This is a genomic window from Pseudoflavonifractor sp. HNCC25GI2 (assembly GCF_058136395.1).
In genome coordinates, this window is the sequence record NZ_JBYUOW010000005.1 from 56080 (window position 1) to 112509 (window position 56430).

56 protein-coding genes and 1 other annotated feature (2 of these 57 cut by a window edge) are annotated in these 56430 nt (G+C 60.4%); of the genes, 41 read left to right on the forward strand and 15 right to left on the reverse strand.

All coding sequences use genetic code 11. From position 1 onward, the window contains the following. From AC3YUO_RS08450 to AC3YUO_RS08475, 6 genes are all read left to right on the forward strand, one after another. Window positions 1–1741, forward strand: the 3' portion of a protein-coding gene (locus tag AC3YUO_RS08450; RefSeq protein ID WP_489962594.1) for an endonuclease MutS2. The gene continues 629 nt to the left of window position 1, outside the view; 1741 of the gene's 2370 nt are visible here — the last part of the coding sequence; its start codon lies beyond the left edge, outside the window; its stop codon occupies window positions 1739–1741. A gap of 469 nt (window positions 1742–2210) precedes the next feature. Continuing rightward, window positions 2211–2474 (forward strand): HPr family phosphocarrier protein, encoded by a 264-nt coding sequence (locus AC3YUO_RS08455; protein ID WP_023347782.1) that lies wholly within the window; start codon window positions 2211–2213, stop codon window positions 2472–2474. 78 nt (window positions 2475–2552) lie between these two features. After that, the gene (uvrC, locus tag AC3YUO_RS08460) at window positions 2553–4385 is read left to right on the forward strand and encodes an excinuclease ABC subunit UvrC (RefSeq protein ID WP_489962595.1); all 1833 of its coding nucleotides are present in this window, start codon (window positions 2553–2555) and stop codon (window positions 4383–4385) included. Beyond that, window positions 4349–4972, forward strand: a complete 624-nt coding sequence (rsmD, locus tag AC3YUO_RS08465) for a 16S rRNA (guanine(966)-N(2))-methyltransferase RsmD (protein WP_489962718.1) — start codon at window positions 4349–4351, stop codon at window positions 4970–4972. The genes uvrC and rsmD overlap by 37 nt, the downstream gene beginning before the upstream one ends. Beyond that, window positions 4969–5466 carry a pantetheine-phosphate adenylyltransferase gene (gene coaD, locus AC3YUO_RS08470; protein WP_489962596.1) on the forward strand — a complete coding sequence of 166 codons (498 nt, stop codon included), beginning with the start codon at window positions 4969–4971 and terminating at the stop codon, window positions 5464–5466. The genes rsmD and coaD overlap by 4 nt, the downstream gene beginning before the upstream one ends. Window positions 5467–5469: 3 nt before the next feature. Then, window positions 5470–5994: an ATP synthase subunit B family protein gene (locus AC3YUO_RS08475; protein ID WP_489962597.1), complete on the forward strand. Its 525-nt coding sequence runs from the start codon at window positions 5470–5472 to the stop codon at window positions 5992–5994. 74 nt (window positions 5995–6068) lie between these two features. Here the strand turns inward: AC3YUO_RS08475 and AC3YUO_RS08480 are convergent, their stop codons facing one another. Together AC3YUO_RS08480 and cysK are read right to left on the reverse strand one after the other, a co-directional pair. Next, the gene (locus AC3YUO_RS08480; RefSeq protein ID WP_489962598.1) at window positions 6069–7388 is read right to left on the reverse strand and encodes a cadherin-like domain-containing protein; all 1320 of its coding nucleotides are present in this window, start codon (window positions 7386–7388) and stop codon (window positions 6069–6071) included. A gap of 86 nt (window positions 7389–7474) precedes the next feature. Beyond that, window positions 7475–8401 carry a cysteine synthase A gene (cysK, locus tag AC3YUO_RS08485; RefSeq protein WP_489962599.1) on the reverse strand — a complete coding sequence of 309 codons (927 nt, stop codon included), beginning with the start codon at window positions 8399–8401 and terminating at the stop codon, window positions 7475–7477. A 135-nt stretch (window positions 8402–8536) separates the two neighbouring features. Here cysK and AC3YUO_RS08490 point away from each other — a divergent pair, with 135 nt between their 5' ends. Then, window positions 8537–9388: a patatin-like phospholipase family protein gene (locus tag AC3YUO_RS08490; protein ID WP_489962600.1), complete on the forward strand. Its 852-nt coding sequence runs from the start codon at window positions 8537–8539 to the stop codon at window positions 9386–9388. Here AC3YUO_RS08490 and AC3YUO_RS08495 read toward each other — a convergent pair. Beyond that, the gene (locus tag AC3YUO_RS08495; RefSeq protein ID WP_489962601.1) at window positions 9378–9605 is read right to left on the reverse strand and encodes a hypothetical protein; all 228 of its coding nucleotides are present in this window, start codon (window positions 9603–9605) and stop codon (window positions 9378–9380) included. The two genes, AC3YUO_RS08490 and AC3YUO_RS08495, sit on opposite strands and share 11 nt — an antisense overlap. A gap of 144 nt (window positions 9606–9749) precedes the next feature. On the opposite strand from AC3YUO_RS08495, the gene AC3YUO_RS08500 reads away from it, so the two are divergent. Next, window positions 9750–10163 carry a DUF3842 family protein gene (locus AC3YUO_RS08500; protein ID WP_489962602.1) on the forward strand — a complete coding sequence of 138 codons (414 nt, stop codon included), beginning with the start codon at window positions 9750–9752 and terminating at the stop codon, window positions 10161–10163. 3 nt (window positions 10164–10166) lie between these two features. After that, complete coding sequence (locus tag AC3YUO_RS08505; RefSeq protein WP_489962603.1) at window positions 10167–11300, forward strand: aldo/keto reductase; 1134 nt, start codon at window positions 10167–10169, stop codon at window positions 11298–11300. 39 nt (window positions 11301–11339) lie between these two features. Here AC3YUO_RS08505 and AC3YUO_RS08510 read toward each other — a convergent pair whose 3' ends face one another. The 4 genes from AC3YUO_RS08510 to leuA all read right to left on the reverse strand — a co-directional run bounded on the left by AC3YUO_RS08510 (window position 11340) and on the right by leuA (window position 17515). After that, a complete protein-coding gene (locus AC3YUO_RS08510) occupies window positions 11340–12386 on the reverse strand; it encodes a uridine kinase family protein (RefSeq protein WP_489962604.1) in 1047 nt (348 codons plus the stop codon). Window positions 12387–12398: 12 nt separating this feature from the next. Next, window positions 12399–12938 carry an ECF transporter S component gene (locus AC3YUO_RS08515; RefSeq protein ID WP_489962605.1) on the reverse strand — a complete coding sequence of 180 codons (540 nt, stop codon included), beginning with the start codon at window positions 12936–12938 and terminating at the stop codon, window positions 12399–12401. Window positions 12939–13130: 192 nt separating this feature from the next. Further along, complete coding sequence (locus AC3YUO_RS08520; RefSeq protein WP_489962719.1) at window positions 13131–15515, reverse strand: phosphoketolase family protein; 2385 nt, start codon at window positions 15513–15515, stop codon at window positions 13131–13133. A gap of 311 nt (window positions 15516–15826) precedes the next feature. Continuing rightward, complete coding sequence (gene leuA, locus AC3YUO_RS08525) at window positions 15827–17515, reverse strand: 2-isopropylmalate synthase (protein ID WP_489962606.1); 1689 nt, start codon at window positions 17513–17515, stop codon at window positions 15827–15829. Window positions 17516–17606: 91 nt separating this feature from the next. Further along, window positions 17607–17853 (reverse strand) — a binding site (T-box leader). Window positions 17854–17946: 93 nt separating this feature from the next. Between leuA and AC3YUO_RS08530 the strand changes: the two genes are divergently transcribed. The 8 genes from AC3YUO_RS08530 to AC3YUO_RS08565 all read left to right on the forward strand — a co-directional run bounded on the left by AC3YUO_RS08530 (window position 17947) and on the right by AC3YUO_RS08565 (window position 27844). Next, the gene (locus AC3YUO_RS08530) at window positions 17947–18507 is read left to right on the forward strand and encodes a hypothetical protein (protein ID WP_489962607.1); all 561 of its coding nucleotides are present in this window, start codon (window positions 17947–17949) and stop codon (window positions 18505–18507) included. 329 nt (window positions 18508–18836) lie between these two features. After that, window positions 18837–18965, forward strand: a complete 129-nt coding sequence (locus AC3YUO_RS08535; RefSeq protein ID WP_279229862.1) for a hypothetical protein — start codon at window positions 18837–18839, stop codon at window positions 18963–18965. A 281-nt stretch (window positions 18966–19246) separates the two neighbouring features. Next, window positions 19247–21229, forward strand: coding sequence for a pyruvate carboxylase subunit B (locus AC3YUO_RS08540; protein WP_489962608.1), 1983 nt, complete (start codon window positions 19247–19249; stop codon window positions 21227–21229). Between the two features lie 237 nt (window positions 21230–21466). After that, window positions 21467–22324, forward strand: a complete 858-nt coding sequence (rfbA, locus tag AC3YUO_RS08545) for a glucose-1-phosphate thymidylyltransferase RfbA (protein ID WP_489962609.1) — start codon at window positions 21467–21469, stop codon at window positions 22322–22324. Window positions 22325–22556: 232 nt separating this feature from the next. Beyond that, window positions 22557–24497: a bifunctional metallophosphatase/5'-nucleotidase gene (locus AC3YUO_RS08550; RefSeq protein WP_489962610.1), complete on the forward strand. Its 1941-nt coding sequence runs from the start codon at window positions 22557–22559 to the stop codon at window positions 24495–24497. 100 nt (window positions 24498–24597) lie between these two features. Beyond that, window positions 24598–25446: a sulfide/dihydroorotate dehydrogenase-like FAD/NAD-binding protein gene (locus tag AC3YUO_RS08555; protein ID WP_489962611.1), complete on the forward strand. Its 849-nt coding sequence runs from the start codon at window positions 24598–24600 to the stop codon at window positions 25444–25446. Beyond that, entirely contained in the window at window positions 25439–26824 is a 1386-nt protein-coding gene (gltA, locus tag AC3YUO_RS08560; RefSeq protein ID WP_489962612.1) for an NADPH-dependent glutamate synthase, read from the forward strand. Before AC3YUO_RS08555 ends, gltA begins: the two co-directional genes overlap by 8 nt. A 129-nt stretch (window positions 26825–26953) precedes the next feature. Then, complete coding sequence (locus tag AC3YUO_RS08565; protein ID WP_489962613.1) at window positions 26954–27844, forward strand: AAA family ATPase; 891 nt, start codon at window positions 26954–26956, stop codon at window positions 27842–27844. 44 nt (window positions 27845–27888) lie between these two features. On the opposite strand, the gene AC3YUO_RS08570 is transcribed toward AC3YUO_RS08565, so the two are convergent. Further along, window positions 27889–28101, reverse strand: coding sequence for a hypothetical protein (locus AC3YUO_RS08570; RefSeq protein WP_489962614.1), 213 nt, complete (start codon window positions 28099–28101; stop codon window positions 27889–27891). A gap of 34 nt (window positions 28102–28135) precedes the next feature. Further along, window positions 28136–29317, reverse strand: coding sequence for a nucleoside recognition domain-containing protein (locus AC3YUO_RS08575; protein WP_489962615.1), 1182 nt, complete (start codon window positions 29315–29317; stop codon window positions 28136–28138). 159 nt (window positions 29318–29476) lie between these two features. On the opposite strand from AC3YUO_RS08575, the gene AC3YUO_RS08580 reads away from it, so the two are divergent. The 20 genes from AC3YUO_RS08580 (at window position 29477) to guaB (ending at window position 42315) form a co-directional block, all read left to right on the forward strand. Continuing rightward, entirely contained in the window at window positions 29477–30004 is a 528-nt protein-coding gene (locus AC3YUO_RS08580) for an RNA polymerase sigma factor (RefSeq protein ID WP_489962616.1), read from the forward strand. A gap of 130 nt (window positions 30005–30134) precedes the next feature. Then, the gene (locus AC3YUO_RS08585) at window positions 30135–30641 is read left to right on the forward strand and encodes a hypothetical protein (protein ID WP_489962617.1); all 507 of its coding nucleotides are present in this window, start codon (window positions 30135–30137) and stop codon (window positions 30639–30641) included. A gap of 131 nt (window positions 30642–30772) precedes the next feature. After that, a complete protein-coding gene (locus AC3YUO_RS08590; protein WP_489962618.1) occupies window positions 30773–31603 on the forward strand; it encodes a metallophosphoesterase in 831 nt (276 codons plus the stop codon). 12 nt (window positions 31604–31615) lie between these two features. Continuing rightward, on the forward strand, window positions 31616–32203 hold the full coding sequence (locus tag AC3YUO_RS08595; protein WP_489962619.1) for a M48 family metallopeptidase: 588 nt from the start codon (window positions 31616–31618) through the stop codon (window positions 32201–32203). Window positions 32204–32323: 120 nt separating this feature from the next. Then, on the forward strand, window positions 32324–32908 hold the full coding sequence (locus tag AC3YUO_RS08600; protein WP_489962620.1) for a DUF2975 domain-containing protein: 585 nt from the start codon (window positions 32324–32326) through the stop codon (window positions 32906–32908). A gap of 12 nt (window positions 32909–32920) precedes the next feature. Then, window positions 32921–33139: a helix-turn-helix domain-containing protein gene (locus AC3YUO_RS08605; RefSeq protein ID WP_489962621.1), complete on the forward strand. Its 219-nt coding sequence runs from the start codon at window positions 32921–32923 to the stop codon at window positions 33137–33139. Continuing rightward, the gene (locus AC3YUO_RS08610) at window positions 33136–33627 is read left to right on the forward strand and encodes a hypothetical protein (protein ID WP_489962622.1); all 492 of its coding nucleotides are present in this window, start codon (window positions 33136–33138) and stop codon (window positions 33625–33627) included. Before AC3YUO_RS08605 ends, AC3YUO_RS08610 begins: the two co-directional genes overlap by 4 nt. Window positions 33628–33640: 13 nt before the next feature. After that, window positions 33641–34021: a hypothetical protein gene (locus tag AC3YUO_RS08615; protein ID WP_489962623.1), complete on the forward strand. Its 381-nt coding sequence runs from the start codon at window positions 33641–33643 to the stop codon at window positions 34019–34021. Window positions 34022–34035: 14 nt separating this feature from the next. Next, entirely contained in the window at window positions 34036–34569 is a 534-nt protein-coding gene (locus tag AC3YUO_RS08620; protein WP_489962624.1) for a hypothetical protein, read from the forward strand. A gap of 3 nt (window positions 34570–34572) precedes the next feature. Continuing rightward, window positions 34573–34917, forward strand: coding sequence for a hypothetical protein (locus AC3YUO_RS08625; protein ID WP_489962625.1), 345 nt, complete (start codon window positions 34573–34575; stop codon window positions 34915–34917). Continuing rightward, complete coding sequence (locus AC3YUO_RS08630) at window positions 34914–35318, forward strand: hypothetical protein (RefSeq protein ID WP_489962626.1); 405 nt, start codon at window positions 34914–34916, stop codon at window positions 35316–35318. The genes AC3YUO_RS08625 and AC3YUO_RS08630 overlap by 4 nt, the downstream gene beginning before the upstream one ends. A 21-nt stretch (window positions 35319–35339) precedes the next feature. Beyond that, a complete protein-coding gene (locus tag AC3YUO_RS08635) occupies window positions 35340–35729 on the forward strand; it encodes a hypothetical protein (RefSeq protein WP_489962627.1) in 390 nt (129 codons plus the stop codon). After that, window positions 35726–36283, forward strand: a complete 558-nt coding sequence (locus AC3YUO_RS08640) for a hypothetical protein (RefSeq protein WP_489962628.1) — start codon at window positions 35726–35728, stop codon at window positions 36281–36283. Before AC3YUO_RS08635 ends, AC3YUO_RS08640 begins: the two co-directional genes overlap by 4 nt. A gap of 57 nt (window positions 36284–36340) precedes the next feature. Then, window positions 36341–36622: a YabP/YqfC family sporulation protein gene (locus AC3YUO_RS08645; protein ID WP_489962629.1), complete on the forward strand. Its 282-nt coding sequence runs from the start codon at window positions 36341–36343 to the stop codon at window positions 36620–36622. 10 nt (window positions 36623–36632) lie between these two features. Then, window positions 36633–37865, forward strand: coding sequence for a sporulation protein YqfD (locus AC3YUO_RS08650; RefSeq protein ID WP_489962630.1), 1233 nt, complete (start codon window positions 36633–36635; stop codon window positions 37863–37865). Window positions 37866–37898: 33 nt separating this feature from the next. Then, complete coding sequence (locus AC3YUO_RS08655; RefSeq protein ID WP_489962631.1) at window positions 37899–38882, forward strand: PhoH family protein; 984 nt, start codon at window positions 37899–37901, stop codon at window positions 38880–38882. Beyond that, complete coding sequence (locus tag AC3YUO_RS08660) at window positions 38879–39361, forward strand: hypothetical protein (protein WP_489962632.1); 483 nt, start codon at window positions 38879–38881, stop codon at window positions 39359–39361. The genes AC3YUO_RS08655 and AC3YUO_RS08660 overlap by 4 nt, the downstream gene beginning before the upstream one ends. 16 nt (window positions 39362–39377) lie before the next feature. Continuing rightward, complete coding sequence (locus AC3YUO_RS08665) at window positions 39378–39986, forward strand: hypothetical protein (protein WP_489962633.1); 609 nt, start codon at window positions 39378–39380, stop codon at window positions 39984–39986. A 3-nt stretch (window positions 39987–39989) separates the two neighbouring features. Next, entirely contained in the window at window positions 39990–40733 is a 744-nt protein-coding gene (locus AC3YUO_RS08670) for an acyl-[acyl-carrier-protein] thioesterase (RefSeq protein ID WP_489962634.1), read from the forward strand. A gap of 106 nt (window positions 40734–40839) precedes the next feature. After that, window positions 40840–42315 (forward strand): IMP dehydrogenase, encoded by a 1476-nt coding sequence (gene guaB, locus AC3YUO_RS08675; RefSeq protein WP_489962635.1) that lies wholly within the window; start codon window positions 40840–40842, stop codon window positions 42313–42315. Window positions 42316–42434: 119 nt separating this feature from the next. Here the strand turns inward: guaB and AC3YUO_RS08680 are convergent, their stop codons facing one another. Both AC3YUO_RS08680 and AC3YUO_RS08685 read right to left on the reverse strand, forming a co-directional pair. Continuing rightward, window positions 42435–44225 carry a sensor histidine kinase gene (locus AC3YUO_RS08680; protein ID WP_489962636.1) on the reverse strand — a complete coding sequence of 597 codons (1791 nt, stop codon included), beginning with the start codon at window positions 44223–44225 and terminating at the stop codon, window positions 42435–42437. Window positions 44226–44240: 15 nt separating this feature from the next. Further along, window positions 44241–44909, reverse strand: a complete 669-nt coding sequence (locus AC3YUO_RS08685) for a response regulator transcription factor (RefSeq protein ID WP_489962637.1) — start codon at window positions 44907–44909, stop codon at window positions 44241–44243. Window positions 44910–45051: 142 nt separating this feature from the next. On the opposite strand from AC3YUO_RS08685, the gene AC3YUO_RS08690 reads away from it, so the two are divergent. From AC3YUO_RS08690 to addA, 4 genes are read left to right on the forward strand one after another with little or no spacing between them, the layout of a single operon-like run. Continuing rightward, window positions 45052–48411, forward strand: a complete 3360-nt coding sequence (locus AC3YUO_RS08690; RefSeq protein WP_489962638.1) for a PD-(D/E)XK nuclease family protein — start codon at window positions 45052–45054, stop codon at window positions 48409–48411. A 38-nt stretch (window positions 48412–48449) separates the two neighbouring features. Then, window positions 48450–49283 (forward strand): pyridoxamine kinase, encoded by an 834-nt coding sequence (locus tag AC3YUO_RS08695; protein WP_489962639.1) that lies wholly within the window; start codon window positions 48450–48452, stop codon window positions 49281–49283. Between the two features lie 24 nt (window positions 49284–49307). Beyond that, window positions 49308–49721 (forward strand): EamA family transporter, encoded by a 414-nt coding sequence (locus AC3YUO_RS08700; RefSeq protein WP_489962720.1) that lies wholly within the window; start codon window positions 49308–49310, stop codon window positions 49719–49721. Window positions 49722–49752: 31 nt separating this feature from the next. Further along, a complete protein-coding gene (gene addA, locus AC3YUO_RS08705) occupies window positions 49753–53352 on the forward strand; it encodes a helicase-exonuclease AddAB subunit AddA (protein WP_489962640.1) in 3600 nt (1199 codons plus the stop codon). 12 nt (window positions 53353–53364) lie between these two features. On the opposite strand, the gene AC3YUO_RS08710 is transcribed toward addA, so the two are convergent. From AC3YUO_RS08710 to AC3YUO_RS08725, 4 genes are all read right to left on the reverse strand, one after another. Continuing rightward, window positions 53365–53628 (reverse strand): YlmC/YmxH family sporulation protein, encoded by a 264-nt coding sequence (locus tag AC3YUO_RS08710; protein ID WP_489962641.1) that lies wholly within the window; start codon window positions 53626–53628, stop codon window positions 53365–53367. Between the two features lie 172 nt (window positions 53629–53800). Next, window positions 53801–55327 (reverse strand): glycine betaine ABC transporter substrate-binding protein, encoded by a 1527-nt coding sequence (locus AC3YUO_RS08715; protein ID WP_489962642.1) that lies wholly within the window; start codon window positions 55325–55327, stop codon window positions 53801–53803. Next, complete coding sequence (locus AC3YUO_RS08720; protein ID WP_489962643.1) at window positions 55327–55956, reverse strand: ABC transporter permease; 630 nt, start codon at window positions 55954–55956, stop codon at window positions 55327–55329. Before AC3YUO_RS08720 ends, AC3YUO_RS08715 begins: the two co-directional genes overlap by 1 nt. A 4-nt stretch (window positions 55957–55960) precedes the next feature. After that, window positions 55961–56430: the final stretch of a betaine/proline/choline family ABC transporter ATP-binding protein gene (locus AC3YUO_RS08725; RefSeq protein WP_489962644.1), read on the reverse strand. The gene runs 643 nt beyond the window's last position; only the last 470 of its 1113 coding nucleotides appear in the window; its start codon lies off the right edge, out of view — the gene reads right to left on this strand; the stop codon is at window positions 55961–55963.

Consider the following 56430-nt stretch of genomic DNA (forward strand, 5'->3'; position numbering starts at 1 on the left):
CCACGACGTGTCCTCCTCGGGCTCCACCTTCTTCATTGAGCCCATGGGGGTGGTGAAGGCCAACAACGAGCTGCGGGAGCTGGCCGCCAAAGAGAAAAAGGAGATTGAACGCATTCTGGCCCAACTGTCTGCGGAGTGTGCCGCCCACAAGGAGGACATTCTGGAGGACTACCAGCTGCTCATCTGGCTGGACACCATCTTTGCCCGAGCCCAGCTGTCGGTGAAGCTGGATTGCTCAGAGCCTGCACTGTCTGACAAGTATTTACGCCTGCGGGGAGCGCGGCATCCTCTTCTGGATCGGAAGAAGGCGGTGGCCAACGACCTGGAGCTGGGGGAGCACTTTGATACCCTGGTGATCACTGGCCCCAACACCGGCGGTAAGACGGTGACGCTGAAGACCATCGGCCTCATTACCCTCATGGCCCAGTGCGGCCTGCATATCCCGGCTAAGGACGACTCTACGGTCCGAATTTTTCACCGGGTGCTGGCGGACATCGGCGACGAGCAGTCCATCGCCCAGTCCCTGTCCACCTTCTCCTCCCACATGACCAACATCGTGGGCATCCTGGACGAGGCGGATGGTGACTCTCTCATTCTCTTTGATGAGCTGGGAGCTGGCACCGACCCGGTGGAGGGAGCGGCCCTGGCCGCCGCCATCATCGAGTACGCCCGGAGCATGGGCTCCGCCGTGGCGGCCACCACCCATTATGCCGAGCTGAAGGTGTATGCCATGACCACGGCGGGGGTGGAAAATGCCTCCTGTGAGTTCAATGTGGATACCCTGGCGCCCACCTACCGGCTGATTCTGGGAATTCCTGGCAAGTCCAATGCCTTTGCCATATCACGCCGGCTGGGGCTGCCGGAATATATTATTGATAAGGCGGCGGAGCGTCTGGACGCGGAAAATGTCCGCTTTGAGGACGTCCTTACCCGCCTGGACCAGCAGCGCCAGGAGATGGAGAAGGAGCGTGCGGAGGCCAAGCGGCTGAAGCTGGAGATGGAGCAGTCGGCCTCCAAAGCCCGGGCCTACCGGGAGAAGCTGGAGGCGGAGCGGGCTAAGGTGGTGGAGAAGGCCCAGGCGGAGGCTCGTGCCATCATCGAGGAGGCCCGGGCGGCCAGCGACCTGGCCCTCTCGGAGCTGAAGCAGCTGAAAAAGCAGCAGGATAAGCTGGATTGGCAGCAGGTGAACGACGGCCGTGCGGAGGCCCGCCGTCTCCTCAACGAGGCGGAGCGGAACATCGGCGGCCCAGCCCCGGAGCCCGAGGTCCCGCCGCCCACCCGTCCTGCTGTGGCCGGAGATACCGTGGAGCTGGTGAAGATGGGTACCCGGGCCACGGTGCTGTCGGTGAACAAGGACGGCTCTCTCCAGCTTCAGGCGGGTATTTTGAAAATCTCCGCCAAGCAGGAGGAAGTCCGCGTGGTGGAAGGGGAGACCCAGGCCCAGAAGGAGGCCCGTCGCATCGTCACCCGGGCGGAGCACACCCTGCGCACGGCGGCGGTACCTTCCCAGATCGACCTGCGGGGCATGATGACCGACGAGGCCATCGCCGTGCTGGAACGCTTTTTGGATACGGCCATGATGGGAAAGCTGGAGACGGTGACCATCATTCACGGCAAGGGAACCGGCGCGGTGCGCAGCGCCGTGCGTACCTACCTGAAGCGCAGCCGCTATATTAAGTCCTTCCGGCCCGGCCGCTACGGCGAAGGCGAGGATGGCGTAACTGTGGCAGAGTTGAAGTGACAAGGTATCAAAATTTCCACGTCCCGTCGGAGACCGGAAGGGGGTATCAGGGGGGAACTGGTTCCCCCCTGAAGGCGCAGCGCGCGTAGCGCGATTGTGTTTCCCGCAGGAAACACCTGCGCCTTTGAGGATGGCGTAACCGTGGCGGAGCTGAAGTGATGGAAAAGGAACCAGTGCCTGTCTGAAAAATCGACGAATAAAAAACAGGAAAAGCTGGAACACCAATTGGAAACCGGATGAGGTCCGCTTGGACAGAATTTTGGACCATTTGTGGGAGAAAAAGGAAGGTTCTTTTCTGCACAGCGGAGAAAAAATAAACTAAATTTAGTGAGAACATAAGAAAAACGTGAAATGCGCTCTTAATATTTGTTTAAATGCTCTGTAATATTTGTGAAAAATGTCATTGACGTGAACGGGATAAATCTGGTATGCTAATGACACACAATACGACGAGGCGGAGGTACAATTTATGTATAGTCAGGAAGCAGTCGTGAATAATCAGGTTGGTCTGCATGCAAGACCCGCTACATTCTTTATCCAGAAGGCCAACGAGTTCAAGAGCTCCATCTGGGTTGAGAAGGAGGAGCGTAAGGTGAATGCCAAGAGCCTGCTTGGAGTACTGTCCCTGGGTATCGTGAAGGGCACTCCTATCAAGCTGATCGCGGATGGCCCGGATGAGAAGGAAGCGGTCGAGGCATTGTATAAGATGATTTCCTCTGATTTCTCCGAGTAAACCTGCAAGCAGCGAAAAGGCACCGCTCAGCGGTGCCTTTTTTGATATGTCCGGACCGCTCCGGACAGGGAGGCAGACATGACCTTTGAGGAGCTAAAGGAAAAAGCACACTCCCTGCCCCTGAAGCCGGGAGTCTATATCATGCAGGACGCCAAGAACACGGTGATCTACGTGGGAAAGGCCAAGGCCCTGAAGAACCGGGTAAGCCAGTACTTTCAGGACTCCGCCGCCCACACGGAGAAGACCCGGGCCATGGTCAGTCAGATTGACCACTTTGACGTCATCATTGCTGACAGTGAGTTTGAGGCCCTGGTGCTGGAGTGCTCCCTCATCAAGCGCCACCAGCCCCACTACAACATCCTGCTCAAGGACGACAAGGGCTATCCCTATGTGCGGGTGACGGTGCGGGATCCCTATCCCAAATTCTCCCTGGCGACCCGGCCGGCGGAGGATGGAGCCCGGTACTTCGGCCCCTACGCCAGCCGCCACAGCACCCAGGCCATCATTGACGCCCTGCGCTCGGCTCTGCGCCTGCCCTCCTGCAACCGGAAGTTCCCGCGGGACATCGGCAAGGAGCGTCCCTGCCTCAATTTCCACATGGGCAAGTGTGACGGCTACTGCCGCAGCGCCGACTTGAAGGAGCGCCACGACCAGGCCATTGCCCAGGCGCTCTCTCTGCTGGAGGGGCGCTTCCAGGAGGTAAAGGCCGACCTGACGGCGGAGATGGAGCAGGCGGCGGAGGAGCTGCGTTTTGAGCGGGCGGCCGAACTGCGGGACCGGCTGCGGGCCATTGAGCTTTTAGGGGCCCGGCAGAAGGTGGTGGCCGGCTCGCTGGCAGACACGGACGTCACCGGCTTTTTCCGGGGCACGGCCAAGAGCTGCTTTGTGGTTCTGCACTATGTGGAGGGAGACCTGGCGGCCAAGGACTTTGATTTGATTGAGACCCCCATGGAAGAGGAGGAGGGGACCGTCCTTTCCTCCCTGGTGCGGGAATACTATGTGGGCCGGGCCCGGCTGCCCAAGCAGATTCTGCTGCCCTGTGAGCTGCCCGACCAGGTGCCTCTGACCCGGATGCTGTCTGAGCAGGTGGGTCGTCGGGTGGAGCTGGTTACCCCCCAGCGGGGGGCAAAAATGGACCTCATCCGCTTGGCCAACCAGAACGCTCGGGAAGAGGTGGAACGGGCTACCACCCGGGAGGAGCGGCAGAACAAGCTGCTGGAGCTGCTGGGCCGGATGCTGGCCCTGGAGGGACCTCCCAGACGGATGGAGTCCTACGACATCTCCAACACCGGGGCCAGCGACATCGTGGCCTCCATGGTGGTCTACGAAAACGGCCGGCCCTTGAAGCGGGATTACCGCCGTTTCAAGCTGAAGGACATGAACGGCCCCGACGACTACGCCTCCATGGAGCAGGTGCTCACCCGGCGCTTCCGGCGCTACCTGGACGGGGACGAGAAGTTTGCCGATAAGCCCGATCTGCTGCTCATTGACGGCGGACTGGAGCACGTGCGGGTGGCCCAGCGTGTGCTGGAGACCCTGAATCTGGACATCCCCGCCTTCGGCATGGTGAAGGATGACCGCCACCGCACCCGGGCCCTGGTCCATCCGGACGGCCGGGAGATTGGTATCCAGGCGGTGCCGGCGGTCTTTTCTCTCATCGGACAGATCCAGGAGGAGACCCACCGCTTTGCCATCGAGTACCACCGTCAGCTTCAGGCGGGGCATGTGAAGGGCTCCATGCTGGATAAAATACCCGGGGTGGGGGAGAAGCGGCGGCAGCAGTTGCTGAAGCACTTCAAGAGCGTGAAGGCGGTGAAGGAGGCCTCTCTGGAGGAACTGGAGAAGGTAGTTCCACGGAACACCGCTCAGGCAGTATTTCAGTATTTTCACGAGACACCGGAGCAGGAATAATCCAGCCCGGGAAGAAAGGAACGAAGGATATGCGCGTCATTTCAGGATCCTCGCGGGGCAGAAAGCTCAAAGAACTGCCGGGCATGGACACCCGTCCCACCACGGACAAGGTGAAGGAGTCCCTGTTCAATATCATCCAGTTTGAAATTGAGGGCCGGCGGACCCTGGACCTCTTTGGAGGCACCGGCCAGCTGGGCATTGAGGCCCTGTCCCGGGGCGCGGCCCACTGCACCTTTGTGGACGCCCGGCGGGACGCGGCGGCGGTCATCCGGGACAACCTGCGCCTGTGCGGGCTCAATGAGCACTCCAGGGTGGTGCAGGGAGACGCGCTGTCCTTCCTGTCCGCCTGCCGGGAGAAATTTGACCTGATTTTCCTGGATCCGCCCTACCAAACCCAACTTTTGGAAGAGAGTATGGAGGCCATTGCCAGGTTTGACATTCTGTCGGAACATGGTATAATGGTATGCGAAAGTGCCGCCGAGAAGGTTTTGCCCTCCCTGGCGGCCCCCTATGTGCAGGGAAGAGAGTACCGGTACGGAAAAATCAAACTGACGGTATTCCACCGGGCAGGGAGTGAACGAGCATGAGTACTGCCATCTATCCGGGCAGTTTTGATCCGGTGACCTTGGGCCACCTGAATATCATCAAGCGGGCGGCGGCCTGTTTTGACAAATTGATTGTCTGCGTCATGATAAATTCCAAAAAGCAGGGGATGTTCACCCCGGAGGAACGGGTGGAGCTGCTGCGGCGGTCCACGGCCCGGTTCCCCAATGTGGAGGTGGACTACTCCAATGAGCTGCTGGCGGACTACGCCAAGGAGCGCAGGGCCCACGTGGTGGTCAAGGGGCTGCGCGCTGTATCCGATTTTGAGCAGGAAGTTCAGATGGCAGTTATCAACAAGAAGCTGAACCCCAGACTGGAGACTATGTTCCTGGCCTCCAGTGAGAAATATACCTACCTCAGCTCCACCATTGTCAAGGAGATGGCCCGGTATGGGGCCGACCTGGCGGAATTTGTTCCCCGGGAGATCGTGGACGATGTCAACCGGCGCATGGGGGAAATGCAGGGAAAGGAAGGATAACGCATGGCAAGCGGTGTGGAAGAATTACTGGACATGCTTTTTGAGATGATTGATGAGGCAAAGAACGCCCCTCTGTCCAGCGATAAATGTGTCATTGAGCGGGACCGGGCGCTGGACCTCATTGACGATGTGCGCAGTCAGTTCCCCATCGAGCTGGCTGAGGCCAGAAAGATGATGGCCAACCGGGCGGAGCTGGTGGCCTCAGCCAAGCGGGAAGCGGATGCCATCCGCAAGGCCGCCGAGGACCGTGCCCGCCAGCTGGTGGCAGAGGATACCATTACCCTCCAGGCCCGGCAGCGCGCCAACGAGATGATGCAGCAGGCCGAGGAGCGCAGCCGCGATCTGAAGCGCTCCGCCAATGAGTACTGCGAGGATGCCCTTCGCCGTACCGAGGAGGCGGTGGCCGAGGCCTATGATGAGATCAAAAAGTCTCGGGCCCGGTTCCGTGCCGCGGCCGGAGTGGCTTCTGCGCCCTCTGCCGGGACGGGCTCCCGGCCCATCTATGATGCGGCGGCGGACGAGGACTGAACTGCAGAACGGAAAAGAAAATGAATTCCCCGGAGCGTACAGACGCTCCGGGGAATTTTTCGTGCGAAAAAAGGTTACCAGGGAAGCCAGCTGCCATCGTCCCGGGCATCCAGCATGTCCAAGGCACCGTCCAGCAGCTCCGCTGCTTCCGCCCGGGTCATTTGGGCGGACAGGGTGGCGGCGCTGGAGTCCTCTACCCGAATGACACCAGAGGCAGCCAGGTTGGCCGCAGCCTGGGAGGCCCAGTGGTCAGAGCCTTCGGCTGAGAACACTTCCACCGGGACGTCGCTCACGCCCAGCAGGTTGTTGAGCATCACGGTGGCTTCTCCCATCGTAATGAGGCTGTCTGCGCCAAATACCGGGGCGCCGTCCTCATCCCGGCTGCCCTGAATGACGCCCGCCTTCAGGGCGGCGGAGACGGAGCCCTTGGCCCAGGTGGGAATGGCGGCATCGTCAGAGAAGCCGGTGAGGGTCACGTCCTCCAGGGGCTCCAGACCGGATACTGCCATGGCCATGGACAGAAACTGGGCCCGGCTCACCGGCTGGTCCGGGTGAAAAAAATATTGTCCGTTGACATATTCCCCCACGCAGATGCCTTCCTCCGCCAGGCGGATGGCCGCCTTGTGAGCACTGTTGCCCTCCAGGTCGGAATAGGTCACGGAGGTAGAGGGCTTTTCAATGCGTATAGAGACCTTGGCCTCGGGGGAGGTGTTGCCTGCGGGGTCCACGGCCACATAGGTGAAGGAGTCGCTGCCTGTCTTATTCTCATAGGGGGTGTAAACAAACCGGCTGGAACCGTCCTCCGCCATGGTCACCGCGCCCCGGGCGGGGGTGGAGGTGAGCTGGAAGGTGAGCAGGTCGCCCTCGGAATCCACCGCGTCAAAGTACCCGGTGATGGCCACATTTTTGTAGGTGGACAGGTCCATGTTCCGGGCGATGGGGGCCTGATTCTCCTCGGTGAGCAGGTAGAGGGTGACCGTGGCCGCCTCACAGATCTCGGCGGAGGAGAGAATGGGGGTAAAGGTGAAGGTAGCGGTCGTCAGAGAGGGATTGGGGGAGCACTGGAAGCGGAGACCGCCCAGCGCGCTCTGCTCCACCAGCGAGCCAGCCTGAATGGGCTGGCCGCCCATGAGCAGGGTGCCGGCGCCGGGGTCGGGCAGCGTGTCAATGGTGATGGCACTGATGCCGGCTCCGCCGCCGTTTTCCAGTACAAAATCCTCTTGGGTGAAGGAGATGACCGTGCCTACCAGGCCGTTTTTGGAAAAGTCGGCCACAGAGGGGGTGTCATCCTTCCGGTTCCAGAAGAAGGCGGAGGCGGGGACAGTGAGGGAAAGAGCCAGACTTAGTACCAGCATGGACGCCAGTACCGCGCGGCGCGCAACGGGTCGTTTCATGGGGATACCTCCTTGGTTGGTCAGTGTATCCCTAGTGTGCGGCCGGGGCAGGGAAATTATGCGGCGCTAAAAATTGGAAGACAAGGTCAGGACTCAGCAAACATGGGAGAGGACAGGTATCGGTCTCCGGAGTCAGGCAGAATGGCTACCACGGTCTTGCCTGCGTTTTCCGGCCGAGCTGCCACCTGACGGGCGGCGTACAGGGCGGCGCCGGAGGAGATGCCCACCAGCAGGCCAAAGGAACGGGCCATCTCCCGGCCCGCGTCAAAGGCGTCCTGATCGCTTACGGGCAGAACCTCGTCCAGCACCGAGCGGTCCAGGGCCTCGGGCACAAAATTGGCCCCAATGCCCTGGATCTGGTGGGGGCCTGCCGTTCCGGCGGAGAGCAGGGGGGAGGAGGCGGGCTCCACAGCGACGACCTGGAGCTGGGGGTTCTGTTCCTTCAGATACCGTCCGGTGCCGGTGATGGTGCCGCCGGTGCCCACGCCGGCCACCAGAATGTCCACCTTTCCTTCGGTGTCCTGCCAGATCTCCGGGCCAGTGGTGCAGTAGTGGGCCTTGGGATTGGCGGGGTTGATGAACTGACCGGGAATCAGACTGCCGGGGATGGAGGCGTGGAGCTCCTCCGCCTTATCCACCGCACCCTGCATGCCCAGGGCGCCGGGGGTGAGCACCAGCTTGGCCCCGTAGGCTGCCAGCATAGCCCGGCGCTCGGCACTCATGGTTTCCGGCATGGTGAGAATGACCTGATAGCCCCGGGCGGCGGCTACACAGGCCAGTCCAATGCCCGTATTGCCCGAGGTGGGCTCAATGAGGGTGGCGCCCGGCTGGAGCAGGCCCCGATCCTCCGCATCCTGAATCATGTAAAGAGCGGCCCGGTCCTTGATGCTGCCCGCGGGATTGAGGTACTCCAGCTTGGCCAGCAGCCGGGTTCCTGTTTGCGCGTTGGTCTCCACCTGGAAGAGCGGCGTGTTGCCGATAAGCTGCTCCACGCTGGAAATAATGATTGACATAATATTGAATCACTCCTATTAAAAGGATAGGTTTATCATAGCGCCAATGGAGTGAGATGTCAATTTATTTGCAAAGAGGAAAAAAGAGGGCTATAATACGTTCATGATTCAATTTTTGGGATAAGAGGATTTGCCATGAAAACAGGACTTGTATTGGAGGGCGGAGCTCTCCGCGCGATTTTCTCCAGCGGCGTGTGCGACGGCCTGCTGGAGGGCAATGTAATGGCCGACTATGTGGTGGGCGTGTCGGCGGGCATCGCCTACGGTGTCAGTTACCTCTCCCGCCAGCCCAGGCGGAACTTGGAGGTAGTCACCCGTTTTGCCAATGACCGCCGGTATATGGGCATGAACAACCTGGCGGACAAGGAAAACCAGAGCTATTTTGGGTTGAAGTTTGCCTATGATACCATTCCCAATGAGCTGGTTCCCTTTGACTATGATACTTTTGAGGCATACCCGGGACAGGTGGAGGCGGTGATGACCAACCTGAATACCGGCGGCGCCGAGTATGTGGAGGTGCCCCGGCGGGACAAAGAGTCCCTGGTTCTGCAAGCCTCCTGTGCCATGCCCCTGATGTTCCCCATCTATGAAATTGACGGAAAGCCCTGCCTGGACGGCGGCGTGGCCGATTCCATCCCCTGGCAGCGTGCTCTGGATCAGGGCTGTGACCGGGTGCTGGTGGTGCTCACCCGAACCCGGGATTATGTGCGGAAACAGGATAAAGCCATGCCTCTCATTCGCCGCCGGTATAAGGAATATCCGGAATTTGTGCGCGCCATGGAGCAGCGGGCGGAGCGCTATAATGAGAGCCGCAGGCAGCTGTTTGAACTGGAGAAGCAAGGAAAAATCCTTGTCATTGCACCTAGCTCCACCCTGGGGGTGGCCCGCACAGAGCGGAACACGGAAAAGCTGCGTCTTCTGTGGGCGGAAGGCTACCAGGAGGCCGTGGACCGCATGGAAGAGATTCGGGACTATTTTAAGGGCTGAGCTGAGCTTCCGGGGACGGGCTTTGTCCCTGTGCTGCCCCTTCCAGCAGTTCCGGCTGAAGGGCGAACAGGGCGAGAATATCCCCCAGCACGGTAAAGAAAGAGGCCAGCTTGCTCAAGGTATCACTGTCTGTGTCCTGGGACAGCCAGACAGCTGCCGCCACCGCCAGAACGAGCAGGCGATAGCTGTCACCATAAGGTCTGGCACAAAAGGACATAAAACCACCACCCCCGGGCCATTCTATGCAGCGGCCCGGCGGGCGGTTTTCTTTTCTGAGGCGGGATGGGAATTTTTCTTCCCGGATAGACGGAATTGTGGTAAACTGAGTGCCTATGGACATAGGAAGGAAAGGGAGAGAACCATGAAAATCGTAGTTGTGGACGGCCAGGGAGGCCGTCTTGGAAAGCTCCTTGTGGAGGAAGTAAAGCGCCGCCTGCCTCAGGCACAGATTTATGCGCTGGGTACCAACAGCATCGCCACCGCGACCATGCTCAAGGCTGGGGCGGACTTCGGTGCCACAGGGGAAAACCCGGTGGTCCGGGGTGTCATGGACGCAGACGCGGTGCTGGGCCCGGTGGGAATTGTGGTAGCCCACTCCATTTTGGGGGAAGTAACACCTGCCATGGCGGAAGCGGTGGGAGGCTGCCGGGCGCGAAAGTTTCTAATCCCTATGAACAGCTGCGGCGTGGTGGTGAGCGGCGTAAAGGAGCAGCCCTTGCCTAATTATGTTGCACAAGCCGTAGAGCAGATGATGCAGGAACTGAGGGAGGCTTAAAAGATGGATTGCTGTTCGATGTTTTCTGGGGCGTCGCCCTCCCGGCTGGGCTACGGAGGAATGCGCTTTCCTGTTCTCCGGGAGACGGGAGCCATTGATGAGGAAAAGGCGAAGGAGCTGATCGACCGGGCGATCCGGGGTGGAATCACCTATTTTGATACTGCCTGGCCCTATCACGACGGGGAAAGCGAGCCCTTTTTGGGACGGACCCTGTCCGCCTATCCTCGGGAGAGCTACTGCCTGGCCACCAAGCTGCCCTGCTGGCTTGTGGAGAGCCGGGAGCAGGCCAGGGAAATTTTGGAGCAGCAGCTGGAGCGCCTCCAGACCCCCTATGTGGACTTCTACCTGCTCCATAACCTGAACCGGAAAACCTGGGACAAGATGGTACAGCTGGACATTCTTTCTCTGCTGGAGGAATATCAAGCGGCGGGGACGCTGCGCCGCATCGGCTTTTCCTTCCATGACAGCTACCCGGTATTTGAAGAGATTCTCCGTTACCGCGCCTGGGATTTCTGCCAGATTCAGCTCAACTACATGGACACGGAGCACCAGGCGGGCCTGCGGGGCCTGGAGCTGGCCCGCAGCCTGTCCGTCCCTGTGGTGGTGATGGAGCCGGTGAAGGGTGGTTCTCTCGCTCAGCTGCCTGAGGAGGTGGCCAAGCCCCTGCGAGAGGCCGATCCCCAAGCTACGCCCTCACGATGGGCTATGCGCTGGGTGGCCAGCCAGCTAGGCGTGGCCGTGGTCCTAAGCGGTATGACCACCATGGAGCAGCTGGAGGACAACCTGGCTGACTTCTCGCCCCTGCGCCCCCTCAGCGGGGAAGAGGAGACGCTGGTGGAGGAGACCGCCCGGCGGCTGCGAGCACGGCTGAACAACGGCTGTACCGGATGCCGCTACTGCCTGCCCTGCCCCTCGGGCGTAGATATTCCCGGGAGCTTCCAGGTGTGGAACAACATGGCGGTCTACCAGAATCAGCGGCTGACCAAGCGTGCCTGGAGCAATCTGGACGCGGAGGAGCGGCCCGACCGCTGTGTGGGCTGCGGACGGTGTGAGACGCTGTGTCCCCAGCAAATCCCCATCCGGGAGCACTTGGCTCAGATTACCGGTCAGGTGGAGCACTTCCTGGCGCAGAAATAAGAAAAAATCCCGTTGGGACAAGTTGTCCCAACGGGATTTTTACTGTTCCTTGGATCCGGAAATGGAAAGCTGACAGCATTCCTTTACCCGGCAGGCGTCAAAGTACCGGTTTTCCAGGGGGATCCACATGGTCCGGAACCGCTCCAGACAGCCCGGCCCGCCGCGCTTGGCCAGCCGCTCCAGCCGTTCCTCCATGGGCGCCTCCGCCCATACCCGCAGGTGGTAGTGCTCCCGCAGGTCCGGCCGCAGGGAATAGCTCCCCTCCACCACCACCAGCGGGCAGGAGGGGACGGTGACAGGAGCATCAAAGTCCCCCATACGGCAGCGCCAGGGGCGGTAGCGGGCCGCCTCCTGCCGGGTGAGTGGGAGAAGGACCTCCTGAAGGAAACGCTCATAGTCCACATTGCCCCCAGGCTGAGCCAGACGCTCCTCCGTCCGCTGTTCCGGGCGGAGGAAGAAGTCATCCATGTGAATGAGAGGACAGGAATAGATTTGAGCCAGCTCCTCTCCAAGAGTGGATTTGCCTGAGGCGCAGGGACCGTCGATAGCCACCCGGACAAAAGGGGTACAGGCCATTTCATGGTCGATGGCGCACAGCAGGGGGAGCAGCCGCGCCAGCCGGGCGGAAATTACCCGGTAGGCCGGGGCATAGGCGTCCCGGTACCGGACACTGTGGCTTACGGCAGGATAGCCCTGCGCTTTGAATTGCGTGAGCTCTTCCGCCACGTCAGCCCTGGGAAAAGGGAGGCCGTATACCAGCGCCAAGTCGCGTTCCAAGCCGGACAGGTCCGGGGCGACCTGTTGCGAGGTAAGACAGAACAGGCGGAAGACAGTTTGTGCAGACAGCCCTTTTCCTTTACAGGCATTGAGCTGGAGACGGCACAGCCCGCCGCCCAGCGGCTCGGTCAGAGGGGCAGAGGGCTCTGCCGCAACCTGGGCCCACTCCGCTTCCAGACGAGCGAGGGCGGCGTTCTCATCATGGATGAGGTGGCCGACCCCCATGTGGCTCTGGTACAAGAATTTTACGGCGTCCCGGATCTCCATATCCGGGTGGTTCTCAAAGTGCTCCTTCAGGAGCTTCGCCATATCCTCCATGGCTCAGGCGGGCTGGGCGATCAGCTTGGCCTTCTGCAGGGCCAGGACCACCACAGGGATGGCTACCAGCTGGAGGATGATACCGGGGATGGCGTTGGTGAAGGCACCGGCGATGAAGGCGGCAAAGGTGAAGCCCTCCCCATTGAGGAGCAGCAGGGCGGTCACAATGCCCCAGACTACCCGGCCGCACAGCATGGCGCCGATGAGGGCGGTGTAGATGCCAACCAGAGTCTTGGGCAGGCGGCGGTAGAGCACGCCGGAGACCAGACCGTAGGTGGCCAGCTCAAAAGCCATGGCGATGGCGGTGGGGAACATGGGGGGCTTGGTGAGCAGCAGGGAACGCATCAGCGGGGCGATAAAGCCAACCGCAGCTCCCCAGGGACCGCCGCACAAAAAGCCGCACAGAATGGTGGGCAGGTGCATGGGCAGCAGCATGGCCCCGATCTGTGGGATGTTGCCCGTGAAGTTGGGCAGGATGTAGGCCAGGGCCAGCATCAGAGCGGCCAGGACCAGATTCCGGATGGACTGATTTTGATTGCGCATGAAAACCTCTCTCCTTTGACGGAAAAATACCGCGCAGGATGTTCCGCCCTTCTGGGCAGAGCATACCTGCGCGGTATGACCGTTACAAAATATGGGTTCCCAAAGGGAACGGCGCTGGGGGAAAGTGCCGGCTTCATGACGGACGATTGACCAGATTATACCACGCTGTATACACCCGGGTCAAGGGCAGGCTCAATAATTGCCTTTTCCGCCGTTCCAGCGCCACTGGCGCACCTCGGGCATATCCTGGCCGTAGGTGTTGATGTACTGCCGGTGCTCCACCAGCTTGTCCTTCATCTCCTGAATGAGGTAGGCGGCGCTGTTTCCAAGCTGGGGCAGGCGCTTGACCGTGTCCATCACCAGGTGGAAGCGGTCGATGTCGTTGCGTACCCGCATATCAAAGGGAGTGGTGATGGTACCCTCCTCCTTGTAGCCACGGACATGGAGCTTCTTATTGTGCCGGCGGTAGGTGAGCTCATGAACCAGGGTGGGGTAGCCGTGGAAGGCGAAGATGATGGGGGCGTCGGTGGTGAAGATGGCATCATAATCCTCATCAGTGAGGCCGTGGGGGTGCTCGGTGTGGGGCTGCAGCTTCATCAGGTCCACCACGTTGACCACCCGGATTTTCAGGTTGGGCAGGTAGTGGCGCAGAATGGTGACGGCGGCCAAGGTCTCCAGCGTGGGGGTGTCACCGCAGCAGGCCAGCACCGCATCCGGCTCATACCCCTGATCGTTGGAAGCCCACTGCCAGATGCCGATGCCGTGAGTGCAGTGCTTGATGGCCTCATCCATGTTGAGCCACTGGGGGCGGGGGAGCTTGGAGGCGATCATAACGTTGATCTGGTCCCGGCTCTGGATGCAGTGGTCGAAGCAGCACAGCAGGCAGTTGGCGTCGGGGGGGAGGTAGAGGCGTACCACGTCCGCCTTCTTGTTGGCCACGTGGTCCAGGAAGCCGGGATCCTGGTGGGTGAAGCCGTTGTGATCCTGCTGCCACACGTTGGAGGCCAGCACATAGTTCAAAGAGGCGATGGACTGCCGCCAGGGGAGCTGCCGGCACACCTTCAGCCACTTGGCGTGCTGAGCCACCATGGAATCCACAATGCGGATGAAGGCCTCGTAGCTGTTGAAGAAGCCGTGGCGTCCGGTGAGCAGATAGCCCTCCAGCCAGCCCTGGCACAGATGCTCGGAGAGGGCGGCGTCCATCACCCGACCGTCAGCGGACAGAGCCTCGTCGGAGTCGGGGTCAATGGGGTCATTCCAACGCCGGCCCGTGGCCTCGAACACCCGGGAGAGACGGTTGGAGGCCGTCTCATCCGGGCCAAAGATGCGGAAGTTCCGGGCGTTCAGGTTTCGCTTCATCAGTTCCTGCACATAGCCGCCCAGCACCTCCATGTCCTCCGCCTCCACGGCGCCGGGCTGGGGTACATCCAGCATGTAATTGCGGAAATCAGGCACACGCAGATCCCGCAGCAGCAGACCGCCGTTGGCGTGGGGGTTGGCCCCCATGCGCCGATCACCCACCGGAGCCAGCTCCCGCAGACGGGGAATCAGGGTTCCATTCTCATCAAAGAGCTCTTCGGGCTTATAGCTGTGCAGCCAGGTCTCCAGTTCCTGGATTCGGCCGGGCTTGCCGTCGTGGACGGGGATGGGGGCGGTGTGGGAGCGCCAGCTGCCCTCCACCTGCTTGCCGTCCACCTCCTTGGGGCCGGTCCAGCCCTTGGGGGAGCGGAGGATAATCATGGGCCACCGGGGCCGGGCAGCGTCGCCGCTGGTGCGGGCGTACTCCTGAATCCGCTGGATTTCCCGCACTGCCCAGTCCAGAGCAGCGGCCATTTTCTGGTGCATGACCTTGGGGACCTCGCCCTCCACAAAGCGGGGCTCCCAGCCGCAGCCCTTGAAGAACATTTCCAGCTCCTCGTGGCTGATGCGGGAGAAGATGGTGGGGTTGGACACCTTGAAGCCGTTGAGATGGAGAATGGGCAGTACCGCTCCGTCGGTAATGGGATTGAGGAACTTGTTGGAGTGCCAGGCCGCGGCGGAGGGGCCGGTTTCGGCCTCGCCGTCACCTATCACACAGGCGGCGATGAGACTGGGGTTATCCATGACAGCGCCGAAGGCGTGGGACAGGGAGTAGCCCAATTCTCCCCCTTCGTTGATGGAGCCGGGAGTCTGGGGAGCGGTGTGGCAGGGAATGCCGCCAGGAAAGGAATATTGGCGGAAAAGCTTCTTCATTCCCTCGGCGTCCTGGCTGATGTTGGGGTAAATCTCGCTGTAAGAGCCCTCCAGATAGGTCTGGGCCACCACGGCGTTGCCTCCGTGGCCGGGGCCGCAGATGTAGATCATGTCCAGGTCATATTTGACAATGGCCCGGTTTAGGTGGGTGTAGATGAAGTTCTGGCCGGGGCAGGTCCCCCAGTGGCCCACGATGTTCTGTTTCAGATGCTCGGGGCGCAGAGGCTGCCGCAGCAGCGGGTTATCCAATAAATAGAGCTGGCAGGCGGACAGATAGTTTGCGGCCCGCCACCAGGCGTCAATATCATTGAGCTGTTCCCGGGTCAGGGGATCTTTTTTCGACATGCGGGCCGGAGCCTTTGCGGCGGCCTTGGGTGCGCTGTTGGCAGCTTTGGGCATAAAACAGCCTCCTTCGTGGAAGTTGAAATGAAACAATATATATGTAAGTATAATCTAAACCGAAAAAAAGTCAATTCTGAAAAGCAAAGGGAGAATTTGGCTGAAACAGAAACAAATTAAAGAGAATATAATTGCAATTAAAGGACTGGTAATAAAAAACTAACCGGAATTTAGACGGAAAACCGTACAGAAACAGAAAAATGCGTCCGCCCATCCCGGAAGGAGGGCGGACGCAGGGAGATTGAAAAGAACCGAACTCAGTGGGGACGCTTGGCGCGGTTGATGGCGGAGAGGATGGCGCGGAGGGGAGCCAGGTTGATGTTGTGGGACAGGCCGACACCCCAGTACTTCTTGCCGTCCCGCTGGTCCTGAAGCAGGATATAGGCCACACCCTGGGAGTCGGAGCCGTCGGTGATGGCGTGGGAGGCGTAATCCAGGAAGGAGAAGCGGGCCATTTTCTCGCCCTTGATGGCGTTGAAGAAGGCGTCGATGGGGCCGTTGCCCTCGCCGGCGACGTCGAAAATGGTATCGGTGTGCTGGATGGTGCCCTGGAAGGCCACGTGGGAGTGACCCTCGGCGTCGATGGTCTCCTGGAAGGCGTGCTTAAGCAGCTTGTAGGGCTCCTTGGCCTCGATATACTCCTGATGGAACAGCTCGTTGATGCGCTCGGGGGAGATTTCCTTGCCCACCCGGTCGGTCTCCACCTGCACGATGTGGCCGAACTCGGGGTGCATGGCCTTGGGCAGGTCGAAGCCGAAGTTGTGCTCCATGATGTAGGCAGCGCCGCCCTTGCCTGACTGGGAATTGATGCGGATGATGGGCTCGTACTCCCGGCCCACATCGGCGGGATCGATGGGCAGATAGGGGATCTCCCAGTATTCGGACTGGGACTCCTTCATATACTGAGACCCCTTGTTGATGGCATCCTGGTGGCTGCCGGAGAAGGCAGTGAAGACCAGCTTGCCGGCGTAGGGCTGGCGGTCGCCCACGGGCATCTTGGTGCACCGCTCGTACATCTCCTTAATCTTATTGATGTTGGAGAAGTCCAGCTCCGGGTCCACCCCCTGGGTCCACATGTTCATGGCCAGGGTAATCATATCCACGTTGCCAGTGCGCTCGCCGTTTCCGAAGAGGGTGGCCTCCACACGCTCAGCGCCCGCCAGCAGGCCCATCTCGGCAGTGGCTACGCCGCAGCCCCGGTCGTTGTGGGGGTGGAGGGAGATGATGGCGCTGTCCCGGGAGGGCAGCTTGCGGATGAAGTACTCCAGCATATCGGCAAACTGGTTGGGCATACAGTTCTCCACGGTGGTGGGCAGGTTAAGGATAACCTTATTCTCCGGGGTGGCGTGGAGGTGCTCCAGTACCGCCTGGCAGATGTCCACGGCGTAATCCATCTCAGTGCCCATGAAGGACTCAGGGGAGTACTCGAAGCGCAGGTTCATGCCCTCGGCCAGCATAGGCTGGGACATCTCGTAGATGAGGTCGGCAGCGTCGGTGGCAATCTTGGTGATGCCGTCCATATCCATGTGGAAAACCACCTTGCGCTGAAGAGTGGAGGTGGAGTTATAGAAGTGGAGAATAACGTTTTTGGCGCCCTTGATAGCCTCAAAGGTCTTTTTGATGAGGTGCTCCCGGGCCTGAACCAATACCTGGATGGTCACGTCGTCAGGGATGTGTCCGCCCTCAATGAGTTCACGGCAGATCTCATACTCCGTCTCGCTGGCGGAGGGGAAGCCAATCTCGATTTCCTTCACGCCGATGTCAATGAGGGTGTGGAAGTACTCCAGCTTTTCCTGGAGGTTCATGGGGTCCACCAGGGCCTGGTTGCCGTCCCGCAGGTCCACGGAGCACCACACAGGGGCCTTGGTGATCACCTTGTCGGGCCAGGTGCGGTTCTCGATGGGCTGAGGCTGGAAGGGAATGTACTTTTTGTATCCGGGCTTCATAAACATGTCCTCCTAAACATGAGGCTCCCGCTGGGTTGGCGCGGGGCGTTTTTCCGCCAGGGGATAAGAAAACGCCCCTGACTTTTGAAAAGTCAGGGGCGTGATAAAAACGATTCACGCGGTACCACCCTGGTTCAGCCGTCGGTTGCCCGAACGGCCCTCAAAGCCTCCAACAAGGCTGCGGCCGGTAACGGGGCCAGTCGTTCCATCCTACTCGTTTCACTTCAGAAGGACCGCTCGGGGACCAGTCATACACAGCGGCGCTGCACACCGGTTTGCACCGACCACCGGCTCTCTGAGGGAGCAATCGCTGTCTTTATTCCCTTCATTGCGTTTAATTGAATTGATTGTAGCCAAACTCGTTAAATTTGTCAAGGGGGAAATTTCTGTTCCGGTGCATAGACTAAAGCAGAGAGGGGAGGGAACGGAGCATGGAACGACGGCTGGAGATGGCGGGGGGCGGCACGCTGACGCTGAACCGGGAGGGGGCTTATGTCCGCCTGGAGGCCCAAAGAGCGGCGGACGGGCGTGGATTATATAAGGTATGGCTGCTGGGAGGACAGGGACGGCGGATACTGGCGGGAACACTGGCACCTGAGGATGGAAAGCTCCGTTTACTGCGCAGGCTCTCCGTCGGACAGCTGGAGCAGGAGGGCTGCTGGCCGGTGGAGGGGGCGGAGGCCGTGCTGGCCTTTTCCTTTGAGCAGAAAGGAGCGTGGTACTGTGAGTCCAGGCCTGGTCAGCTGGTGGAGGACGACCTGCTGCGGCAGCTGCTGCGGCGGCCCATGCTGTGCCGGAAGACCGGGGAGGGGTTTCAGCTGGCGGCCCCCTTTTCCACCCAGCGGCCGGTGGTGCTGAGCACACTGCTGTGCCTGGCCCGGGTGACACGGGTGGAGGGAAAGCCACATCTGGTGTGGTCGTTTGACCGGGCAGGCAGACCGCGGGTGTTTGCGGGGGAGGGGACGGGACGCAAAGAGAACCTGGAGCACTAAATCTGCATGGCGAATAAGAAAAACTTGCATCTTTATGAAAATTAAACTTGACAAGGGTGCGGGAAGAGGTTTACAATAAACCAAGTAAAGTGACCGGAAGGTCCTTTGCAGACTGCTGCGAGAGGAAAGAGGTGGCACAGGATGCAGGTTAAACGTTATGTTACCCAGGGCGGCTGTATGGGCTGCAGGCGAATGGAGCAGACTGTGCGTGAACCAGTGGCTTTTCAGTAAAGAACCGCGGATTCGAAACACAATCATTTCCTCCATCGTTTGCAGGTCGAACGATGGTATTTTTATACCCATTTTAAAGTAGAAAGGAGCATGCTGTTATGACGATGCTGAAGAAAGAAGTAAACAACATCTGGGCCCGTGTCCGCGCGGATGTGGATATTGATGATTTGATTTTCAACTACGAAGAGACCAAGGCTCGTGAGGACGAGACCTGCAGCCAGAGATAAAACGGGGAAGGGAACAGTACGTTGAAAAAGGACGCAGAGAATTAAGCGCCGCGGCAGGTATGTGGAATCTGCCGCGGCGCTTTTTCTTGTCCTGGGGAATGCAGGAAAAAGCTGTGCGATTTTACAGAAAAGGCTTGCGCTGGGGGGAAAGATATACTAAAATAACCATAAGTGACTTTGGGGCGGTAGGCAGATATCCCTTTGCCGCCGCTGCTTTCCGACAGGAAAGCAGATTGTTTCGATAAAAATTGCTCCATTGAGCGCTACGGAGGTTGATTACCATGAGAAAAGTGAACTTCACGGAGACGGTGCTGCGCGACGCAAACCAGTCGCTCATCGCCACCCGGCTGCCGTACAGCAAGTTTGAGCCCATCCTGGAGACCATGGATAAGGCCGGCTTCTATTCTGCGGAGGTCTGGGGCGGCGCCACCTTCGACGTGTGCCTGCGCTACCTTCAGGAGGATCCCTGGGAGCGGCTGCGGAAGATCCGCGCCAAGATGCCCAACACCAAGCTGCAGATGCTGCTGCGTGGCCAGAACATCCTGGGTTACAAGCACTATCCTGATGACGTGGTGCGCAAGTTTGTGGAGTACTCCGTGAAGAACGGTATTGATATCATCCGTATCTTCGACGCCCTCAACGACGTCCGCAACCTGGAGGTCGCCATTGACGAGACCGTCAAGCAGGGCGCCCACGCTTCCGGTACCATCTCCTTCACCACCAGCCCCGTACATACTCTGGAGAAGAACGTCCAGATGGTCAAGGACCTGAAGAGCATGGGTGTCAAGTCCATCTGCATCAAGGACATGGCCGGCCTGATGGGCCCCAAGGAGGCCTATGACCTGGTGTCCGCCATCAAGGACGCGGTGCCTGAGCTGCCTCTGGTCATCCACACCCACTGCACCACCGGCCTGGCCTACATGACCCAGCTGAAGGCAGTGGAGGCCGGTGCCGACGTACTGGATACCGCCATCTCTCCCTTCTCCGGCGGTACCTCCCAGCCCGCCACCGAGTCTGTGGCTTATGCTCTCCGCCACATGGGCTATGAGGTGGACCTGAACGATCAGGCCCTCACCAAGATGGCCGACTTCTTCAAGGGTGTCCGCGCCGACTTCCTGAAGAGCGGTACCCTGGATCCCATTTCCATGTCCACCGACACCCAGTGTCTCAACTATCAGATTCCCGGCGGCATGCTCTCTAACCTCATCTCCCAGCTGAAGATGATGAACGCCATCGACAAGCTGGACCAGGTGCTGGAGGAGACCCCCAAGGTCCGCAAGGACATGGGTTATCCTCCTCTGGTCACTCCCACCAGCCAGATGGTGGGCTCCCAGGCCGTGCAGAACGTGCTGGCCGGCGAGCGCTACAAGGTGGTAGGCAAGGAGATCAAGGCCTATTGCCGCGGCGAGTACGGCCGCACTCCCGCCCCCATCGATCCGGAGATCCAGAAGAAGATCCTGGGCGACACTCCCCTGGTGGAGGGCCGCTTTGCCGACAGCCTGGAGCCCGAGTTTGAGAAGACCAAGAAGGAGCTGGGCTCCGTTGCCAAGAGCGACGAGGATGTCCTGTCCTACATCGCCTTCCCCCAGGTGGCCATGGCGTTCTTCAAGGACCGCGAGGCCGGCTTCCCCAAGAAGGAGGAGCCCAAGAAGGCCGCTGCGCCCGCTCCCTCCAAGGCTGAGACCGCGCCTCTGCCCGCATGGCAGGGTCACGTGTACTATGCCCGTGTGCCCGCCCCCATGTCCAACGGCTACACCGCCCGTCCCATCGAGCCCTTCGCCGCTTCCTATCAGCCGCCTCACCTGGTGATGGGAAATCGCGAGGACTGCTCCGGCGTGTTCACCGTCACCATCGACGGAAAGCCCTTCCAGGTCTCTGTGGAGCGCGCTGACGGCCCTGCTGCTCCCGTAGCTGCCGCTCCTGTGGCTACCGCTCCTGTGGCTGCTCCGGTAGCTGCTCCTGCCGCCGCCCCTGCTGCTCCCGCTCCCGCTGCGGCGCCTGCCCCCGCTCCCGCTCCTGCCGCGGCGCCTGCTGCTGCTCCCGCCGCTGGTGAGACCGCGGTGAAGAGCCCCATGCCCGGCAACATCTTTAAGGTGGAGTGCCAGGTGGGCCAGAGCGTAAAGGCCGGCGACGTGCTGGTGGTGCTGGAGGCCATGAAGATGGAGATCGAGGTGTCCGCTCCTGTGGACGGCACCGTCAAGTCCATCTCCGCTGTGGTGGGCAGCACTGTGAACACCGACGACCTGCTGGTGGTCCTGGGCTGAACAAAAGCTACTTCTCTTTGAAATTAGCCCCTGACGGACGAAATTTTCCGCCCGTCAGGGGCTTTAAAGATCCATTAAAAGGATAGGGAAAGGCTTGTAAACTGCCGTAGGTCATGGTACAATAGGGAGCGTTGGAACCAATCCAACTGCGTTTCGTATGGAATTTATCCCCCGGACGGGTTCGCCAGACGATGCGCCGCTCCTACCAGGCCCCTATTGATTTACAGGAGGAAACACATGAAGGGTATCGTTCTAGCGGCGGGAAAGGGAACCCGCCTGTACCCCATGACCAAGCCGGTATGCAAGCCCTTGCTTCCGGTGTATGACAAGCCGCTGATTTATTATCCGATTGCGATTCTGATGCAGGCCGGTATTTCTGAAATACTGGTCATTGTCCCACCCCGGGAGACCGAAACATTCCGCTCTCTGCTGGGGGATGGAAGCCAGTACGGCGTGCAGATCTCCTATGCAGAGCAGCCCGTTGCCCGTGGTATTGCAGACGCCCTGCTCATTGGGCAGGAGTTTGTGGGGAACGACCGGGTGTGTCTGGTGCTGGGTGACAACATTTTCTATGCGCCCACTCTGGGTGCCACACTGAAGCGGGCCGCCGCCAATGAGTGGGGCGCCACGGTGTTCGGCTATTGGGTGGAGGACCCCCGCCCCTTCGGCGTGGTGGAGTTTGATAAGGAAGGCCGGGCCATTTCCATTGAGGAAAAGCCCCGCTATCCCAAATCCAACTACATTGTTCCCGGCCTCTATTTCTACGACCACCAGGTCATGGAAATTGCCCGGAACCTGAAGCCCTCCGCGCGCGGTGAGCTGGAAATTACCGATGTCAACCTGGAGTATCTGCGCCGGGGTGAGCTGCGTGTGATTCCGCTGGAAAAGAATTTCACTTGGCTGGACGCCGGTACCGCCGATAGTCTGCTGGAAGCAGCTCAGACCATCAAGCACATCCAGGACACCACAGGCCGCTATGTGGGCTGTCTGGAGGAGCTGGGCCTCTACGAGGGCTGGATTTCCGATGAACAGGTCCACGATATCGGCAAGGAACTGGATATGACGCTTTACGGAAAATATCTGCAGTGCCTGTGACAGAGCTTTTGTCCGGGTGAAAGGGGGCTGTCAGCAGCCCCCTTTTGGTTGACTAAGTGGGAGAAACACTAAAAATTTTGTTCAAAAAGCATCAAATGACCTGAAAATAAAAGGCGAAGTACGGCAAACTGCTAAAAAAGAAAAGATACAGCAGAAACAGGTTAAGATCCGAGTATTTGTTTTCGGGGCATTTATGGCAAAATGAAGTGGAAGAGTTTAGGGAGGTATCTCGTTGAAGTATCTGCGCCGACTGTCTGGCTTAGCGGTGTCGCTTCTTCTGCTTGTGATGGTCCTGGCTTTGTCCGTGGGGGCGGAGGGGACCGAAACGCAGGCGACGATCTTGTTTACCCATGACCTGCATTCTCATTTCTTCCCGCAGCGGACAGAGGATGGAGGAGAGTCCGGAGGCTATGCCCGGCTGATGACGGCGCTGGAACGGGAACGTGAGGCGCATCCTGATGCGGTGACGGTGGATGGCGGAGACTTCTCCGTGGGATCCCTGGTGCAGACGCTGTATACCTCCCAGGCCGCTGAGCTGCGTACTATGGGTGCCATGGGCTATGATGCCACCACAGCGGGCAATCACGAGTTTGACCAGACCGGACTTGGTTTTTCCAAAATGCTCAATACGGCTGCCCTGAGCGGTGAGAAGGTTCCGGCTCTGTTGATGGCCAATTATAAACCCTCGGCGGAGAATCCGGACCAACTGGATATCCAGCGGGCCATGGCGGCCTATGGAGTGCAGGACTACATGCTGCTGGAACGGGGCGGAATTACATATGGAATTTTCGGGTTGATGGGCGAGGAGTCAGACTCCATGGCCCCCACCTCTGGCTTTACCCTTGAGGATCCGGAGACGGCTGCCCAGCGGTGTGTGGATGCGCTGCAGGAGCAGGGGGCGGAATTTATTATCTGCCTGTCCCACAGCGGTACGGACGAGAAAAAGAGTCACTCTGAAGATGAACAGCTGGCTGAGGCGGTGGATGGGATTGACCTGATTGTCTCCGGTCATACCCACACAACGCTGGAGGAGCCCATTGTGGCGGGCAATACTTATATTGTTTCTGCCGGTCCCTACTGTGAGAATCTGGGCTCCATTACCCTCTCCTGGGATGAGGCGGGGGAGAAGACGCTGGTGGATTACCACCTGACCCCCATTGACGAGAGCCTACCAGAGGATCCGGAGATTGCTGCTTTGACTGCGGAGTGGAAGAACCTAGTCAGCGGCACCTACCTGTCCGCTTACAACATGACCTATGACCAGGTGCTGACTACCAGCTCCTTTGACCTGAAGCAGCCGGAAGAAGGCGTTCAGGAGGAGAACAACCTGGGCAATCTGGTTGCTGACGCCTACCTGTGGGCGGTGAACAATCTGGAGGCGGACCGCCCGGATGTGGAGACGGTGGCGGTAACTGCCTCAGGCGTCCTGCGGGCGCCTCTCTACGCCGGAGATATCACGGTTTCCCAGGCTTTTGACGTGTTGTCCATGGGCGAAGGGGAGACCGGAACCTCCGGATACCCCCTGGTGTCCTGCTATCTCACCGGAAAGGAGCTGCGGGCGGTACTGGAGGTGGATGCCTCGGTGACGCCTCTAATGCCTGAGGCCCAGCTCTATCTCTCCGGAATTCAATATTCCTTCAACACCCATCGGATGTTTTTCAACCGAGTGACTGAGGCAGAGCTGGAGGAACCGCTCTTTGCCAATGAATTCGGTGCCCAGGGCCTGGCTCAGCTGGAGAACGACAAGCTTTACCGTGTAGTCTCCGGCATGTACTGTGCTCAGATGCTCTCTACGGTGAAGGAGCAGTCCTTCGGGCTTCTGTCTATCGTTCCGAAAGACGAAAATGGGCAGGAGATTACCGATTTCAGCCAGCGGATTCTGCGGGATGCTTCTGGCGGAGAAATCAAAGAGTGGTATGCGCTGGCGGCCTATCTGAGGTCCTTTGGGGAGGATGGAATCCCGCAGCAGTATGCCTCTGCCGATGGGCGCAAGGAGGTCAGCCACAGCTGGAATCCCATTGAGCTGGTAAAGAACCCCAACTGGATTTCCCTGGTAGCCTGGTTAGTGCTGGCGCTGGTCATTGCCGGTGCGGTGCTGCTGGTGCGTACGGTGATCCGATGGCGTAAAAACCGGCGCTACGGGGGTTACCGGGGCCGCTGGTTCGGCCGATAAAAAATTAGTGTGATCTACGCGGCTTGTCCGTGTTTTTTGGAATGGATTGGGAAGGGCGGCCGGAGAAGTCCGGCAGAACAATTCGTGAGGAGGAGCATTCGTGAAGAAGTATGAAATCGCGAAGAAAAAGACGCTGACCCCTGAGATTGGGCAGATCTCGGTGTACGCGCCTCTGGTGGCCGCCAAGGCTAAGGCGGGACAGTTCATTATCCTGCGTGTGGACGAGGAGGGAGAGCGGATTCCTCTGACCATTTCCAGCGCGGCGGATGGACTGGTTACCGTTATTTATCAGAAGATCGGCGGCACCACGCTGGCTCTGGATCAGCTGGGTGAGGGCGATTGTCTCCACGACTTTGTGGGCCCCTTGGGCGTCCCCACAGAGGTGGAGGGTTATGGCCGGGTAGCCGTTCTGGGCGGCGGCCTGGGCTGCGCCATTGCGCTGCCGGTAGCCCGCGCTCTGCATGAGGCAGGCAACCAGGTGGACCTTATCGGCGGCTTCAAGACCAAGGACATCGTCATCCTGGAGGAGGAGATGTCCCACGCCTGCACCGATTTGCATATCTGCACCGACGACGGCACCTACGGCTATCACGGTTTTGTCACCGGTAAGCTGGAGGAGCTCATTAACAGCGGTGTGAAGTTTGACCATGTCTTCGCCATCGGCCCTCTGCTGATGATGAAGTTTGCCTGCAAGCTGACGGAGAAGTACAACATCCCCACCACCGTCAGCATGAACCCCATTATGATTGACGGTACCGGCATGTGCGGCTGCTGCCGCCTGACCGTGGACGGCGAGGTGAAGTTCGCCTGCGTGGACGGGCCGGACTTTGACGGGCACAAGGTGGACTTTGACGAGGTCATTGCCCGCAACGCCACCTACAAGGACTTTGAAGCAAAGGCGAAGGAGAAGCATCTCTGCCGCCTGGGAGGAGGTGCCATGAATGGCTAACATGCAGATGAACAAGACCCCCATGGCGGAGCAGGACCCCCAGGTCCGCAGCACCAACTTCAAGGAGGTGGCCCTGGGCTACACTCTGGAGGAAGCCATGAACGAGGCCAAGCGCTGCCTGGGCTGCAGAAACCGTCCCTGTGTCAGCGGCTGCCCGGTGGGCATCCCCATCCCCGACTTTGTGGGCAAGGTGGCTGAGGGCGACATCGCCGCCGCCTATGAGCTGCTGTCCAACGCCAACGCGCTGCCCGCCATTTCCGGCCGCGTCTGCCCCCAGGAGACCCAGTGCGAGGGCAAGTGTGTCCGCGGCATCAAGGGCGAGCCGGTGTCCATCGGCCGTATTGAGCGCTTCGTGGCCGACTGGGCCGCTGAGCACGGCGTGGCCAATGTGGCCACTGCCCCCAAGAACGGCCACAAGGTGGCGGTGATCGGTTCCGGTCCTGCCGGCCTGACCTGCGCCGGTGAGCTGGCCCGCATGGGCTACTCCGTCTCCGTGTTTGAGGCCTTCCACACCCCCGGCGGCGTGCTGAGCTACGGCATTCCCGAGTTCCGTCTGCCCAAGGCCATTGTCAAGCGTGAGGTGGCCAACCTGGAGAAGATGGGCGTGGACATTGAGCTGAACATGGTCATCGGCAAGGTGCTCACCATTCCCGAAATCTTTGACATGGGCTATGAGGCCGTGTTTATTGGTTCCGGTGCCGGTCTGCCCATGTTTATGAAGATTCCCGGCGAGTCCCTGGTGGGCGTCTACTCCGCCAACGAGTACCTCACCCGTATCAACCTCATGAAGGCTTATAAGGAGGACGCTGAGACCCCCATCCTCCACAACAAGAAGGTGGCCGTGGTGGGCGGCGGCAACGTGGCCATGGACGCGGCCCGCTGCGCCAAGCGCCTGGGCGCTGAGGTCCACATTGTCTACCGCCGCTCCGAGGCGGAGCTCCCCGCCCGTGCCGAGGAGGTCCATCACGCCAAGGAGGAGGGCATCATCTTTGACCTCCTGACCAATCCCGTCTCTGTGGAAGGGGACGAGAGCAATCACGTTCAGTCCATCACCTGCGTGAAGATGGAGCTGGGCGAGCCCGACGCCTCCGGCCGTCGCCGCCCCGTGGTCATCCAGGGCAGCGAGTTCAAGATGGACGTGGACGCGGTCATCATGGCCCTGGGCACCCAGCCCAACCCCATGAGCTACGAGGGCACCCCCGGTCTGGAGAAGACCAAGAAGGGCTGCGTGGCGGCTGACGAGAAGGGCTGCACCTCCTGCCCGGCTATTTTTGCCGGCGGCGACGCCGCTACCGGAGCTGCCACGGTCATTCTGGCCATGGGCGCCGGCAAGCACGCGGCCAAGTCCATTGACGAGTACATCAAGAGCAAGGGCTGAGGCGCTTTTCCAAGAACCAAACAGCGGCTTCCGGATTACCCGGAAGCCGCTGTTTTTGTTACGGTGGGCACAATGGTCCTGTTTTTGGGGCTGTGACTGTGCTATACTGAACCAAAAGGAGGCAGGCTCATGGTCTATGTCCGTAAATTTTCCCTGCCCAGTGAGGGGCAGGAACTGAGGTTTCTGGCGAATAACGGAGAGTCAAAACGCACCTGCTACGCAAGCCGCTATCCCTTCGGCCTCTTTCTGGGCCGGGGAACGGTACCACGGTTGGAGTTGGAGCTGGAGCCCATCACCATCCTGTGTGGCGGAAACGGCAGCGGCAAGACCACATTGCTGAACCTGCTGGGGGAGAAGCTGGAGCTGCAGCGGGGTGCAGTTTTCAACCGCAGCTCCTTCTTTTCTGACTACGTGGAGCTTTGCCGGGCGGAGGTGCTGCCCTCCATGACGCCCCAGGTACGTGCCCGGAGCCGGGTCATCACCAGCGACGATGTGTTTGACTACCTGCTGGACCTGCGGTGCATGAACGAGGGCATCGACACCAGGCGGCGGGAGCTGCTGAAGGAATACACCGACGCCCGGTACGCCGACTTTCAGCTCCGCTCCCTGGAGGATGTGGACCGGCTCCGCCAGGTGGTGGAGGCCAAGCGGGGGACTGGCTCCCGGTATGTGAACAGGCAGCTTATGAAGGATATCCCAGGCCAGTCCAACGGGGAAAGCGCCTTTTTGTACTTTACCCGGGAAATCAAGGAGGGCGGGCTCTACCTGCTGGATGAGCCGGAGAACAGCCTGTCGCCCAAGCTCCAGGAGGAACTGATGGGGTTCTTGGAGGACTCCGTCCGGTTCTACGGCTGCCAGTTTGTCATCTCCACCCATTCGCCCTTCCTGCTGTCCCTGAAGGGGGCGCAGATCTACGACCTGGACGCCCGTCCGGTGGCGGTGTGTCCCTGGACCGAGCTGGAGCACGTGCAAGCCTACTACCGCCTGTTTCAGGCCCACTGGAAGGAATTTGACGATTAAAAAAGAACGGAGGCCATCGGCCTCCGTTTTTTATGTAGCTATGGTTACAGCTGAAAATCCTCGTCCTTCAAACTGGCTCCTGCCAGAGCGGCGGGGCGGGGCGGCGTCCGCTTGAGGGGATCATACTTGAAGGAGCGGCAGTGGGAGACCGCTTCCATGACCCCCTTTTTCGGGCAGAGCACCTGATCCTCGCTGAGGCTGTGGCCACGGGCACAGTAGGCGCAGCGGGGATCGATTTTTTTCTGGAACAGATTCATAAGCGGGCACTCCCATTCTGACGTATTGCTTCCATTATACCCGATGACAGACGGTTTTTCCACTGCTTTTTTTCACCACATAGACGGCCAGGGCCAGGAAGGCCAGCCAGACGGCCCATGCAGCCACGGCGGAGATGGTGAGGGCGGTGTGAAAGTCCAGGTGGGCGATGGCCTCGGTCTGCTGGACCAGATAGACGGAAGCGGGGCAGTCCAGAGGAAACAGACGCAGCAGTAGGGAGATGAGAACGGCGGACAATCCGCCGTGGAGTGCCTTGCCCACCAGATAGGTGCGCAGGGACAGGCCGCTGTCTCCCAGAAAGGCCAGCACCTGACAGTGGACGGAGATGCCTGCCCAGCCCAGCATGAAAGCGGCCATGGAGATGCGTCCGGTGAGAGCACCGCTGGTGAGGGTAGACACCCCGGTAGACATCTCCAGGAAGCCGGCCAGCAGGCGTTCCGCCCAGGCCTGAGACAGGCCCAGAGGGCCGAACAGGGCGGACAGGCAGGCAGCTGCCCCCGTCAGCCAGCCAGATACCGTCAGAATTTGAATTACCACCGTGAAGAGCAGAATAAAGGCGCAGATGTTTAGGGTGGACTGGAGCGCTCCGGTGACGGAGCGCGTGAAGGCCACAGGGAAGCGGGCGGTCTGAAACTGAACCGCCGGTTCCCGACCTCGTCCCGGCCCCTGCCCGGGCTTATAGAACCGGAACAGGAGACCCACCAGCAGCGAGGCGGCAATGTGCCCCAGGTAGAGGAGCAGTCCCGCCCGGCCACTGCCGAAGATTCCCGTCCCCACAACACCAAGAATGAAGGCGGGGCCGCAGTTGTTGCAGAAGGCCAGCAGCCGCTCCGCTTCTGTTTTGGAGCACTGGCCGTTTTGATAGAGACTGATGGCAGTACGGGCTCCCACGGGATAGCCCCCCACAACCCCAAGGGCCAGGGCCGCCGCGCAAGCACCGTTTACCCGGAACAGGGGAGCCATCACCGGCTGGAGGAGCCGCCCCAGGTACCGGGACATGCCCAGCTCCACCACCAGGGAGGAGAGAACAAAAAAGGGAAACAGGGAGGGGATAATCACATTGCCGCACAGGGCAAGGCCGCTCCGGGCTGCCTCCATGGCCTGGTTGGGCCACAGCACCAGTGTCCCGGCGGCCAACAGCAGTCCCAGCCCCAACAGAAGATCCCGGTACCGCTGTCTGCTCAACAATCGGCTCAATGTCCTCACCTCCGTAAGGAAACTTATGCCTTCAAAAAGAAAAATTTGCCTGTCCGCAAAAAATTCATGGGCAGTGAAACCAAATGGGCGGTTTGCGTGTTAAGATGGGTGAAGCGCGCTTTGAGAGAGGAGGGGATTCCCATCCAGGAGAAAGAACTGTTGAAACGGCTTCGCCGGGGCGATCCGGCGGGGCTGGAGGAACTGATGGATCAGTACAGCTCCTATGTCTGTGCCGTGGCGGCACGCATTCTGCCGGGGTGTCCGGAGGAGTGGGAGGAACTGGCGGCGGAGACCTTTTTGGAGGCCTGGAACCGCCGTAAGACGCTCCAGCCCGGCAACCTGAAGGGCTGGCTGGGGGCGGTGGTCCGAAACCGGGCCTTTAACCGCCTGCGATCCAGACGGGATACACTCCCACTGGAGGAGGATGTCCTGCTCCTGTCTCCGGACAGCCCCCAGATTACTCTGGAGCAGCGGGAACTGGAGCAGGTGCTCCACCGGGCGCTGGACAGCCTGGAGGAGAGCGACCGGGAGCTGTTTGTGCGCCACTACTACTATGGACAGACCGTGGCCCGGGCGGCAGAGGAGATGGGACTGAACCTGTCCACCGCCAAGACCCGGCTTCGCCGGGGGCGGGAGCGGCTGAAGGAGTTTTTGCAGGAGGTTGGATATGAGTTTGAAGAAGCTTGAGATTTCCAGGCTCATGGACGCCTATCAGGACAAAACGTTTGCACCGAAGGAGGAAGCATTTGTGAACCAGGACAGGATAAAGGAAGCAGTCCTAGGGACTGTAAAGAAGAAACGCCATACAGCAAGAAAGGTGATTGTTCTTGCCGCAGCCCTGGCCGCGTGCCTGGCGCTGGTGGGTTTTACCTGGGGAGAGCAGATTATCCAGCTCATGTCCGGCGGACAGGTGATCATCGGGCAGACAGGGCTCGGAGAAGGATACGGCACAGTCATCATGTCGGATGGCTACGATGAAGAGGGGAACCCCACCGTGATTGCCCTGGAGGAGGGGCGGCTCTGGTTTGTAGCCGACGGGCAGAACCTGGACGTGACCGACTGGGTGGATGACGAGACTCCCTATGTCCACACTGCAGTAGACGAGGAGGGTAACCTCCATTACTGGATTGTGGGCGGCACCACGGAGGACTACGGCTGGTTTGAGGGGGTCAAGCTGCCGGACGGATCCGGCGGCGGAAGCGGCGTCCCGCACAGCCAGACCGACCTCACCCAGGCAGAAAAGCTGGAGGAGCCAGAGTGGTACCTGACGGGTAAAGAGCAGGTGGAGGAGCTCTGGCGCACCGAGATCTGGCAGGACCGCTGAGAACGGAAGGAGCAGCAAGACCGGCAAATCTTTTAATAACACGAAGGGCAGGGCGCGGGGAACCGCGCCTTGCCTTTTTTTCGGGATTTTGGTACAATGCGGGGGAATAGAACAGAACCGGAGGACAGCCTATGAGACGGAAAAGCAAGTTCCTGTGGGGAGGCGCGGCAGTTTTGTGCCTGCTGGCTGTCCCATTCTGCCGATGGCAGAATGACGGGCTGATGCTCACCCGGTACACTGCGGCGCTGCCCGGGCTGCCGGAGGAACTGGAGGGATTGACCCTGGTGCAGGTGTCCGACCTGCACAGCAAGCGCATGGGGGAGGGGCAGGAGACCCTGCTGAACACTATTTCCCAGGCAAAGCCGGACGTCATTCTCCTGACTGGGGACTTGGTGGACGGGAGGCATCCGGAGCTGGAGCCCGCCCTGGAGCTGGCCCGGGGAGCGGCCGCTCTGGCGCCCACCTACTATGTAACGGGCAACCATGAGACGTCCCTACCCCGAAAGACCCTTGAACAGATCGAGAACGGGCTTGAGGCGGAGGGAGTTGTCCTGTTGGATAATCGCACGGAGGAGCTGTCCTTGCCCGGCGGCGGTACCATGGTACTCACCGGCCTGTCCGACGACAATTTGGGGGACGGTACCCTGGAACGGCTGAGCGCCTCCTGGCCGGAGGATGCCGTTACCGTCCTGCTGGCCCACGAGCCCCAATATATCGAGAACTATGCCGCGTCCGGTGTGGATCTGGCCTTCTGCGGCCATGCCCACGGGGGACAGATTCGCCTGCCTCTGGTGGGCGGGCTGTTTGCTCCGGGACAGGGCGTTCTGCCCAAGTACACAGCGGGCATTTATCAGCTGGGAGAGACCCAAATGGTGGTCAGCCGGGGCATCGGGGGCAGTCTGTTTCCCCAGCGGGTTTGGAACCGCCCGGAGGTCGTGGCGGTCACGTTAAAGCGAGGATAAGGAGGAGCGCACATGGAGCAGCTGCGCCTGGTCAACACCTCACATGGGCCTGTCTCCTATGTGCTGGAGCGCAAGCGGGTAAAAAATTTAAACCTTCGCATCCGTCGGGACGGCACGGTGGTGCTGTCCATCCCCATGCGCTGCCCTTTGGTCGAGGCCGACCGCTTGGTGCAGGAGAAAAGCGTCTGGATTCTGGAAGGGCAGGCCCGCATGCGTGACCAAACAGTACCTTTGCCGCCTCTGCCCGACTGGGGAACCTGCCGGATGCTGCTTCAGCAGGCCCTGGAACGGGTCTACCCTCTGGTGAAGGGACTGGGAGTGGCTATGCCGGAACTGAAACTGCGGGCCATGCGCAGCCAGTGGGGCAACTGCCATTGGAGACAGGGATATGTTACCCTGAACACCGCGCTGGCCCGGTGCCCAGAGGGGCTGCGGGACTATGTGGCCCTCCATGAGCTGGTCCACTTTCTCCACCACGACCACGGTCCCGGCTTCTATGCCCGCATGGACGCCCTCATGCCCGACTGGAGGGAGCGGCGGAAGGCTTTGCGCCGGTATGGATCCGCTCTGATTCCTGAAGCGAACAGGGAAATCACTTGACAGCCGCCTGGAAAACCAGGCGGTTTTCTCAATTCTTAAATTTATCGAAAAACGATAAAAATATATTGACAAACAAAAATGGCGATGCTAGAATGGCGCCACAGAAAGGGGGAACCTTCCATGGAAAAAACTGCTGTTCAGCATCTGGCCCGTGTCTTACGTTGGCTGGTGATTGTCACTTTCGTATGTAACCTTTTGGTGATGCCTCTGGTGCCCGGACTGGTCGCCCAGCTGGTGATCGGGGGCTCGGAGCGGCTGCTGGCGGCCATTCGTTCCATGGCAGGACTGGAGGGATTGTGGGTGCAGAAGAGCATCTGGGCCTATCTGGTTAAGGCCCTGATGTGCTTCTGGCGGGATAGTCTGGTGTGTGTGGTGACGCTGGCCTACTGGCTGTGCGGTACCTGCAGCGCTGTCATCTTGTGGCAGGCCAAAAAGGTACTGGACACCATTCTCCAGGGAAGCCCCTTCCAGATGGCCAACGCCCGGGCGCTGAAGCGGGCGGCCATCTGCTGCTGGATCATTTCCGGCGCGGCGCTGGTGCGGCTTCTGTGGTGGTTCTGGCATGATGGAACGTTGGCACCGCTGTTTACCTACACTGCGCTCTTTGTCCCAGGCTTCTTTATGGCAGGCCTGCTGTTTCTGGTCATGTCCGCCCTGTTCCGCCAGGCGGCGGAGCTGCAGGAGGACCAGGACCTGACCATTTAAGGGGGCGCGGATATGAAGATTGTGGTAAACCTGGATGTGATGATGGCCAAGCGCAAGATGTCCCTCAGTGAGCTGGCCCAGAAGGTGGATATTACCATGGCAAACCTGTCCATTTTAAAGAACAACAAGGCCAGGGCCATCCGCTTTTCCACTCTGGAGGCCATCTGTGCGGCGCTGGACTGCCAGCCCGGAGATATTTTGGAGTTTGTGCCGGACGAGGAGGAACCATGAAAAAGGTATGCTTATGGGGTGCGTTAATCCTGGTGGCGGGAGCCTTGTGCCTGACCGCCTGGTACTTTACAGCCGGGAACGATATGGAACGACATCTGGAGAAAGAGCTGAGGATTTCTCTCCCCGACGGAGTGGAGATTGCCAGCATGGACAGTCACGGCGGCTTTCACGGGGACGGAACGTTGCTTGCAGCGGTGACGGTTCCGGACAAGGCGGAGCAGGATACCTTGTGGGATCAGGTGAAGGATAAGTGGAATGCTCTCCCAGCGGATGAGGCCATTATGGAGCCAATCCGACAGCTCTGGGAGGAACGATGCGGAGCACTTCCGCTTCTGCCGGATACAGAAAACGGCCGGTGGTTTTACCGGGACCGCTATGAGGAGCAGTACGGAGAGAAGTGCGAGTTTAACTCCGTGCTGCAAAACTGTACCTTTGCCTTGCTGGACCGAGACTCGGGACGGCTCTATGTGCTGGAAAATGACTGCTGATGGAGGAGCAACCATGTCTGTTATCAAACGACATAAAAAGATAGTTGTGCTTCTGGTCCTGGTTCTGGGGTTTGTTCTCTGGAAAGCATGGGACGGGCATTTTACGCCGGAGCGCTGGGCAAAGACGGACGGAGACCAGCGGGGCAAGCTGGTACACAGCCTGCTGGAGCAGTATAACGGCTTGGTAGGCATGTCCAGGGCGGAGGTGGAAACTCTTCTGGGCAGCGACACCGATGGGGAGCAGATGGAGGAGCGGCTGACGACAGAGGGGAGTACTGTCCGGCCTCTGCTGGTCTACCAGGCCGGGGGCCGCCCCTGGGCCATGTTCCCCGAATATCTGTTTATCTATTTGGAGGACGGATATGTGATCGAAGCAAAGCTGATTGCGGACTAAAGGAGGTGGTTTCTGTGCCGGTTGTTCTCGTTTTGATCGGCATCATTCTGCTGGGAAGTGCATCCGGCATAGCTCTCGTCCTGTTAAGCGTGTTTCTGGTGATAAAACCGGGGCGGGGAAGAGGGAAGCTGATGATTTCCTTGTTCTTGCTGGCATTCTTGCTGGCGGTGGGCTTTGGCGGCGGACTGGTCCTGACACAGCTGGGGCTGAGCTGGCGGCGCTGGGTGCAGGGCGTTTTGTTGTTGGCAGTGGGAGCTGCCTTTCTGATGATGGTTTATTGGGTCAACAGGGAGGTGGAGGCGCGGCAGGATGCTGTCCCCTGGATGAGAGGTGCAGTTTCGTTTTGTTCCTTATGTGTTGTGCTGGCAACGGTTCTCACGGGGGGAGCCAGTGTGTTTTTTGGCACATGGTCGGACCGTGTGGTGGAGGGAAACGAGTGGACGGACCAGAAAGCCGTGGTGGAGATTACGGGAATCTTTCGCGAGACAGGCTATCGATATGTAAATTTCCTGATAAAGGGTGAAAAAATCTACGAATGGGAGGACTGAACGATGGGATACGGATGGCTGAATCTGGGCAGTCTGGTGTGCGGCCTGGCGGGGTGGATTATCCCTTGTCTTGGGCTGCGGAAGGGACGGATTCCAAGACCAGGAAAACAGGGAATGGCTTCTGCGCTTAGCCTCACCCTCTGCGGACTGGCCCTTTGGATGCAGCTGTGGTACCAGCAGCATCTGGTGGATATTGGAGACTGGTCGGCCTTGATGGACACTGCCGGGGCCGTGACAGGAATAGGAGCCTTTTTGCTGCTGTCCACGGTACTGCTGAATCTGAGTCTTATGTATCTGGTTGGAAAGGCCGGGGAGGAGCCGAGGACAGCCCAGGTGGGGAAGCCGTGAAGGCGCTGAGACGGCACTGGCTGGCCGCAGCGGTGCTTGTGGTGCTTGCGGTGTGCGGAGCGGCCTATATGGCCCGACCGAGGCTGCAGGCGGAGCGGTTCGTCACCCAACACGGTGCGGAACTGGAAGAGCAGATTCAGACAGACGAGACACTCCCGGAGGAGCTGGATGTCACGCTCTGGGATGGGGAACACCCCATGGCGGAGGTAATTCTGTTTGCATGGGGCGACACCTACTATGGATGTTATTACTCGCCCGACGGGGTGCCCCTTCCGTTTCAGAATACGGGACTGCCTCTCCATGAGGAGAAAGACGGCTGGAGCTGGATGGCCCAGGGAGATAACCACGGCTTCACAGCCCATTTGGAGGGAAACTGGTACTACTTTGAGGCATCCTTTTAATTCCGTGTGGAGGGAATATCAGTGAAAAAGAAGCTTTGTCTGCTGCTTTCAGCGTCCTTTATGGTGGTGAGTCTGTCGGGCTGTGCGGTGGTGCGCTATCTGTTGACCGGAGATTGGAACGGAGATGCCAATCTGGTGGTGGTCAGCCAGAATCCCATCCCCATCGGCTCCATCGTCCTGTATCAGGAAGACGGGAGCCGGACGATGGCAGATGCCAGAGGTCTGGCCCTGCTGGAACGGGGAGAGAGCTACGGCCTGAAGCTGGGCGAGGGGGAGGAGAATTGCTCCATCGCCCTGCTGGATCTGGATGACCGGGAGCTGGGACAGGCCCAGATCCATTTTGATGGAACACGGCTGTACCTCACCTTGTGGGAGGACGGCTCGGTAACCGTGTCGGAGGAGAACGCATGAGCGGCGATGTTGCCTGCACGCTCTGTGCGGCCGGAAGCATTGCCCTGTTGGCCTGGATGGATGCGGCCCTCATCGCGCCCCGGGATAAACGATTACTTCGCATGGGATTGGTATCGGCTGTGCCTGTGGGACTGCTGGCAGGAGGAAATTTGCTGCTGAAGCCCTTTGACCTGGCCTGGCGTAACCTGCCGGGCGGGCTGATGGCTGCCGCCGGCATTCTATGTCTTACGGCCGTGCTGATTGGGACAGCAGTGAGGGTGCTGACCTGCCCCATGGAGGGGCGCTCTCTGGGCGCACGGGCTGCCACCCGAATCACTGTACTGGCCGGAGCGGCGGTGCTTCTCTATTATGTTCTGATTCTTGGCTCTGTGATGGCCTGCTTCACCTATGCCGGGCAGGAGCGGATGATCGTCTACAAAGGCCAGACTCTGCTGGAAGTAGACAATTCCTTTCTGGATCCCATGTACGATTACTACGCCTACCGCGGACCTGTCTTTCGCGGAGCCGAGCTTCTTTACAGCAGTCAGGAGCACCGGCCGGACGAGGCTCCATAAAACAACACTCAAGTTTCACCTCTTCCTCACATACAAATGAGGGAGAGGTGATTTTTCATGGACAAAAAGCCGCGCCGGGCGGGATTTCTGGAAAAGACGGCGGAGCTGTTTGACCTGCCCGCCGACGCCCTGGCGGGCCTGCCCCGCCTGGAGCTGACGGGGGACGGGGAGCTGCGCATGGAAAACCACAAAGGGATTCTGGCCTACGGCTCGGAGGAGATACACATCAGCGCCGGGTCCTTCCTGGTAAAAATCAGTGGTCATGGGCTGGAACTGCGGGCCATGACGGGACTGGAGCTGCTGATTACCGGGAAGATTGAGCACATCCAGCTGACATAGGAGGAACGGAATGAAGCGGCTGATGAATTATCTCCTGGGAATGGTTCGCCTGACCATTACCGGGCCTTTTCCGGAGCGGCTTATTAACCTGTGTGCCCAACACCGGCTGGACTTCTGGGCGGTGGAGTGGCTGGATGAGCACAGTGTCCGCCTGACCACCCGGCGGGGGGCGCTGAAAGAGCTGAAGGATCTGGCGGAGAAGGTGGGCTGTACCGTAGAGGTGGAAAAAAGCCGTGGCCTGCCCGACTTTCTGGCCCGCTTTCGAACCAGGTACGCCTTTCTGGTGGGCCTGGCTTTGACCCTGTGCGCGGTGGCCTTTCTGTCCCGGTTCATCCTGGTCATTGAGGTCTCCGGGAATGAGCAGGTGCCCACCGCGGTCATTCTGAGCCAGCTGCGGCAGCTGGGCGTACGCCCCGGGGTTTATGGCCCCTCCCTGGACCGGCAGCAAATTGCCCAGGAGGCCCTGTTGGAGTTGGACGGCTTGTCCTGGATGGGCATCAATCTCCATGGTACCCGGTTGGAAGTCATTGTGCGGGAGGCGGTGCCGGAGCCGGAACGGGTAGATGAGACGGGCTACTACGACATCCAGGCAGAGGTGGATGGCATGATCACCCATGTGGAGGCGGAACTGGGGGACGCGGTGGTCAAGGAAGGGGACACCGTGGCGGCAGGGGATACCCTTATTTCCGGCCTGGTCACTCTGGAACCCCCAATTTACAGTGACCTGCCCACCCGCTATTACGAAACCCACGCCCGGGGCCGGGTGTGGGCCCGAACCTGGCGCACTCTCACCGCCGTCATCCCTCTTACGGCCCAGGTCAAGACATACACAGGGGAAGAAAAAACGGTATGGTCTGTTAACCTTCTGGGGAATCAAGTTGAAATTTTCGGAAACAGTAGCATTTCCTGGCCGTTCTATGATAAAATAACCACGGTGCGCCAAGGGCGTCTGCCTACGGGCGAAGCCCTTCCCATCAGTCTGCGGCAGGAGACGTTCCGAGAGTACGAAGTGACGGAGGTCTCCATTGATCTCCAGGCGGCTCAGATTATGCTGGAGGAGCAGCTGCTCCGGCGGCTGGAGGAACTGGTGGGGGAGGACGGCGAGGTGCGTGCCACTCAGACCAAGGCCTGGGTAGACGGCACATTCTTTAAAGTTACCATGGAAAGCGAGTGCCTGGAGGAGATTGGCCGGGAGGTGCCGAGCCAGACCCCCATGCCCCAGCAAGAAGATTCCGGGACGTAAACCGCCCCGCGAAAGGCAGGAGACAAGATACCAATGACAGAACAGACCATCAGTTTGGAGCGGCTGGAGGAGACCATCAATGTGTTTGGCTCCTTTGATGAGAATATCCGCCTCATTGAGCACGAGATGGGAGTCACGGTGATCAGCCGTGACTCCATGCTCAAGGTGGCGGGGGAGGATCCGGAGCAGGTGATGTACGCCGTCCGGGCCATTGAGAGCCTGATGACCCTGTCCTCCAAGGGCGAGGTGATCAACGAGCAGAATGTGCGCTATATCATCCAGCTGGTACGGGACGGCAAGGAGGGCGAAATCCACCAGCTGGCCGGGGATGTGCTGTGCGTTACCGCCAAGGGCAAGCCCATCAAGGCCAAGACCATCGGCCAGAAGCGGTACGTGGAGGCCATCCGGGACAACGTGGTTACCCTGGGTATCGGCCCGGCAGGTACCGGCAAGACCTATCTGGCGGTGGCAGCGGCAGTGGCCGCTTTCCGGGCCAAGGAGGTCAACCGGATCATCCTCACCCGGCCCGCGGTGGAGGCCGGGGAGCGGCTGGGCTTCCTGCCCGGCGACCTGCAGTCCAAGGTGGACCCCTACCTGCGGCCTCTGTACGACGCCCTTTTTGACATGCTGGGGGCGGAGACCTATAATAAGTATCTGGAACGGGGCAACATCGAGGTTGCTCCTCTGGCCTATATGCGCGGCCGGACGCTGGACGACTCCTTCATCATTCTGGACGAAGCCCAGAACACCTCCCGGGAGCAGATGAAGATGTTCCTCACCCGCTTAGGCTTCGGTTCCAAAATTGTGATCACCGGCGATATCACCCAGATTGACCTGCCTGCCGACAAGGTGTCTGGCCTGAGGGAGGCTATGCGGGTTCTGAAAGGTGTGGAAGACATCGCCATAATTCGTCTCAATGAGGCTGACGTGGTCCGCCACGCTTTGGTCCAGAAGATCATCAAGGCCTATGAGGCGGATGAGGAGCGGCGCAATCAGAAGAAGGAGAATCGGAAATGACCCGTTTTTCCTGGTTCGGATACGAGGCCGAGGTGGATGAGCAAACCGTCCGGAGTTGGTACGCCCAGGCGGATGAGTGGGGCTGTACCTGTGGCCACTGCCGGAACTTCCTGGCTCTGGCCCGGGAGCGGAAGCTTCCCGGGGAACTTCTGTCTATTCTGGACAGCCTGTCTATCCTGCCGGAAAAGGCCACCTATGTGTGTGAGCTCTACCACGATGAGAGTTGGCGGGAGAAGGGGCTTCTCTACGAGCTTTGCTGGCGCCTGCCGGGACAAATTCTGGACAAGCCGGCCGGGGAGGACTGCGGCCCGAACTGGGGGCCTGCAGTAAAGTTTCCCTGGGGGGATATCGCTCTGGGCCATGAGGGTGACCCGTGCAGCGAGGCCGAAAATCTTCCAAAGCCCAACTTTGACCTCATATGCACCATGTACCTCCCCTGGGGACTGGACGAGCCCGTGGATGGGCCCAATGAGGGTTAACAAAGGAGACAATTCCATGCTACAAGATACAAAACGATTTATTTCCTATATCTGTCCCCACTGCCGGCAGTCGGTGATTGTGGAACGCAGCGCGTTTTCCATTGCTGCCTCGCCGGTGCACATCAAGTGCCCCTGCGGCAAGTCGGAGCTGCGGGCGGAGATGCTGGGGGACCGGGTGGAGCTGGAGGTGCCCTGCCTGTTTTGCGGGCATGAGCACCGGGTGAGCTGCTCCTCCAAGGCGTTCCTCTATCAGAAGGCGCTGGCCTTCTCCTGCACGGCTTCCGGACTGGACTGCTGCTACGTGGGGGAGGAGGGGCCGGTATACGCCGCCACCGCCCGTCTGGAGCAGGCGGTGGACAAGCTGGAGACGGAGTCTGCCCAGCAGGGGGCCTTCCTGGACGAGCTGGTCATGCAGGAGGTGCTCTCGGAAATTAAAGATATCGCTCAGCGGGGCGGGATTTCCTGTGCCTGCGGCAGCAAGGAGTGGACCTTCCGGGTGAACTTCAGCTCGGTGGACCTCATCTGTAAGCAGTGCGGAGCAGAGATGCGGATTCCTGCCGCCACGGCGGACGACATTGACGATATCTGCTGTAAAACAAATCTGGTGATTCGAGGGAAGCGCTGAAACATGAGTTTATACTATGAACATACCATCCGCCTGTCCGGCATGGATGCCGACGGGCGGGGCATCTGCAAAGCGTCCGCCTTGCTGAACCACCTCCAGGTGGCCGCCGCCCTGGCGGCGGAGGACGGGGGCTTCAGCCGGGAGATGCTGGTGGAGCGGTACGGAGCCTTCTGGATGCTGGCCCGGTCCTGGTTCCATTTGAAGCGGCCTCTGGGGTGGGAGGATGAAATCACCATCCGTACCTGGCACCGGGGCGGCAAGGGCGCGCTTATGTACCGGGACTATGATATCTACGTAGGGGACGAACTGGTGGGCGAGTCCGTGTCTGGCTGGGTGCTGGCCAGCATGGAGGGCCATAAGATGATACGGCTGTCCTCCATCAAGGAATTGGCGGATACAGACGGCGGTGAGCTGTGCAAGAAAATGACACTGAACAAGCTCCGGGGCCCCCGGGAACTGCGTGAGGTGGAGCGGCGCCCCATGCGGTACAGTGATACCGATATCAACGGACACGTGAACAATACCCGCTACGCCGACTTTGCCTGCGATGCCCTGGATATGGACCGGCTGGAGCAGGGGCATTTCCTCTCTACTATGCAGATTGGCTACCTGGCCGAGTGCCGGCCCGGGGATGTGCTGAGCATCCAGGCAGGGGAGCAGGAGGGCGGCCACTATGTCTGCGGCTTGGACAGAGAGGGCAAATCCCGTTTCGAGGCGGAGCTGTTTTTTGGCGAAACCCTTCCTTGACAAGCCCTTGACGGGGGGGTAAAATGGACCTAATATCGACATATGTGCCAGATAGAGAAGCGAAGCCCTGAACATGGAAGGGGCAAGGAAAAAGGAGTTGTAGTGTATGGTCAATCAGGATGTCACCCAGAAGTTTACCAAGCAGGGCCTTACCTTTGACGATGTGCTGCTGATTCCCGCGGCGAGCAACGTGCGTCCCGCCGATGTGGATCTGCGTACCCGTCTGACCCGTAAGGTTCATCTGAATATCCCCCTGATTAGCGCCGCCATGGACACGGTGACCGAGTACCGCATGGCCATTGCCATCGCCCGCGAGGGCGGCATCGGCGTCATCCATAAGAATATGTCCATCAGCCAGCAGGCCGAGCAGGTGGATATGGTCAAGCGCAGTGAGAACGGCGTTATCACCAATCCCTTCTGGCTGGCTCCCGGCCACACTCTGGCCGAGGCGGACGAGCTGATGGCTAAATACCGCATCTCCGGCGTGCCCATCTGCGACAACGGCAAGCTCATTGGCATCATCACCAACCGTGATATGAAGTTCGAGACCGATATGAGCCAGCTCATTGACAACGTGATGACCAAGGAGAACCTGGTCACCGCCCAGGAGGGTATCACCCTGGAGGAGGCCAAGGAGATCCTGCGCAAGCACAAGATCGAGAAGCTGCCTCTGGTGGACAAGGACTTCCACCTGAAGGGCCTTATCACCATCAAGGACATTGAGAAGGCTGAGGTCTACCCCAATTCCGCCCGTGACGAGAAGGGCCGTCTGCTGGTGGGCGCCGCTATCGGTGCTACCTCTGACGTTCTGGACCGTGTGGCCGCCCTCACTGAGGCTGGTGCCGACGTGCTGGTGCTGGACAGCGCCCACGGCCATGAGCACCACGTGCTGGAGGCTGTCAAGCGGGTCAAGGCCCTCTATCCCGACGTTCAGCTGATTGCCGGCAACGTGGCCACCGCCGAAGGGACCCGCGCCCTCATCGAGGCGGGCGCCGACTGCGTGAAAATCGGCATTGGCCCCGGCTCCATCTGTACCACCCGTGTGGTGGCAGGTATCGGCGTGCCCCAGATTACCGCCGTGTATGATGCCGCCTGTGTGGCCGCTCAGTACGATATTCCCATCATCGCCGATGGCGGCGTGAAGTTCTCCGGTGATATTGCCAAGGCCATTGCCGCCGGCGCCAGCGTGGTCATGCTGGGCTCCCTACTGGCCGGCTGTGAGGAGTCTCCTGGCGATACCGAGGTCTTCCAGGGCCGTCAGTTCAAGGTCTACCGCGGCATGGGTTCCCTGGCTGCCATGAACAAAGGCTCCAAGGACCGTTACTTCCAGGAATCCAACAAGAAGCTGGTTCCCGAAGGCGTCGAGGGCCGTGTGCCTTACAAGGGACTGGCCGGCGAGACCATCTATCAGCTGATGGGCGGCCTGCGGGCTGGTATGGGCTACACCGGCTGCGCTACCATCGAGGAGCTGCAGTCCAAGGCTCAGTTCATGCAGATCACCGCTGCCGGTCTGCGGGAGTCTCACCCCCACGACATCTATATCACCAAGGAAGCTCCCAACTATACCGTCAACCCCACCTAATGGCATTCATTGGAGGGCCGCGCCGTCTGGCGCGGCCCTCTTTGTGTCTTTAAGACGTAGAACGCATACTGAAACGGAAGAAAAGCGGGTTTGCCGGAAGGCAAACCCGCTTTTTCACTTCAGGACATTTTGGAAGGATTGGTCCCAGAGCACTCCTCCTTCTGCAGTCGGAACCGTACGCCGCCCGGAATGTTCTCCGCCGTGCAGCTGAGGTGGTGCAGGGAGAAAATACGCCGTGCGATGGCCAGTCCCATACCGCTGCCAGAGCGGTCCCGGGCCTTGTCCCCCCGGTAGAACAGTTCAAACAGCCGGGGCAGCTCCTCCTCTGGGATGGGGTCGGCGTCATTTTCCACGGTCAGCACCGGACCCGACGTCAAGGTTATCCGCACCTGCCCGCCGGGGGAGCAGTACCGGGCCGCATTGGACAGCAGATTGCCAATACCACGATCCAGAAGAGAGCGGTTCCCTGGGCAGGTCACGCCCTCCTCCAGCTGTACGGAGAGGTTGAGCCCCTGAAAGAGGGGCGCCATCTCATCCAGCAGGTCCTTTACCAGGCAGGACAAATTGACTGTCTCCAACTGCTGGAGCTGCTCTATCCGCTCCAGCCGGGTTTCCTCCAGCATATCCAGTACCAGGGCATTCATCCGGTCAATTTCCCGCTCCATCCCGGCCAGATATTGTTCCTGGTCGCCGATGTCCTGCTCCAAACCCTCGGTGTAGCCACGCATCAGGGCAAGAGGGGTTTTCAGCTCGTGAGAGGCGGCAGCCACAAACTCCTGCCGCCTGCGTTCCAATGCCCGCTCGTCATCCCAGCGCTGCTGGAGCTCTCCGGACATGGTTTGAAGACTGCGGTTCAGCTCACCGATTTCATCCCGGCGCTTCACATCCCCTTTGACCTCTGAAAAATTAAGAGCTGCCACCGTTTGGAATGCAGTTTGGGTTTTTCGCAGGGGCAGGACCACCATACGCCGGATGAAGCCGAAGAACAGAATACCCAGGATGGGAACGAGCGCTAACAGGCGAATCAGTACGGGGGCCTGCTCCTGCAGGGCGGTTTTCAGGGGAGTGGAGGCCAACACTACGCCCAGCCAAACGTCAGCGCCTGTCTCACTTTGATGCTGGATGCGAATCAGAGCTGAGAAATAGCAGGAGCGGTAGTTCTGCCAGACGGAAGAGGATTGGGGCGCTCTGTCCAACACCCAGTCCGTGGCACCCAGTATCAACTCCCATTCTTCTTGCGTGTGGACACCGTTGGGCAGCATACGGCAGGGAATGGGCTTGCCCTGCTCCTGGGTACTGTTCAAAGATAAGGTATCCGTTCCTTCGGTTCGGCCGGTGGAGTAGGTGTGTCCATTCACAGTCAGCGTATCCACATAGAAAAACGGCTCACTTCGCGTACCCACGGCGGAGAAAGCGGGGGAGTCCGGACCGCCTGTAAATATCCCGCTGAGCTGGGAGAGCTCGGCGGCGGACAGTCCCTGCAGGTCAAGAAACAGCCCATCTGGTTCCGCCTCGCTGGGATTTACGTAGAGAACCGCGGAGAGCATACGCACGGGCAGCAGCTCCGGTGTTCCGGAAGCATCCTCCGTCCAGGTAAAGGCGTACAGGAGGTAACGGGGAGCATCGTACATGTCATAGAAAAGAAACAGAGAGGAACCGGAGGATGCTTTCTGAGCTTCCAGAACCCAGGAATCGTCCAGGGTTTGGGGATCGAAGGTCTGGAGATAGGAGTCTGAACGATAGAGATTGAGACGACTGTCGGCCAGCGACGGCCCGTTGTCTATAATCTCTTGGGCCGTGGACAGAACCAACACACTTCCCACAGTCAGCCATAGAACCAAAAGCATACCGACGGTGGTCAGGGCCAGCTTAAAGGACAGCGAGTGAACGAAACGAACCGGTTTGCGCATCGGTTTCCCCTCCTTTCAGCCCAGACGGTAGCCCACGCCGTACACAGCCTTGATGTGCTGGGCGGCGGTGCCCAGCTTCTGACGGAGAGCGGCCACGTGGCGGTCCACCATCCGTTCATCTCCCTCAAAGTCCACGCCCCACACGTTCTGGATGAGCCGGTCCCGGCTCACCGTCCGCCCCTGCTCCCGGAGGAGAAGCTCCAGAATATTCAGCTCCTTGGGCCGTAAGTGGACGGGCTGTCCATCTACAAAGGCGTCTCGCAAAGCGGTGTCCAGCACAATGCTGCCGTAGCCAAGCTGGTGTTCACCCAGACATTCGCCCCGGCTGCGCCGGAGAATGGCCTGGGCCTTGGCCACCAGAACGGGGAAGGAGAAGGGCTTGGTAAGGTAGTCGTCTGCCCCTGCCCGGTAGCCCTCCAGGGCGTTTTCCTCCTGTCCCAGGGCGGTGAGAAAGAGAACGGGAACCGAGCTCTCCCGCCGAATTCTCCGGCATACCTCCAGACCGTCATAGTGGGGCATCATCACGTCCAGAATGATCAAATCAAAGGAGTGCTCCGCCGCGGCGGCAAGGGCCTCCGCTCCGTCATAGACCGGGTGAACCTCCAGCCCGGCGGCATGAAAAAAGTCCAGAATCAGCGCCGACAGGGCCCGGTCGTCCTCCGCAAGTAAAATCTGCGTCTTCACGTGCATCCTCCTCTCTCTGAACCTATCTTACCAGAAGATTGTCGGAAAATCATCCACGCCCCCTGGGAAAGCCCGGGGCTTTTTTTCGGACAGGAAATATGGTAAAATGACCCCACGTGATAGAAAAGAGGGAGGGACTGTCATGCTGAAGCTGATACTGGGCCGAGCGGGCACCGGAAAGACCACGGCGGTACTGCGCCGTCTGTGTCAGGCCGGGGCAGAGCGGCCCCAGGTGCTCATTGTGCCCGAGCAGCAGTCCCACGAGGCCGAGCGCGCCCTGTGCCGCATGGGAGGCGACGGGGTGTCCCGGTACGCCGAGGTGCTCTCCTTCAGCCGGCTGGCCAACCGGGTGTTTCAGGCTGCCGGCGGGCTGGGGGAACAGGAACTGGATGGAGGCGGACGACTGTTGCTGATGTATAACGCGGTCAAGTCTCTGTCCGGACAGCTGACGGTCTACGGACGGCCCTCCCGACGGCCTGCCTTTCTCCAGTCCCTGCTGGCCACCGTGGACGAGCTGAAAAGCTGCTGCGTGCCGCCCACCCTCCTCATTACTGCCGGCCAGGATGCCGGAGGCCCGGAGGGGGAGAAGCTGCGGGACCTGGGGCTCATTTGCGGCACCTACGACGCCCTGTCTGCCCAGGTGGCTCTGGACCCCAGGGACCGGCTGACCAGGGTGGCGGACAAGCTGTCCAAGTGTGCCTGGGCCCAGGGCAAGGACCTGTGGCTGGATGGCTTCACTGACTTCACCCCCCAGCAGGGCGAGGTGCTTCGGCAGCTGATGACCCAGGCGGAGCACATGACCATCACCCTCACCTGTGACCATCTGGAGGAGGACGAAGGGGGCGAGGGCATCTTTTCTCCCGCCCGCAAGACCGCCGCGGCCCTGCTGCGGCTGGCAAAAAAGGAACGGATTCCCTGTGAAGTGGAACACCTTGTAAATGACTGCGCCGGAAAGAACCCAGCGCTTAAAGACCTGGAAGTATGTCTGTTTGGTCCCGAGCCGAAGGAGCCTCTGGAGGCAGGGGAGACGGTGGAACTCTTTCAGGCGGGCAGCCTGCGCTCCGAGGTGGAGTGGACCGCCGCCCGGATTCTCCGGCTGGTGCGGGAGGAGGGGCTCCGCTTTCGGGACATCGGTGTGGTGGCTCGGAATTACGGAGCCTACCGGGACCTGGTGGAGTCCGTCTTTCCCCGGTACAATGTGCCGGTGTTTTCCTCCGCCATGAGCGATATCCTGGACAAGCCGGTGCTGGCTCTGGTGACGGCGGCCCTGGAGACGGTGGCGGGGGGCTATGCCTACGAGGACGTGTTCCGCTATCTGAAGACCGGGCTCACCGATTTGAAGGAGGAGGACCGGGACCTGCTGGAGAACTACGTGCTCAAGTGGGATATCCGGGGCAGCCGCTGGACCCAGAGCAAGGCTTGGTTCTGGCATCCCCGGGGCTACGGTATTCCCTGGGAGGAGGGGGAGCGGGCGCTGGTGGAGCAGCTGGACGGCATCCGCCGGCAGGTGGTCGCGCCCTTGGAGAAGCTGCGGAAAAATCCTAAGAAAACCGGAGAGGGGCAGGTGGAAGCACTTTACAATTTTCTGGAGGAAATCGGCCTGCCGGAGCAGCTGAAGGAGCGGGTGGAGCGGCTGCGCCGGACGGGGCAGCCCGCCCTGGCCGACGAGTACCGGCAGCTGTGGGAGATCCTCTGCGGCGGGCTGGAGCAGTGTGCCGCTCTTTTGGGAGATACCCCCATGGAGCTGGAAGAATTTGCCCAGCTCTTCCGGCTGGTGCTCTCCCAGTACGATGTGGGTACCATCCCCGTCTCCCTGGACCGGGTGACGGCGGGGGAGACCACCCGCCAGACCGGCCACCGGGTAAAGGTGCTGTTTCTCCTGGGGGCGGACGACGGGAGCATCCCCCAGGTATCCACGGCGCCGGGGCTGCTGTCTGACGAGGACCGGTCCCTGCTCTCCGGCTACGGCCTGGAGCTCAACCAGTCCCAGCACGAGCTGCTGTACCGGGAGATGACTACCGTCTATCTCACCTGTGCCCAACCAAGCCGCAAACTGGTGGTGTCCTGGCCAATCCAGGGTCCGGGCGGGGAGGAGCGGCGGCCCAGCTTTCTGGTTCAGCGCATTCAGCGGCTCTTTCCCGGGCTGCCTGTCCTTCAGGAGGAGGAGCTGAAGGGCTCCTTCCGGCTGGAGGCCCCGCTGCCCGCTTTGGAGCAGGCGGGCCGAAGCGAGGCCACCTGCCGGGCACTGGAGAAGCTGCCGGAGTACCGGGAGCAGGTGGAGCGGCTCCATCGGGCAGCTGCCTTGGAACGGGGCAGTCTGTCCCAGCGGGCGGTGGAGCGGCTGTACGGCCGAAAGGTGCCCATGTCCGCCTCACGGATGGACAAGTACAAATCCTGCCATTTTTCCTATTTCATGCGCTATGGCCTGCGGGCTGAGCCACGCAAGCCTGCCGGCTTTACAGCACCTGAATATGGCACCTTTGTCCACTATGTACTGGAGCATGTCCTCCAGAACGAACTGTTCCGGCAGACGGAAATCCCAGGGATGGAACGCGGCTTGACAGAGGAAAAGCGGAGCCGCCTGCGCCAGCTCACCCGGGCTGCGGTGGAGCAGTATGTGGCGGAGGAGCTGGGAGGCCTGGAGGGCCAGAACGAGCGCTTTCAGTATTTGTTCCGCCGCCTTCTGCGCTCGGTCCAGGCAGTGGTGGACAACGTGGCGGAGGAGCTGCTGTCCTCCCAGTTCAAGCCCATCTCCTTTGAGCTGGGCTTTGGCCGGGATGGGGCGCTGCCGCCGGTGGAGTTTACCTCGGAGGGGGTTACTCTCAGCGTATCCGGCTTTGTGGACCGGGTGGACGGCTGGGTCCACGACGGTCGGATTTACCTGCGGGTGGTAGACTATAAAACAGGCCGCAAGTCCTTTGACTTGACAGAGGTTTGGAACGGCCTGGGCCTGCAGATGCTTCTGTACCTCTTCACCCTGGAGGAAAAGGGAGAATCTCTCTACGGCCTTCCCGTGGAGGGGGCGGGCGTGCTGTACCTGCCCGCCCGGGACGCGGTGGTGCGGGGCAGCCGGACCATGAGCCAGGAGGCCTGGCGGAAGCTGATGGATAAGGAGCTGCGTCGCAGCGGCCTGGTGCTGGATGACCAGAAGGTGCTGGACGCCATGGAGGCGCCAGGAGAAGAGGGCTACCGCTTCCTGCCCCTGAAGGTGTCCCGGAGCACCGGCACCATCACCGGTGAGGCTCTGGCCAGCGCGGAGCACTTGGGCAAGCTGGGCCGGCACATTCAGAAGGTACTGGAGGACATCTGCGGTGAGCTGGCCCGGGGTAACATTGCCGCCGACCCCTTCTGGCGGGGGCCGGAGAAGAACGCCTGCCGCTACTGCGACTATGCCGCCGCCTGCCACTTCGAAGAGGGCCGGGGCGGCGACTGCCGCCGGTGGCTGCCCGCCGTGGACGCCGGGGAGTTCTGGGAACAGATTGACCGGGAGCAGGAGGAATAAACCCATACCCCACAGGGAGAGAAGGAGAATACCCAGTTATGGAGAAAAGTAAGAATATTTTGATCATCAACGACATGTGCGGCTACGGAAAGGTGGCCCTGGCGGCCATGCTGCCGGTTTTGTCCAATCTGGGCCACAGTGTCTACAACCTGCCCACCGCGCTGGTGTCCAACACCTTGGACTACGGAACCTTCACCATTCTGGACACCACCGATTACATGGTAAAAGCCATCGCGGCGTGGAAGGAGCTGGGCTTTCAGTTTGACTGCATTACCACCGGCTTTCTGGCCTCGGCGGCCCAGGTGGGCATCATCCGGGATTTTATTGCCGGGCAGAAGAAGGAGGGCCTGCTGGTGATGACCGACCCCATTATGGGGGACGACGGCAAGCTCTACAACGGCGTGACGGAGGAGACGGTGGAGAACATGCGCCACCTCATCGGTGTGGCTGACGTGATTGTTCCGAACCTCACGGAGGCCCAGTTCCTCACCGGCCTTCATGTGGGCAAGGAGGGACTAAATCAGGCGCAGGCAAGGGAACTGGTGGACGGCCTGTTGGCCTTCGGGCCCCGCTCGGTGGTGGTGACCAGCGGCGTGGAGCAGGAGACCGGCCGCCACGTGGTCTGGGGCTTCGATCATGCTTCCGGGACATACTTCACCCTGCCTTACCGCTTCATTCAGGTCCATTTTCCTGGCACAGGAGACCTCTTTTCCGCTGTGCTGGTGGGCAAGCTGCTGGCAGGAACGCCCATGCAGGAGGCGGTGCAGCAGGCCATGGACATTCTGGAGCGGCTTATTTTTCTGGAGCAGGACGAGATTGAAAAGAACAAGGGCATTCGGATTGAGAAGTTTCTCAGTCTGCTGAAAGAGTAAAGAAAAGAGGAGAGAGAACCTATGATGTGGGCTGTGTACGCGCTTTTGTCGGCGGTATTTGCCGCACTGACAGGAATTCTGGCCAAGCTTGGCATGGCGGACATCAATTCCAACCTGGCCACCGCCATCCGCACTACGGTGGTGCTGGTGATGGCCTGGGCCATCGTGCTGGCTTCCGGGAAACAGACGGAAATCGGGAGCATTACCACACGGGGCTGGGTGTTCCTCATCCTGTCCGGCTTGGCCACGGGCCTGTCCTGGCTGTGCTACTTCCACGCCCTCCAGATCGGGGAAGCCAGCAAAGTCATTCCCATTGATAAGTTCAGTGTGGTGCTGTCCATTGTTCTGGCCTTTGTGGTGCTGGGGGAGAAGGTTACTCTGACCAAGGTGGTGGGCGGGGCGCTCATTACCCTGGGTACCTTTATTCTGATTCTCTGAGACGAAATTTGTTGGGAGAGGAGGCGGTTTTATGGCGTTCCCGCTGACGGACGAACAGCGAAGCATCGTAGACGACCGGGGCGGAGAGCTGCTGGTGTCTGCCGCGGCCGGTTCGGGCAAGACCCGGGTGCTGGTGGAGCGGCTGCTGGACCGGGTGACCAAGGACGGGGCGGACATTGACCGCTTCCTGGTGATTACGTATACCAAAGCAGCGGCGGCGGAGCTGCGTACCCGAATTGCCCAGGAGCTTGCCTCCCGGCTGGCGGAGCGGCCGGGGGACCGCCACCTGCGGCGGCAGACTACCCTGGTCTATAAGGCACAGATCTCTACTATCCATGCCTTCTGTGCCGCCCTGCTGCGGGAGAGCGGCCACCTGCTGGATTTGGACCCGGATACCCGGCTGTGCGACGAGGGGGAGGGGCAGGTGCTCATGGTCCGCACTCTGGAGGAGCTGCTGGACCGGCGGTACGAGGGACTGGAGGAAAACAGCCCCTTTGCCCAGCTGGCGGACACCCTGGGGGCGGGCCGGGATGACAGCCGGCTGGTACAGATTGTGCTGGACATCGCCCAGCGGGTGCAGAGCCACCCGGACCCGGAGCAGTGGCTTCAGGAGCAGCGGCAGGCCTGGGAGCTGGATGGAGTGACGGACGCCGCCCAGACCCCCTGGGGTGCTCTGCTGCTGGAGGAAGCCCGCCGCCAGGGGCGGTGGTGCCGGGACCGGATGGAGCAGGCACTGGCCCTCACTCAGGCAGACGAGCTGTTGGAGATGAACTACGCCCCTTCCATTTCCGCAACCCTGGAAGGACTGGACGGCCTGCTGGCCGCCCAAAGCTGGGACCAAGCCCAGGCCTGTCTGCCCGTGTCTTTTCCCGCCGTGGGCCGGAAGAAAAAGCGTACCCAGGAGCTGAGCCACATGGAGGAGATCCGGGCGGCCCAGGCCGCCCAGCGGGTGAAGGCCATCCGTACCCGGAGCAAAAAGCAGATGGAGAAGGTGGCCGCTCAGCTGGAGGGGGACAGCGCCGCCCTGTTGGAGGAACTGCGCCTGTCCCGTCCTGCCGTGCAGGCGCTGATGGACCTGGTGATGGACTTTCAGAAGGCCTATGGAGCAGAGAAGCGCCGCCGGAGTGTGATGGACTTTTCCGACCTGGAGCACTTTGCGGTCAAGCTTCTGTTGGACGGGGAGGGGCATCCCACTCCGCTGGCGGAGAGTTGGTCAGTCCGGTTTGACGAGGTGCTGGTGGATGAGTACCAGGACACCAACCAGGTGCAGAACGCTATCTTCTCCGCCATCTCCCAGGGCGGCCGTAAGCTTTTTGAGGTAGGCGACGTGAAGCAGTCCATTTACCGCTTCCGTCTGGCTGACCCCACCATCTTTCTGGACAAATACCGCCGCTTTTCCGTCGGGGATGAGGCGGAGGAGGGAGAGCCCCGAAAGCGGGTGCTCTCCCGGAATTTCCGCTCCCGGCCCCAGGTGCTTCTGGGGTGTAACGACCTGTTCCGAAACATTATGTCCACGGAATTCGGCGAGCTGGACTACACCGACGACCAGGCCCTGGCCCCCGGGGCCTCCTTCCCGGAGGGGGAGGACTACGCACTGGAGGTAGACGGACTGGACCTGTCCTTTTTGGGGGAGCAGGAGGGGGAACGGGAGAGCAAGGACCTGATGGAGGCACGCTTTGCCGCCCGGCGCATCCGGGAGCTGCTGGAAAAGCCGCTGCTTATCACACAGGGGGATGGGCTCCGCCCCGTCCGCCCCTCGGACATCATGATTCTGCTCCGGAGCCCCGGCTCGGTCCTGCGCCATTACCTGCGGGCCCTCAGTGAGGAGGGGATTCCCTGGACTGCGGACGGCGGCGAGGACTTCCTTGCCACCACTGAGGTGAGCGTAGCCCTGTCCATCTTGCAGATCGTGGACAACCCCCACCAGGATGTACCCCTCATTTCCGCCCTGCGCTCTCCGGTGTACGGCTTTACCGGGGACCAGTTAGCCCTGCTGCGCGCCCAGGCCAAGGGAGACTTCTATTCCGCCATGGTGAAGGCCGCCCAGGAGGGCGACCGGGCCTGCACTGACTTTTTGGCGGAGCTGGAGCGGCTGCGCTTTGGGGCAGGGGACAAGACCTGCCGGCAGCTCATCTGGCATATCTATGAGACCACCAACCTGCTCGGGCTGTTCGGAGCCATGGACCGGGGCCGGGAGCGGCAGGACAACCTGCTGTCCTTCTACGCCCTGGCCGGCCAACTGGAGGATGCGGGCTGCCGCTCTCTGTTCCAGTTTTTGCTCCGCCTCCAGCGGCTGCAGGAGACGGGGGCCCGGATTGCCTCCAGCGGCGGGAATGGCCAGGAGGAGGGCGTGTCCATCTTGTCCATCCACCGCTCCAAGGGCCTGGAGAAGCCGGTGGTGCTGGTGTGCGGCCTCACCCGGCGGCTCAACCGGGACGATTTGATGCGCCCGGTGCTGTTCCACCCCACGTTGGGGGTGGGACCAAAGGGGCTGGACCGGGAGCGAATGGTGGAGTATCCCACCCTGGCCCGCCGGGCGGTGGCCCGGCAGCTGGAGCGTGAGATGATGTCCGAGGAGCTGCGCCTTCTCTATGTGGCCATGACCCGGGCCAAGGAGAAGCTTATTTTGACTCTGGCCCTGCCAGAGGGCATCCGGAGCCTGGAGCGGCTGGGGGAGGACGTGTCCGCACCCGTGTCCCCCATGGCCCTGGAGAACCAACAGAGCGTGGGAGCTTGGATTCTGCTCCACGCCTTGTCCCGGCCGGAGGCCGCCCCCCTGCGGGAACTGGCCGGGTTGCCGGAACAGGGGGCAGCAACTGACTTAGGCCCTGCCTGGGATATCCGGTGGATTCAGGGACAGCCCCTGTCCGAGCCCGCCCGGCCCCAGGGCCGGCTGGCTGATTTGCCGGAGGAGGGGGAGGCGGTACAGGACCTCTATGAGCGCCTGACCTGGCACTACCCCTATGCCGGGGCGGTTCCTATCCCCTCCAAGCTTACCGCCACCCAGATCAAGGGCCGGACGGTGGACCAGGAGGCGGCGGAGGACGCCCCGCCTTCCGCCGAACCTGCCCAGGAAAACTGGGAGCCCTACCGCCCCGACTTTATGGCCCAGTCCAAAGGACTGACCCCCGCTCAGAGGGGTACCGCCCTCCACCTGGCCATGCAGTACGTCTCCCTGGAGGGAGACCACAGCGTGGACAGCATCCGGCAGCAGCTGGACCGGCTGACGGAGGAGGGGTATCTCACCGCCCTGCAGCGGGAGGCGGTCCAGCCGGAGCGGCTGGCTGCCTTCTTTGCAAGCAAGCTGGGGCAGGAGCTGCTCTCGGCCAAGGAAGTGGGCCGTGAATTCAAATTTTCCCTCCTGGTTCCGGCCAGGACCTATTTCCCGGATGCGGGAGAGGAGGAGATTCTCCTTCAGGGCGTCATAGACGCCTGGTTTGACGACGGGACGGGCGTCACGGTGGTGGACTTCAAGAGTGACCGCATCCGGCCCGGCGGCGAGGATGCCGCGGCGGAGCGGCACCGGGTCCAGATTGAGGCGTACAGTCAGGCGCTGGAGCGCATTTTAGACCGCCCGGTGAAGCGGAAAGCACTGTGGTTTTTTGCCACGGATACAGCGAAAGAGCTGTAAAGGGCTAAAACCTTATGTTCTTCTTGGGGCGCGGCGTCTGGGCGGATCTTCCACCAGGATGATGTCCTCTCCGAATCGGCGCACACAGGACCAGGGAATGTAGTGGTCCTCCTCCCGTCCCAGCAGGCCGAAGAACCGGCGGCGGCCGGGCACCACCAGTGAGCGCACCTGGCCGCTCTCCAGATCCACCTCCATGTCACCCACATAGCCGAAGCGGCTGCCGTCGGCCACACTGATGACCTCCTTGTACCGCAGCTCTGCAATCCTTGTCTCCATAAAAATTCCTCCCATGGACCGAATTTCTATTCTGTTCGAAAGAATATGAGGCTATGGGCACGTCCTATGCCAAGGAGAAGCGGCCCCGCCCCGGAGAACATCCGGAGTGGGGCCGCTTTTTGCTTCAAAATAGAATGTGGTTCCGCGAGACGGAAATGGATTGGTGGAGAAACTATTCTTCCAGCAGGCCTCGCTCCACCAGGAAGTCGTGGGCCACTTGGTCCACATCCTGGCGCTCCACATCGATGGCGTAGGTCATGGATACCATATCCTCGTTGCTTACTTGTCCGGTGAGCAGCTCCAGAACCTGCTCCAGCTCAGGAGCCGTATCCGCAAAGTCCTGGAACAGGTCATCCCGCACCAGAATGGCGCCGTTATACTCCGGGAAGAACTGCTGGTCATCCTCCAGAATGGTCAATCCGGCCCGCTTGTTCAAACCGTCGGTGGTATAGACCACCATGGCGTCAAAGGAGCCACGCTCCACCGCGTCGTATTTCAGCACCACATCCACCGGTGTGGCCGACTGGAACTTGAGGCCGTAAAAGTCTACGAAGGGCTGGTACTTCATGCTGCCCTCCTCAGTAAAGAACTCATGCTCTGCACCAAAGTGCAGCTGAGAGGCAATGGGCACCAGATCGCTGATGGTGCTTACGCCGTAGGTGTCCACCACGTCCTGGGTTACGCCGATGGCGTAGGTGTTGTTAAGCCCCACCTTGCCCAGCATATGCAGCCCCTCCTGACGGCTGACTTCCTGGTTCACAAAGTCGTAGAGGCTCATGCCTGCGGGGATGTCCGTGGTGTCCATTCCCAGGAAGGTGGTCAGTACGGTGCCGTCATAGCTGAACATGAGGTCGCAGTCCGGGTCAGGACCCCGAAGGGCATTGAAATTGTTGACCTGGGACATCTGGTCCTTGATTTCCACCGTCAGATCCGTTTTATCCTCCACCAGCTGCTTAATCATGCTGTGCATGACCTTTACCTCGGAGTAGTCCCCGTCGTATAGGACCAGCGTTCCTTCTGTATTGGCGGGGATGAGCATGTAAACCACCAGGGCCACACTGGCCGCACATAGGGCGATGCCGCCGCCCCAGCGGGCCCAGCCGGGCAGCTTCTTATGGCTGTTGAAGCGGTGCTCCACATAGCCCATTAACGTGTCCAGCACCAGGGCCATGAGCATCAGCACCGCGGTGGCCCCCAGGATAAGGCCCATATTCTGTTGCCGGATTCCGGTGTAGAACACCCCGCCCAGGCCGCCGCCGCCCACAAAGGAGGCAAAGATCGCGGTGCCAATGGCGTTAACAGCCGCGATGCGGATGCCGGTAAACAGCATGGGAATGGTCAGGGGGACCTCCACCCGGAACAGGCGGTAGGCCCGGCTCATGCCCATCCCGGTGCCGGCCTCCTTTAGATAGTCGGGCACCTGGGAGAGTCCCAGGCAGGTGTTGCGCACGATGGGCAGCAGGGAGTAGAGGGCCAGACCCACCATGACAGTGGGCTTGCCCGGGTCCAGAACCACCATAATAATACCCAGCAGGGCCAGGGCGGGGGTGGTCTGGATGAGGTCCACCACCCGAAGGATCACCTTGCCCAGGCGTGGACACAGGTAGGACAACAGGCCCAGAGGAACGCCTGCTGCCACGGCGATCACCAGGGCGGACAGGACGATGAGCAGATGGCTCCATACCATGGATAAGGTCATCAGTCATCCCCGCCTTTCCGTAACCCTTTGGGTACCACCCGGCGCTGCAGGGCATCCACCAGGGAGCCCAGGAGAAAGGCCAGCAGGGCGGCGGGAATGGCCCCCTCCAGGATAAGAGCGTTGTTGTAGGAGCTGACCCCCTGGTAGATAAAGTCGCCCAGGCCGCCCAGGCCGATCATGGAGGCCAGTACCGCCCAGCTGACGGTGTAGACGGTGGACAGCCGCAATCCGCCGATGATGGTGGGCATGGCCAGGGGCAGTTCCACCAGCATCAGCCGCTGCATGTGGCTCATGCCGCAGCCCCGGGCAGCCTCTTTGTACTGGGGTTCCACCGAGGCAAGGCCGGTGACGGTGTTTTTCAGGACAGGGAACATGGCGTAGATGGACAGAGCCACCAGTACCGTCAGGGGCTGTCTGCCCAGGTAGATGAACAAAATGCCGATAAACACGATGCCGGGCACAGTATTGAGGATGGACAGCACCGGGATGAGGTATTTGGACACCTTTGGAAACCGGGAAAGCGCCATGCCCAGGGACAGCCCCAGGACAAAGCCGATGCCCACGGAGACCAGCGTATACCCCAGATGCTGCGCCACATGGAACAGAATATCCTTCAGCAATTCACCCATTCCATCACCCCCACAGATGCTCCGCCATAGCGGAGGCCATGCTGGTTTTGGTAATGATGCCGGCGATGGTCCGGTCCTCGTTGAGCACCACCAGATAGGGAAAGCCGCTGGACACCAGCAGATCGAAGCAATCTTTGGCGTTGTCGCCCACATTCACCGTGGGGGTATTGTCCCGTACCAGGGGACCGATGGTCTTGACCACATGGCCGGTCAGACGGATGTCCGCAATGGAAACCGTGCCCTGGTAGCGTTTGTTCTCATCGATCACCAAGAGGGTGTCCACGTTGTGATGCTGCATGCGGCTGACGCACTCGTTGATGCCCCGGTTCTGGTTCACCGCCACAATGCCGGTACGCATAAAGTCGGCGGCCGTCATGTCGGCAGAGTCGGACCCGGTGAGATGCTTGCCCAGGAAGTCTCTTACCTGTTCGGTGGCGGGATTGTCCAGCATTTCCTCCGGCTGAGCCATTTGGA

Excerpts from the sequence above, each read along its gene's own strand:
- AC3YUO_RS08455 (WP_023347782.1), top strand. The coding sequence starts at position 2,211 with ATGTATAGTCAGGAAGCAGTCGTGAATAATCAGGTTGGTCTGCATGCA.
- uvrC (WP_489962595.1), top strand. The coding sequence starts at position 2,553 with ATGACCTTTGAGGAGCTAAAGGAAAAAGCACACTCCCTGCCCCTGAAG.
- coaD (WP_489962596.1), top strand. The coding sequence starts at position 4,969 with ATGAGTACTGCCATCTATCCGGGCAGTTTTGATCCGGTGACCTTGGGC.
- AC3YUO_RS08475 (WP_489962597.1), top strand. The coding sequence starts at position 5,470 with ATGGCAAGCGGTGTGGAAGAATTACTGGACATGCTTTTTGAGATGATT.
- AC3YUO_RS08480 (WP_489962598.1), bottom strand. The coding sequence starts at position 7,388 with ATGAAACGACCCGTTGCGCGCCGCGCGGTACTGGCGTCCATGCTGGTA.
- cysK (WP_489962599.1), bottom strand. The coding sequence starts at position 8,401 with ATGTCAATCATTATTTCCAGCGTGGAGCAGCTTATCGGCAACACGCCG.
- AC3YUO_RS08490 (WP_489962600.1), top strand. The coding sequence starts at position 8,537 with ATGAAAACAGGACTTGTATTGGAGGGCGGAGCTCTCCGCGCGATTTTC.
- AC3YUO_RS08495 (WP_489962601.1), bottom strand. The coding sequence starts at position 9,605 with ATGTCCTTTTGTGCCAGACCTTATGGTGACAGCTATCGCCTGCTCGTT.
- AC3YUO_RS08500 (WP_489962602.1), top strand. The coding sequence starts at position 9,750 with ATGAAAATCGTAGTTGTGGACGGCCAGGGAGGCCGTCTTGGAAAGCTC.
- AC3YUO_RS08505 (WP_489962603.1), top strand. The coding sequence starts at position 10,167 with ATGGATTGCTGTTCGATGTTTTCTGGGGCGTCGCCCTCCCGGCTGGGC.
- AC3YUO_RS08510 (WP_489962604.1), bottom strand. The coding sequence starts at position 12,386 with ATGGCGAAGCTCCTGAAGGAGCACTTTGAGAACCACCCGGATATGGAG.
- AC3YUO_RS08515 (WP_489962605.1), bottom strand. The coding sequence starts at position 12,938 with ATGCGCAATCAAAATCAGTCCATCCGGAATCTGGTCCTGGCCGCTCTG.
- AC3YUO_RS08520 (WP_489962719.1), bottom strand. The coding sequence starts at position 15,515 with ATGTCGAAAAAAGATCCCCTGACCCGGGAACAGCTCAATGATATTGAC.
- leuA (WP_489962606.1), bottom strand. The coding sequence starts at position 17,515 with ATGAAGCCCGGATACAAAAAGTACATTCCCTTCCAGCCTCAGCCCATC.
- AC3YUO_RS08530 (WP_489962607.1), top strand. The coding sequence starts at position 17,947 with ATGGAACGACGGCTGGAGATGGCGGGGGGCGGCACGCTGACGCTGAAC.
- AC3YUO_RS08535 (WP_279229862.1), top strand. The coding sequence starts at position 18,837 with ATGACGATGCTGAAGAAAGAAGTAAACAACATCTGGGCCCGTGTCCGC.
- AC3YUO_RS08540 (WP_489962608.1), top strand. The coding sequence starts at position 19,247 with ATGAGAAAAGTGAACTTCACGGAGACGGTGCTGCGCGACGCAAACCAG.
- rfbA (WP_489962609.1), top strand. The coding sequence starts at position 21,467 with ATGAAGGGTATCGTTCTAGCGGCGGGAAAGGGAACCCGCCTGTACCCC.
- gltA (WP_489962612.1), top strand. The coding sequence starts at position 25,439 with ATGGCTAACATGCAGATGAACAAGACCCCCATGGCGGAGCAGGACCCC.
- AC3YUO_RS08565 (WP_489962613.1), top strand. The coding sequence starts at position 26,954 with ATGGTCTATGTCCGTAAATTTTCCCTGCCCAGTGAGGGGCAGGAACTG.
- AC3YUO_RS08570 (WP_489962614.1), bottom strand. The coding sequence starts at position 28,101 with ATGAATCTGTTCCAGAAAAAAATCGATCCCCGCTGCGCCTACTGTGCC.
- AC3YUO_RS08590 (WP_489962618.1), top strand. The coding sequence starts at position 30,773 with ATGAGACGGAAAAGCAAGTTCCTGTGGGGAGGCGCGGCAGTTTTGTGC.
- AC3YUO_RS08595 (WP_489962619.1), top strand. The coding sequence starts at position 31,616 with ATGGAGCAGCTGCGCCTGGTCAACACCTCACATGGGCCTGTCTCCTAT.
- AC3YUO_RS08600 (WP_489962620.1), top strand. The coding sequence starts at position 32,324 with ATGGAAAAAACTGCTGTTCAGCATCTGGCCCGTGTCTTACGTTGGCTG.
- AC3YUO_RS08605 (WP_489962621.1), top strand. The coding sequence starts at position 32,921 with ATGAAGATTGTGGTAAACCTGGATGTGATGATGGCCAAGCGCAAGATG.
- AC3YUO_RS08610 (WP_489962622.1), top strand. The coding sequence starts at position 33,136 with ATGAAAAAGGTATGCTTATGGGGTGCGTTAATCCTGGTGGCGGGAGCC.
- AC3YUO_RS08615 (WP_489962623.1), top strand. The coding sequence starts at position 33,641 with ATGTCTGTTATCAAACGACATAAAAAGATAGTTGTGCTTCTGGTCCTG.
- AC3YUO_RS08625 (WP_489962625.1), top strand. The coding sequence starts at position 34,573 with ATGGGATACGGATGGCTGAATCTGGGCAGTCTGGTGTGCGGCCTGGCG.
- AC3YUO_RS08640 (WP_489962628.1), top strand. The coding sequence starts at position 35,726 with ATGAGCGGCGATGTTGCCTGCACGCTCTGTGCGGCCGGAAGCATTGCC.
- AC3YUO_RS08645 (WP_489962629.1), top strand. The coding sequence starts at position 36,341 with ATGGACAAAAAGCCGCGCCGGGCGGGATTTCTGGAAAAGACGGCGGAG.
- AC3YUO_RS08650 (WP_489962630.1), top strand. The coding sequence starts at position 36,633 with ATGAAGCGGCTGATGAATTATCTCCTGGGAATGGTTCGCCTGACCATT.
- AC3YUO_RS08655 (WP_489962631.1), top strand. The coding sequence starts at position 37,899 with ATGACAGAACAGACCATCAGTTTGGAGCGGCTGGAGGAGACCATCAAT.
- AC3YUO_RS08660 (WP_489962632.1), top strand. The coding sequence starts at position 38,879 with ATGACCCGTTTTTCCTGGTTCGGATACGAGGCCGAGGTGGATGAGCAA.
- AC3YUO_RS08665 (WP_489962633.1), top strand. The coding sequence starts at position 39,378 with ATGCTACAAGATACAAAACGATTTATTTCCTATATCTGTCCCCACTGC.
- AC3YUO_RS08670 (WP_489962634.1), top strand. The coding sequence starts at position 39,990 with ATGAGTTTATACTATGAACATACCATCCGCCTGTCCGGCATGGATGCC.
- guaB (WP_489962635.1), top strand. The coding sequence starts at position 40,840 with ATGGTCAATCAGGATGTCACCCAGAAGTTTACCAAGCAGGGCCTTACC.
- AC3YUO_RS08680 (WP_489962636.1), bottom strand. The coding sequence starts at position 44,225 with ATGCGCAAACCGGTTCGTTTCGTTCACTCGCTGTCCTTTAAGCTGGCC.
- AC3YUO_RS08690 (WP_489962638.1), top strand. The coding sequence starts at position 45,052 with ATGCTGAAGCTGATACTGGGCCGAGCGGGCACCGGAAAGACCACGGCG.
- AC3YUO_RS08695 (WP_489962639.1), top strand. The coding sequence starts at position 48,450 with ATGGAGAAAAGTAAGAATATTTTGATCATCAACGACATGTGCGGCTAC.
- AC3YUO_RS08700 (WP_489962720.1), top strand. The coding sequence starts at position 49,308 with ATGTGGGCTGTGTACGCGCTTTTGTCGGCGGTATTTGCCGCACTGACA.
- addA (WP_489962640.1), top strand. The coding sequence starts at position 49,753 with ATGGCGTTCCCGCTGACGGACGAACAGCGAAGCATCGTAGACGACCGG.
- AC3YUO_RS08710 (WP_489962641.1), bottom strand. The coding sequence starts at position 53,628 with ATGGAGACAAGGATTGCAGAGCTGCGGTACAAGGAGGTCATCAGTGTG.
- AC3YUO_RS08715 (WP_489962642.1), bottom strand. The coding sequence starts at position 55,327 with ATGACCTTATCCATGGTATGGAGCCATCTGCTCATCGTCCTGTCCGCC.
- AC3YUO_RS08720 (WP_489962643.1), bottom strand. The coding sequence starts at position 55,956 with ATGGGTGAATTGCTGAAGGATATTCTGTTCCATGTGGCGCAGCATCTG.